42 protein-coding genes and 1 tRNA gene are annotated in these 42,133 nt (G+C 54.3%); 25 read left to right on the forward strand and 18 right to left on the reverse strand.

Features of this window, described 5'->3' with window-relative positions; all coding sequences use genetic code 11:
- Positions 1-152: 152 nt before the first annotated feature.
- The 5 genes from BMW46_RS14425 to BMW46_RS14450 form a co-directional block, all read right to left on the reverse strand.
- Positions 153-989 carry a ParB/RepB/Spo0J family partition protein gene (locus tag BMW46_RS14425; RefSeq protein ID WP_074709393.1) on the reverse strand — a complete coding sequence of 279 codons (837 nt, stop codon included), beginning with the start codon at positions 987-989 and terminating at the stop codon, positions 153-155.
- Between the two features lie 26 nt (positions 990-1,015).
- The gene (locus BMW46_RS14430; protein WP_074709358.1) at positions 1,016-1,828 is read right to left on the reverse strand and encodes a ParA family protein; all 813 of its coding nucleotides are present in this window, start codon (positions 1,826-1,828) and stop codon (positions 1,016-1,018) included.
- A gap of 78 nt (positions 1,829-1,906) precedes the next feature.
- A complete protein-coding gene (rsmG, locus tag BMW46_RS14435; protein ID WP_074709359.1) occupies positions 1,907-2,557 on the reverse strand; it encodes a 16S rRNA (guanine(527)-N(7))-methyltransferase RsmG in 651 nt (216 codons plus the stop codon).
- Positions 2,554-4,452 (reverse strand): tRNA uridine-5-carboxymethylaminomethyl(34) synthesis enzyme MnmG, encoded by a 1,899-nt coding sequence (gene mnmG, locus BMW46_RS14440; RefSeq protein WP_074709394.1) that lies wholly within the window; start codon positions 4,450-4,452, stop codon positions 2,554-2,556. Before mnmG ends, rsmG begins: the two co-directional genes overlap by 4 nt.
- A gap of 970 nt (positions 4,453-5,422) precedes the next feature.
- On the reverse strand, positions 5,423-5,656 hold the full coding sequence (locus BMW46_RS14450) for a hypothetical protein (protein ID WP_143121492.1): 234 nt from the start codon (positions 5,654-5,656) through the stop codon (positions 5,423-5,425).
- A gap of 865 nt (positions 5,657-6,521) precedes the next feature.
- On the opposite strand from BMW46_RS14450, the gene BMW46_RS14455 reads away from it, so the two are divergent.
- Positions 6,522-6,803, forward strand: coding sequence for a hypothetical protein (locus BMW46_RS14455; protein ID WP_074709362.1), 282 nt, complete (start codon positions 6,522-6,524; stop codon positions 6,801-6,803).
- A 33-nt stretch (positions 6,804-6,836) separates the two neighbouring features.
- Here the strand turns inward: BMW46_RS14455 and mnmE are convergent, their stop codons facing one another.
- The 5 genes from mnmE to rpmH form a co-directional block, all read right to left on the reverse strand.
- Positions 6,837-8,195 carry a tRNA uridine-5-carboxymethylaminomethyl(34) synthesis GTPase MnmE gene (mnmE, locus tag BMW46_RS14460; RefSeq protein ID WP_074709363.1) on the reverse strand — a complete coding sequence of 453 codons (1,359 nt, stop codon included), beginning with the start codon at positions 8,193-8,195 and terminating at the stop codon, positions 6,837-6,839.
- Between the two features lie 73 nt (positions 8,196-8,268).
- Positions 8,269-9,969: a membrane protein insertase YidC gene (yidC, locus tag BMW46_RS14465; protein WP_074709364.1), complete on the reverse strand. Its 1,701-nt coding sequence runs from the start codon at positions 9,967-9,969 to the stop codon at positions 8,269-8,271.
- Positions 9,970-10,020: 51 nt separating this feature from the next.
- Complete coding sequence (gene yidD / locus BMW46_RS14470) at positions 10,021-10,245, reverse strand: membrane protein insertion efficiency factor YidD (RefSeq protein ID WP_074709365.1); 225 nt, start codon at positions 10,243-10,245, stop codon at positions 10,021-10,023.
- Positions 10,233-10,580: a ribonuclease P protein component gene (gene rnpA, locus BMW46_RS14475; RefSeq protein WP_074709366.1), complete on the reverse strand. Its 348-nt coding sequence runs from the start codon at positions 10,578-10,580 to the stop codon at positions 10,233-10,235. Before rnpA ends, yidD begins: the two co-directional genes overlap by 13 nt.
- A gap of 21 nt (positions 10,581-10,601) precedes the next feature.
- Complete coding sequence (gene rpmH / locus BMW46_RS14480; RefSeq protein WP_011382051.1) at positions 10,602-10,739, reverse strand: 50S ribosomal protein L34; 138 nt, start codon at positions 10,737-10,739, stop codon at positions 10,602-10,604.
- A gap of 176 nt (positions 10,740-10,915) precedes the next feature.
- Here rpmH and dnaA point away from each other — a divergent pair, with 176 nt between their 5' ends.
- The 7 genes from dnaA (at position 10,916) to ribD (ending at position 19,631) form a co-directional block, all read left to right on the forward strand.
- Positions 10,916-12,328 carry a chromosomal replication initiator protein DnaA gene (gene dnaA, locus BMW46_RS14485; RefSeq protein WP_074709367.1) on the forward strand — a complete coding sequence of 471 codons (1,413 nt, stop codon included), beginning with the start codon at positions 10,916-10,918 and terminating at the stop codon, positions 12,326-12,328.
- A gap of 219 nt (positions 12,329-12,547) precedes the next feature.
- Complete coding sequence (dnaN, locus tag BMW46_RS14490) at positions 12,548-13,657, forward strand: DNA polymerase III subunit beta (RefSeq protein WP_074709368.1); 1,110 nt, start codon at positions 12,548-12,550, stop codon at positions 13,655-13,657.
- 329 nt (positions 13,658-13,986) lie between these two features.
- Positions 13,987-16,419: a DNA topoisomerase (ATP-hydrolyzing) subunit B gene (gene gyrB, locus BMW46_RS14495; RefSeq protein ID WP_074709395.1), complete on the forward strand. Its 2,433-nt coding sequence runs from the start codon at positions 13,987-13,989 to the stop codon at positions 16,417-16,419.
- 143 nt (positions 16,420-16,562) lie between these two features.
- Positions 16,563-17,813 (forward strand): serine hydroxymethyltransferase, encoded by a 1,251-nt coding sequence (glyA, locus tag BMW46_RS14500; protein WP_074709369.1) that lies wholly within the window; start codon positions 16,563-16,565, stop codon positions 17,811-17,813.
- Positions 17,785-17,946, forward strand: a complete 162-nt coding sequence (locus BMW46_RS15500; RefSeq protein ID WP_177171110.1) for a hypothetical protein — start codon at positions 17,785-17,787, stop codon at positions 17,944-17,946. Before glyA ends, BMW46_RS15500 begins: the two co-directional genes overlap by 29 nt.
- Positions 17,943-18,422 carry a transcriptional regulator NrdR gene (gene nrdR / locus BMW46_RS14505; protein WP_074709370.1) on the forward strand — a complete coding sequence of 160 codons (480 nt, stop codon included), beginning with the start codon at positions 17,943-17,945 and terminating at the stop codon, positions 18,420-18,422. The genes BMW46_RS15500 and nrdR overlap by 4 nt, the downstream gene beginning before the upstream one ends.
- 108 nt (positions 18,423-18,530) lie before the next feature.
- On the forward strand, positions 18,531-19,631 hold the full coding sequence (ribD, locus tag BMW46_RS14510) for a bifunctional diaminohydroxyphosphoribosylaminopyrimidine deaminase/5-amino-6-(5-phosphoribosylamino)uracil reductase RibD (RefSeq protein ID WP_074709371.1): 1,101 nt from the start codon (positions 18,531-18,533) through the stop codon (positions 19,629-19,631).
- A gap of 88 nt (positions 19,632-19,719) precedes the next feature.
- Here the strand turns inward: ribD and BMW46_RS14515 are convergent, their stop codons facing one another.
- Both BMW46_RS14515 and BMW46_RS14520 read right to left on the reverse strand, forming a co-directional pair.
- Positions 19,720-20,283, reverse strand: a complete 564-nt coding sequence (locus BMW46_RS14515; protein WP_074709372.1) for a response regulator transcription factor — start codon at positions 20,281-20,283, stop codon at positions 19,720-19,722.
- Positions 20,280-21,545 (reverse strand): ATP-binding protein, encoded by a 1,266-nt coding sequence (locus tag BMW46_RS14520; RefSeq protein WP_074709373.1) that lies wholly within the window; start codon positions 21,543-21,545, stop codon positions 20,280-20,282. Before BMW46_RS14520 ends, BMW46_RS14515 begins: the two co-directional genes overlap by 4 nt.
- A gap of 201 nt (positions 21,546-21,746) precedes the next feature.
- Here BMW46_RS14520 and BMW46_RS14525 point away from each other — a divergent pair, with 201 nt between their 5' ends.
- From BMW46_RS14525 to BMW46_RS14555, 7 genes are all read left to right on the forward strand, one after another.
- Positions 21,747-22,364, forward strand: a complete 618-nt coding sequence (locus tag BMW46_RS14525) for a riboflavin synthase (RefSeq protein WP_074709374.1) — start codon at positions 21,747-21,749, stop codon at positions 22,362-22,364.
- Positions 22,365-22,366: 2 nt separating this feature from the next.
- Complete coding sequence (ribBA, locus tag BMW46_RS14530) at positions 22,367-23,500, forward strand: bifunctional 3,4-dihydroxy-2-butanone-4-phosphate synthase/GTP cyclohydrolase II (RefSeq protein ID WP_074709375.1); 1,134 nt, start codon at positions 22,367-22,369, stop codon at positions 23,498-23,500.
- Between the two features lie 116 nt (positions 23,501-23,616).
- On the forward strand, positions 23,617-24,099 hold the full coding sequence (ribH, locus tag BMW46_RS14535; RefSeq protein ID WP_074709376.1) for a 6,7-dimethyl-8-ribityllumazine synthase: 483 nt from the start codon (positions 23,617-23,619) through the stop codon (positions 24,097-24,099).
- A gap of 97 nt (positions 24,100-24,196) precedes the next feature.
- Complete coding sequence (gene nusB / locus BMW46_RS14540) at positions 24,197-24,673, forward strand: transcription antitermination factor NusB (protein WP_074709377.1); 477 nt, start codon at positions 24,197-24,199, stop codon at positions 24,671-24,673.
- Between the two features lie 92 nt (positions 24,674-24,765).
- Positions 24,766-25,737: a thiamine-phosphate kinase gene (thiL, locus tag BMW46_RS14545; protein ID WP_074709378.1), complete on the forward strand. Its 972-nt coding sequence runs from the start codon at positions 24,766-24,768 to the stop codon at positions 25,735-25,737.
- Positions 25,718-26,350 carry a phosphatidylglycerophosphatase A family protein gene (locus tag BMW46_RS14550; RefSeq protein ID WP_371113526.1) on the forward strand — a complete coding sequence of 211 codons (633 nt, stop codon included), beginning with the start codon at positions 25,718-25,720 and terminating at the stop codon, positions 26,348-26,350. Before thiL ends, BMW46_RS14550 begins: the two co-directional genes overlap by 20 nt.
- A gap of 86 nt (positions 26,351-26,436) precedes the next feature.
- Positions 26,437-26,946, forward strand: a complete 510-nt coding sequence (locus BMW46_RS14555; protein WP_074709379.1) for a CinA family protein — start codon at positions 26,437-26,439, stop codon at positions 26,944-26,946.
- Between the two features lie 11 nt (positions 26,947-26,957).
- On the opposite strand, the gene BMW46_RS14560 is transcribed toward BMW46_RS14555, so the two are convergent.
- A complete protein-coding gene (locus BMW46_RS14560; protein ID WP_074709380.1) occupies positions 26,958-27,605 on the reverse strand; it encodes a TIGR00645 family protein in 648 nt (215 codons plus the stop codon).
- Between the two features lie 152 nt (positions 27,606-27,757).
- Here BMW46_RS14560 and BMW46_RS14565 point away from each other — a divergent pair, with 152 nt between their 5' ends.
- The 7 genes from BMW46_RS14565 (at position 27,758) to BMW46_RS14595 (ending at position 35,701) form a co-directional block, all read left to right on the forward strand.
- The gene (locus tag BMW46_RS14565) at positions 27,758-29,194 is read left to right on the forward strand and encodes a tetratricopeptide repeat-containing S1 family peptidase (RefSeq protein ID WP_074709381.1); all 1,437 of its coding nucleotides are present in this window, start codon (positions 27,758-27,760) and stop codon (positions 29,192-29,194) included.
- A 147-nt stretch (positions 29,195-29,341) separates the two neighbouring features.
- A complete protein-coding gene (gene recA / locus BMW46_RS14570) occupies positions 29,342-30,361 on the forward strand; it encodes a recombinase RecA (protein WP_074709397.1) in 1,020 nt (339 codons plus the stop codon).
- Positions 30,362-30,429: 68 nt separating this feature from the next.
- Entirely contained in the window at positions 30,430-30,882 is a 453-nt protein-coding gene (recX, locus tag BMW46_RS14575) for a recombination regulator RecX (RefSeq protein ID WP_074709382.1), read from the forward strand.
- Entirely contained in the window at positions 30,879-31,340 is a 462-nt protein-coding gene (locus tag BMW46_RS14580; RefSeq protein WP_177171111.1) for a hypothetical protein, read from the forward strand. Before recX ends, BMW46_RS14580 begins: the two co-directional genes overlap by 4 nt.
- A gap of 6 nt (positions 31,341-31,346) precedes the next feature.
- The gene (alaS, locus tag BMW46_RS14585) at positions 31,347-33,935 is read left to right on the forward strand and encodes an alanine--tRNA ligase (RefSeq protein ID WP_074709384.1); all 2,589 of its coding nucleotides are present in this window, start codon (positions 31,347-31,349) and stop codon (positions 33,933-33,935) included.
- A gap of 40 nt (positions 33,936-33,975) precedes the next feature.
- The gene (gene trxB, locus BMW46_RS14590; protein WP_074709385.1) at positions 33,976-34,926 is read left to right on the forward strand and encodes a thioredoxin-disulfide reductase; all 951 of its coding nucleotides are present in this window, start codon (positions 33,976-33,978) and stop codon (positions 34,924-34,926) included.
- A gap of 139 nt (positions 34,927-35,065) precedes the next feature.
- Positions 35,066-35,701 carry a Smr/MutS family protein gene (locus BMW46_RS14595; protein WP_074709398.1) on the forward strand — a complete coding sequence of 212 codons (636 nt, stop codon included), beginning with the start codon at positions 35,066-35,068 and terminating at the stop codon, positions 35,699-35,701.
- Positions 35,702-35,729: 28 nt separating this feature from the next.
- Here BMW46_RS14595 and BMW46_RS14600 read toward each other — a convergent pair whose 3' ends face one another.
- The 3 genes from BMW46_RS14600 to BMW46_RS14610 all read right to left on the reverse strand — a co-directional run bounded on the left by BMW46_RS14600 (position 35,730) and on the right by BMW46_RS14610 (position 38,585).
- Positions 35,730-36,125, reverse strand: a complete 396-nt coding sequence (locus tag BMW46_RS14600; RefSeq protein ID WP_074709386.1) for a TraR/DksA family transcriptional regulator — start codon at positions 36,123-36,125, stop codon at positions 35,730-35,732.
- Positions 36,126-36,355: 230 nt separating this feature from the next.
- A complete protein-coding gene (locus BMW46_RS14605; RefSeq protein WP_074709387.1) occupies positions 36,356-36,844 on the reverse strand; it encodes a peroxiredoxin in 489 nt (162 codons plus the stop codon).
- Between the two features lie 496 nt (positions 36,845-37,340).
- Entirely contained in the window at positions 37,341-38,585 is a 1,245-nt protein-coding gene (locus tag BMW46_RS14610; protein ID WP_074709388.1) for an MFS transporter, read from the reverse strand.
- 33 nt (positions 38,586-38,618) lie between these two features.
- Between BMW46_RS14610 and BMW46_RS14615 the strand changes: the two genes are divergently transcribed.
- Both BMW46_RS14615 and BMW46_RS15230 read left to right on the forward strand, forming a co-directional pair.
- Positions 38,619-38,694, forward strand: a tRNA-Arg gene (locus BMW46_RS14615).
- A 977-nt stretch (positions 38,695-39,671) separates the two neighbouring features.
- Positions 39,672-40,097 carry a hypothetical protein gene (locus BMW46_RS15230; protein ID WP_143121493.1) on the forward strand — a complete coding sequence of 142 codons (426 nt, stop codon included), beginning with the start codon at positions 39,672-39,674 and terminating at the stop codon, positions 40,095-40,097.
- A gap of 111 nt (positions 40,098-40,208) precedes the next feature.
- Here BMW46_RS15230 and BMW46_RS14630 read toward each other — a convergent pair whose 3' ends face one another.
- A complete protein-coding gene (locus BMW46_RS14630) occupies positions 40,209-40,499 on the reverse strand; it encodes a hypothetical protein (protein WP_074709391.1) in 291 nt (96 codons plus the stop codon).
- Positions 40,500-41,096: 597 nt separating this feature from the next.
- Complete coding sequence (locus tag BMW46_RS14640) at positions 41,097-41,555, reverse strand: glycine zipper 2TM domain-containing protein (protein WP_074709399.1); 459 nt, start codon at positions 41,553-41,555, stop codon at positions 41,097-41,099.
- Positions 41,556-41,759: 204 nt separating this feature from the next.
- On the opposite strand from BMW46_RS14640, the gene BMW46_RS14645 reads away from it, so the two are divergent.
- A complete protein-coding gene (locus tag BMW46_RS14645) occupies positions 41,760-41,939 on the forward strand; it encodes a hypothetical protein (RefSeq protein WP_074709400.1) in 180 nt (59 codons plus the stop codon).
- The last annotated feature ends 194 nt before the right edge of the window (positions 41,940-42,133 follow it).

Consider the following 42,133-nt stretch of genomic DNA (forward strand, 5'->3'; position numbering starts at 1 on the left):
GTACCACCTATATTGCCACTACCAGTACTTTACATACCCATAAGCCCGTAAAGACTACTCCCCGCCATACACTTAAGTCAAGCAGTTTGTCAGAGATGTAGAAGTGAGTGTTTACTTCGCCAAAGGCTCTGGATTATTCTGGAAGCGGTGGATTACCACCGTGACAATATTCCATCCAGTTGTTCCAGGGTTTCGTAATGAATCAGTATGGTTCCTTTACCCTTTTTCCCTGGGGTTATCACGACCTGCGCTCCGAGTTTTGCCGAGAAATTCTCCTGTAACCGTAGTAAATCGCGGTCGCGCTGGGGGTGATGTTTTACCACCGGATGTTCGATCTGATATACCAGCTTTTCTGTTTCACGTACTGAAAGCCCTTTATGTACTACAAGATTTGCCGTCTCTATCTGCTTGGCCGCAGCGAGTGATAGCAATGCGCGAGCGTGTCCCATGTCGATCTTTCCCTGCATCAGCAGTTCCTGGACAGGAGCAGCCAGATTAAGCAATCTCAGGAGATTGGAAATCGCGCTGCGCGAACTTCCCAAAGCTTCGCTGGCAGCCTGGTGCGTCATGCCGAATTCCCTGATGAGCCTCTGGATTCCCAAGGCTTCTTCCAGAGGGTTGAGATTTTCGCGTTGAATGTTCTCGATCAGTGACATCGCCAGCGCAGCCTCATCCGGAACCTCGCGGATCAGGGCGGGCACCTCACCCAATCCCGCCAGTTGCGCTGCACGCCAGCGGCGCTCGCCGGCGATAATTTCGTACTTTCCACCACCGACTGGCCGTACGAGTACTGGCTGCATCACCCCCTGGGCCTTGATGGATTCCGCCAGTTCCCCCAGCGATTCCTTATCCATGCGCGTACGCGGCTGGTATTTCCCCGGCTGCAGCAGCGAGACTTTGATACTCTGAAGCGTCTCCTCCGAGACAGCGTTATCGCCGCTGCCCGCCAGCAACGCATCCAGCCCTCTCCCCAATCCTCTTACTTTCATTTTTCTTTCGTCCGGCTTCATGTCTTCTAGGCTTCAAGTGTCTGTTGATACTGCTGGTCCGGCGTGGCGCTCTCCGGAAAGTATCGGGCCGATATTTCACCCGCCAGCGCCAGGTAAGCCTGCGTACCTTTGGATAACCTGTCATGGTACAGCGCGGGAATACCAAAGCTGGGCGCCTCGGCTAATCGCACATTACGAGGAATTACCGTACGGTAGACCCGGTCTCCAAAGTACTGCTGCAACTGATCGGAAACCTGTTGTGCCAGAATATTGCGTGGATCGAACATGGTACGCAACAATCCCTCGATCTCCAGCTTGGAATTGAAGTGAGCGCGTACTTTCTTAATGGTGTTGACGAGATCGCTCAATCCTTCGAGGGCGTAGTACTCGCACTGCATGGGGATCACCACAGCCTCGGCTGCGCACAAACCATTCAGCGTGAGCAGATTGAGCGCAGGTGGACAATCGATAAGAATAAAATCGTATTCCCGCTCGACTTCCCGCAAGGCTTCCCGCAGGCGTGTTTCCCGCCCCGGTAAATCAATCAACTCTATTTCCGCCCCGGCAAGCTCGCGATTGGCGGGGAGTAGATCATATTTGCCACTGGGGGAGGACACTCTTACGTCCACCACCCCCATGCTTCCCAGCAGAACCTGATAAACCGTGTGCTCCAACCCGCCCTTGTCTACACCGCTGCCCATCGTGGCGTTACCCTGCGGATCAAGGTCTATCAACAGCACCCGCCGCTGCACAGCTTCAAGGCTTGCCGCCAAATTGACGCTGGTAGTCGTTTTCCCTACCCCACCTTTTTGATTGGTTACTGCCAGAATTTTCGCCATTGCCACTCCTAGAACCGAGATACTGGAAGCCGATCAATACGAGGTGAAACACTTGGCGAAAAGCCAAGGAATCTTACTTTACCGTCCGGCACGCTTGAGCACAACCAGATGACGCTTCGCCCTCAGATCGGGAATCGTTAGCAACAATATTTTGTCGACAATGAATGTCTCGGGTAACTGCGCAATTTCTTCGTGGGGATATACACCTTTCATTGCCACCAATCGCCCACAGTCAGTCCCTTGCTCCCCCCCTTGGGCACACAAATGTCCCGCGAGCTTGACGAAGTCCGCCAGATCGGAAAAAGCGCGCGAAATAACGGTATTAAAGCCGTTGTTCGAACCGACGCTTTCCATGCGCTCGCCGATGACCTCCACATTTTCAAGCTCCAATTCAATCCGCGCCTGCTGCAGGAACGCTGCTTTTTTGTGGTTGCTTTCCACCAGCATCACGCGCCACTCCGGACGGGCCAACGCCACGGGGATTCCAGGAAGGCCGGCGCCGCTGCCCACATCAGCAACGCGGGGTCCGTCAATGTGCGGCAGAACAGCCAGACTGTCCAGCACATGCAGTGCGAGCATCGCTTCCGGTTCACGCACTGCCGTCAGGTTGTGCACCCGGTTCCATTTCTGGATGAGCGCCAGATATTGCAGGAGGCGCGCCTGATTTGATTCGGTAATAGACAGACCCAGTGCTGCGATTCCCTCAGCAAGTTGCGTAGCCGGATTCATGCGCTTTTCTTCGTATTCGCGCCGGAAAAACCGCGCTTGACATGGACCAGCAATAGCGAAATTGCTGCGGGCGTGATTCCGGAAATGCGGGATGCCTGACCTGCCGTTTCAGGCTTGAACTGATTAAGTTTCTGCTGGACTTCATTCGAAAGTCCGCGCACGGTTTTATAATCCAGGTCCTGTGGCAGGCGAATGTCTTCATAATAAGCATTCCGTGCTACTTCATCTTTCTGGCGCTCGATGTATCCCTGATACTTCGCCTGGATTTCGACCTGCTCCGCCGCTGCGAGATCGGGAACAGGTTCGCCTGCGCCGGGCAGTGTCATGAGTTCCGCGTACGACACATTGGGCCGGCGCAGCAAGTCATGCAGAGAGCACTCATGCTCGATGTTTTTCCCGATGACACGTAATGCATCGGTTTCGGAAAGGTTCTTCGGGCTGAGCCACGTGGTCTTCAGCCGGTTTTGCTCTTGAGCAATAGCCTCTTGTTTGGTATCGAACGCCACCCAGCGCGCGTCATCCACCACCCCTAGCCTGCGCCCGGCTTCCGTCAGACGGAGATCGGCGTTATCCTCCCGCAATTGCAACCGGTATTCCGCGCGGCTAGTGAACATGCGATAGGGTTCAGTAACACCTCGGGTAATGAGATCATCCACCAGGACACCCAAATAGGCTTCATCCCGGCGCGGACACCATGGTTCCCTATCCTGCGTTTTTAGTGCAGCGTTGATTCCCGCAAGCAACCCCTGCGCCGCGGCCTCTTCATAACCCGTGGTGCCATTGATCTGTCCCGCAAAAAACAAGCCTTCGATCATCCTGGTTTCAAGCGAGCTTTTCAGGGCACGCGGATCAAAATAATCATATTCGATCGCATAACCGGGTCGGGTGATATGGGCGTTTTCCAATCCTTTGATCGAGCGTACCAGTTTCACCTGCATATCGAAGGGGAGGCTCGTGGAGATTCCGTTGGGGTACACCTCGTGGGTCGTGAGACCCTCCGGTTCGAGAAAAATCTGATGCGATTCCTTGGTGGAAAAGCGCACGACCTTGTCCTCGATAGAGGGACAATAACGAGGTCCGATACCCTCGATCGCACCGGAGAATAGAGGGGAGCGATCCAGGCCGCCGCGAATAATGTCGTGCGTCTGGCTGTTGGTATGCGTGATCCAGCAAGATACCTGCTTCGGGTGGGAAGCAGCATTGCCCATAAAGGAAAAAACGGGCACAGGTGCGTCGCCGGGTTGAGCGGTAACAGCGGAATAATCGATGGTACGGCCATCTATCCGGGGTGGGGTCCCAGTTTTCAACCGCCCGACAGGGAGCTTCAATTCGCGCAGGCGGCCGGCAAGACTGTTGGATGGGAGGTCCCCGGCCCGTCCGGCTTGAAAATTTGCCGAGCCTACATGAGCCAGGCCTGCCAGAAAGGTTCCGGCGGTAAGAATTACAGCACGCGCATTAAAGCGGATGCCAAGCTGTGTGTCAACTCCCACCACCCGCTCTCCTTCAACCACCAGATCGTCCACCCCTTGCTGAAACAGCCAGAGATTCGGCTGATTTTCCAACCGCCGCCGGATCGCTTGGCGGTAGAGAACCCGATCAGCCTGGGCGCGTGTTGCGCGTACCGCAGGTCCTTTGCGCGAGTTGAGGATGCGAAACTGTATGCCCGCCTCATCCGCCGCCTCCGCCATCACGCCTCCGAGGGCATCGATTTCCTTCACCAAATGCCCTTTGCCAATCCCGCCTATGGAAGGGTTGCATGACATCTGCCCCAGCGTTTCGATGTTGTGTGATAGCAATAGTGTCTTTTGCCCCATGCGAGCGGCAGCGAGCGCCGCTTCGGTACCGGCATGGCCACCGCCTATCACTATTACATCGAATATTTCAGGAACAGTCATGGAAGCAATCGGGCAAAAATGAATTGAGAGTGGCGCCCATTTTACGGCAAAACGTGGAGCCATGTAAGAATCATGGAGAGGTCTTGCGGTAAAGAAACTCCGCTCTCTTTGTTTCACGTGAAACAACAAAACAAAACTGTTTCACGTGAAACAAAAGCTAATGGGAAACCCCCAGGGGAAAGTCGAAAGGCAAGGGGATTATAACCAATAACGGAGTACCGAAATGATTGAGGAAGGTAATAGAGGGCTCTCCCGCTAATTGAGCATCTTCTGGCGGGAGGCGAAATCGCTCCACAGAATGATGCACCTGTGACCCTTGCACCGCCGCCGCTTTAACCCTTGAATCGCCGATGCCTGTCCGGCAACGTCGATCCAGGAAGGTGTAAATACAATACCAGCAGCTGCTTGCAACCGAACACATACAACAATGGATAAGAATCATGGAGAGGTCTGGCGGTGAAGAAACGCCGGTCTCTTTGTTTCACGTGAAACAAAAGCTAATGGGAAGCGGCAGGGAGAATTCGAAAGGCAAGGGAATTACACCTAATAACCGAGTGCCGAAACGATTGAGGAAGATGACAGAGGATCTTCCCACTAATTGAGCATCTTCTGGCGGCGAGTGTTGGAATCGCCGTGCAGGATGATGCGCGCTGTGATCAGTCCCCGCTGCCGCTTTAACCAGCAGCGTCGATCCGGTAAGGGTGCAAATACAATACCGGCAGCTGCTCGCTGCGAAACACATACAGCGGTAGAAACGTTAATGGTCTTGGTAGATTGCCTTACCCCGCTTAAAATTGAACCTGTTTCGATCTGCACTAGCCACTCAACTTCTTGTTCAATTGCTGTGGCCTCTCCAGGCTCTCCATCGAGATCTGGTTCCAGCCTATACCCATGCCTTAACTCATCCAAAATAATCGATTACAGAGCTTCTACGCTTGCCGCTTTTTTGTGCAACCGACGAAAATTTCCTTTAATCCGAGCGAATGGGGGTAACTATGAGTGCCTCGCTCTCCCCTGGGGTCAGGTTATACTTCCGGGACAGTCCGAAGCTGTACTCACCCTCGCTTACCAGTATCGAAGCGATGCAGTAGACGGGATCTATCGACCAAACAAGTCCTGTTGCTTCCATGCATCGGATCTCCGATGCATGGAAGGCCAGGACGAACTCGACAGAGCTGTGTGAACCAAGCAGTGAAACACTCACGAATGATCCTTTTGCATCGCTCAGGATACTCATCCAGTCGTGCTGCCGTTTCTCCAGGCAGTAATCTGATACCTAAACTCAGACCGTTATCAGATGCGGTCACGATTGTTCAACAACGTGATGCGACGCATTGCGCGTTCGTATCTTCACGACCTAGATACAAGAAACGCGGCCTCTACTTGCCGCCCCACCCACGCACCCCCATTGCTGCCCAATTGCTGCTCACCTCTCCGCCGCCAAAATCATCGCTCCAGACTTCTTCATCGATAGAACTCAATTATTTCTGCGGTAACATCTACCATTCGGGCAACCATTTCCCTGGAGCGGGTCTGAAAAACAGATCCCCCAGGGTTTAGGTGCATCCATCGGTCCATTTCCATCGTACGGAATATCCGGATGGTCGTATAGCGACTCACAGGTACCATATGGATTAGAGAGTTCGGTGACTTAACAACCGAATCGCGTGCTTGCGCAACCACACCAGCAACACCTCCAAACCCTACCATGCTGATACCCTTGGCCGATGACAGTCATTCATAGCATCTCGAGGTAAATCGCTTCTCGTCTGTAGATAATCCTTCTCGAATTGGAGTACCGGCAACTTGAGCGAACATTTGCTCCTGCTGTATTTCTCCTTATTTCTTTAGAGCTTGTTCCCAAGAGCATTGTTGCCTGTACTTTTGAAAAATCTGTACTACCATGAAATTATCCACCGCTACGGAGCGCTCCACTTCTGGCTTCGATAAAAAGGCCGCACGGTATAGGCCGTGCTTGAACTGGAACTATCTGCTGCACAGGATCGATTGCACTCTACACAGCTAATCAAGTTCGATAATGCAGAAAATCTGATGAGAAGGAGGCGAAGATGAATTTACACTCGACTGGCAGGGCAAACTGGTTATTCAGCGGGCTCGCTCTCGGCGCGCTCACCATGTTTCTCCTTGATCCTGCTAAAGGAAGACGCCGCCGTGCATTGGCAAAAGACAAGATATACAGCGCTGGCGTAAAAACCCGTAAGCGCATCGATGCAAAGTCACGTGATTTGGCCAACCGGGCGAAAGGACTGCGCGCCGAGGCACGCAACATGATGTCCAGCGACGATAACCGCGGCGAGAACAAGGCAAGTGAGAGTCAGCCTGAAACTTGATCGGGAGGAGATTTCCAGGCACGAGAGGTTCTGCTACTTCCCTATGCAGAAGCGGGAAAAAATTTCACCCAGCAGGTCGTCCGCGCTGAATTCACCGGTAATCGATGATAAAGCCAGCTGGGCAAGCCGCAGTTCCTCAGCAAAAAGCTCGACCTGATCCATGCTGGTCGCCAGCGCACAAGCAGCTTCGAGATGTGTCTGGGCAGCTGTCAATGCAGAAAGATGACGTTGGCGGGCCATAAAGGCTCCTTCTCCTGCTGATGGCTGCCACCCTATCATTTCCAGCAGTCTTTGTTGCAGTAACCCGATTCCCTCACCCGTTTTAGCGGAAACCCAGATATCTGTGGTGGCTGGGGCGATGGAGAGGGTGGAATTCGGTTCCGATTCCAGCAGATCGGTTTTGTTATGGACGACAATGAGCCGCAAACCCGGGGGAAGCGAGGCGAGTATGGCCCGATCTTCTGGCGTTATTCCCACTCGACTATCCACAAGCAGCAGGACGATACTTGCTCTATCGATCGTGGAGCGCGTCCGTGCCATACCCATTTTTTCGATCACATCCTCTGTCTCCCGCAAACCAGCGGTATCCAGAAGGTGCAAGGGCACACCTTCAATCTCTATAACCTGGTGGATAACGTCCCGTGTCGTGCCCGGGATTTCTGTAACGATAGCAACTTCTTCTCCCGCGAGACGATTCAGGAGGCTGGATTTTCCAACATTCGGCTGCCCGACCAAAGCAATCCATATTCCTTCCCGCAACAGGCTACCTTGCCGGGCCGAGCTGAGCACCTGTTCAAGCTGGTGCCGGAGGTGCTCCAATCTGACTTCCAGCTCCCTTCCAGAAATGAACTCAATTTCTTCTTCCGAAAAATCAAGTGAAGCCTCCACAAGCATTCGCAGGTCAGTAAGCGCTTGCACCAAAACATGAATGGCGTTGGAAAATTCACCTTGAAGGGAACGGATGGCGCAGCGGGCAGCTTCCTCGGTACTGGCGTCAATAAGGTCCGCCACGCTTTCAGCCTGCGCCAGATCAAGCTTGTCATTCAGGAATGCACGCAGGGTAAACTCCCCTGGTTGCGCCAGTCGCGCGCCAGCGGAGAGACAACTCGCCAGCAGCAGGTTCATGACTGCAGGGCCGCCATGTCCTTGCAGTTCCAGAACCTCTTCTCCGGTATAGGACTGGGGAGCGGGAAAGTAGAGGGCTATTCCCTGATCGATAACGCGACCATTTTCGTCACGAAATCGGGTAAGGCTGGCGCGCCGGGGTTCCGGCACACAGCCTACGATCTTGAGAGCAAGCGATTGCAGATTTCTGCCGGAAACACGCACCACCCCGATACCTCCCCGGCCTGGGGGCGTTGCAATCGCGGCAATTACATCAGAACGAGTCATCCTGAGTTCGATGCCAACCCCGTTTATGAAGACGGGAAGGGAGGGGAGTCGTGTCCGACAAATCCCCTGATCACTAATTTGCTTTCTTCTGCTTGCTCGTATTTGCGACCGAACCTTCGATCATGCGCGTGATCTGCCACTGCTGCGCGATGGAAAGCACGTTGTTTACCAGGGAATACAGCACCAGACCCGCGGGAAAGAAGAAAAAGAAAACACTGAATGCCAAAGGCATGATCTGCATCACTCTCGCCTGAATGGGATCGGTCGCCGGGGGGCTGAGCCGCTGTTGCAGGAACATGGAAATGCCCATGATCACCGGCAGCACATAATAGGGATCCGGTGCGGAAAGATCCTCTATCCACAACGCAAAAGACGCGTAACGCAATTCCACGCTCGAGAGCAGTACCCAGTACAACGAAATGAATACCGGAATCTGCACCAGGATGGGCAAACAGCCTCCCATCGGGTTGATTTTTTCCGTTTTATAAAAATCCATCATGGCCTGGTGCATGCGCTGCCGGTCATTCCCGTGTTGTTCCCGCAAACGCTGGAGCTTGGGCGTCACTAAACGCAACTTCGCCATCGAGCGGTAGCCTGCCGCCGACAGGGGAAAGAATGCAAGCTTGACCGACATGGTGAGGAGAATGATTGCCACTCCCCAGTTTCCAGTCCAGGAATGAAATAACGACAACAGCCAGAACAATGGCGCGCCGATCACCGTCAGCCAGCCGTAATCCACAACGAGATCGAGACCCGGCGCGATCGACGCAAGCTTGCTTTGCTCTTCCGGTCCGGCATAGAGCGGGACAGTGACGGTGGCGCTACTGCCGGGTTCTATCTGACCTACCGGTACGATTACACCGGCGGTATATTCGTTTTCTCCAAGACGTTTCGCGTAATATTCGCGCGGCAGCTTGTCCTTGGGCAGCCAGGCGGCCAGGAAGTACTGCTGCAGCATGGCAATCCAGCCGTTGTCCGCATTCTTGGGATAGCTGGCATTGCCCTTGTCCAGCGCGGAAAACTCGATCTTCTTGAATTTTTCCTCTTCGGTATAAAGCGCCGCCCCGGTATAGGTCGGGACCATGAAGAACGAACCCACGGGAGGCTGGCTGTCGCGCAGCATCTGAAAGTAGGAAAACGGCTGGATGGCTGCGTTCCGTTGATTGGCGACCTCGAAACTGACATCGACGAGATAGCTCCCGCGATGAAACGTATAGATTTTAGTCACCTGTACGCCGTCGGCCTCCGGCGCGCTCAACCGTATCTGGATTTTATCCTGCCCGGCTGCCAGCTCGTATGTGCCCGGTTCCGCCGTAAAACGCGTCTTGTGGGTCGGTAAACCTTCACCGATCAATCCGGATTGCGCTACGTAGATGCGCTCAGGATCGCTTTCCAGTAATGCGAAAGGCTTGTTTTTATCCTCCTTGGAAGGCTGATGCAGCAACTCGAGACGCCGAATATCGCCACCCGCGGTGTCGATTTCCGCCAGCACCATGTCGGTCTTGATCGTGATTTTGTCCCCGGATTCCAGCTTGCCCGCTGCCCTGACAGGAGCGCCGTTTTCCGCGGTCGGGCCCCTTTGCGGTACTGATGAAGCAAGCTGATCTCCTGGCACCGGAGTCTCGGCGGTACCTGCATCCGCCTGCATTTCTGTGCCCTGCCCTGCCGTTGTCGGCGCCTGGGTTGCAGGATATTGTTCTTTCTGCCACGCATCCCACAGGAATAACAGCGATGTGGCAAAAATCAGGAAGAGTACGAATCTTTGTGTATCCATCTTGCTCTGCGAGTTATTTTTTTACGACAGATAAAAACCGTCTAGAAACATTCAACGGAGGGGTTTCGCAGGAACGGGGTCATATCCCCCCCTGCTCCAGGGATTGCATCGCATTATCCTCCAGACGCTCAGAACAAGTCCTCGCGTCGCCCCATGCCGGGCAAGCGCTTCACAGGCGTAATGCGAACAAGACGGACTGAACCGGCATGAGGGTCCAAGGAAAGGGCTCAGGCAGTATTGATAGAGCCTGATAAACGCAATAATCATTCGCGACATTGCTGCAATTGAATCATGAGACGCCGTGCTTCGTCCGCCAACTGCACTGGACTGCGATCGCTGGCACGGCAACGCAGACGCATCACCAGATCAAGGCCCGCCATATCCTCCTGGCGTGCACGAAACACTTCCCGCAACACCCGTTTCACCCGGTTCCGGTTTACGGCAAGTCGTTCAATTTTACCTGCCACTATTAATCCCAATCTGGAATGCAATAAACCGTTGGGTTTAGCGAAAACCTGAAGCAATTCACCGCCTGTGGAACACCTGAACCGGATGACCGAGGAAAATTCTTCTGCCTTATGCAGGCGATGAGTTTTAGGAAAACGAATAATAGAGTCCCCGGATTGCGTACGTTACTGCACTCCGAGGCGAACTCGTCCTTTGGCGCGCCGAGCCCGGATTACCGCCGCTCCACCCGCGGTTTTCATGCGGACCCGGAAACCGTGGGTCCGCTTTCTGCGCGTCACGGATGGTTGGTAAGTGCGTTTCATTATTTCCCCTGTGCCTGATAATGATAAATAAAAACTCGACATTACAACTCTTTACGACGACCTGTGTCAACCGATATTTTTTGCTCTCCCTGTGGATAAGCTGTGAAGAACGGTCTAGAATATTCCGCTCACCTCGCTCGCAACTTCCGTTTCTTCCCCAACGAGTCATTAATATCATGCTTGCACCAGATACCTTTTGGCTTGCCTGTCTCGAATATTTTGAAAATGAACTGAGCGCGCAGCAATTCAATACCTGGATCAAACCACTGCGCCTGAAACTGTCGGACGACTCGCCTGAGCCTGCCCTCACGCTGATCGCACCCAACCGTTTTGTCCTCCAATGGGTAAAGGACAACTTTTTGAGCGGCATCACGCAGATGGCGGAAAACCACTTCGCGCGCCCGGTTCAGTTGCAGTTGGAGCTAGCCGGACAAGTTCCGGCCAGCGCATCCCTTTCGACTAGCGGGAATAGTGGAATGGCCTCCCATTCGATTACCGCGGTGTTCGATGCTCCGACAGAATCAGCGCAAAAGCCGCCAAAGGATACGAAGGAAAAACAGGAAAAAAATCCAACCAGACTGAATCCCTCTTTCACCTTCAACACTTTCGTCACAGGAAAGGCAAACCAGCTGGCACGTGCCGGGGCTATTCAGGTTGCGGAACGTCCCGGCGTTGCTTATAACCCCTTCTTCATCTATGGGGGGGTAGGATTGGGAAAAACCCATCTGATTCAAGCGATCGGCAATTTCGTGGTGGAGCACAATCCAGCTGCCAAGGTTCGCTATATTCACTCGGAGCAATACGTTTCAGACGTAGTAAGGGCTTACCAACATAAGGCATTCGATGAATTCAAGCGCTACTATCATTCGCTGGACCTGTTGCTGATCGACGATATCCAGTTTTTTGGCGGAAAAAACCGTACGCAGGAAGAGTTTTTCTATGCCTTCAACGCCCTGATCGAAGCGCATAAGCAAGTCATCATCACCTGCGACTCTTACCCGAAGGAAATCGCCGGCATGGAAGAACGGTTGATTTCGCGTTTCGGATGGGGCTTGACAGTAGCGGTGGAACCTCCTGAACTGGAAATGCGCGTCGCGATTCTCCTGAAGAAAGCATTGATGGAAGATATCATCCTGGATGAAAGCGTCGCTTTTTTCATCGCAAAACACATTCGCTCCAATGTGCGCGAACTGGAGGGCGCTTTGAAAAGAGTGGTTGCTTACTCACGCTTTACCGGTCACGCACTGACTCTTGATTTGGCGCGGGAAGCATTGAAAGATCTACTGGCGGTACAGAACCGTCAAATCTCCATTGAAAACATTCAAAAGACAGTGGCGGACTACTACAAGATCAAGGTCGCCGAAATGTACTCCAAAAAGCGGTCTCGTGTTGTTGCCCGCCCACGCCAGATGGCCATGGCCATCTCCAAGGAACTCACCCCTCTGAGCCTACCCGATATCGGGGAAGCTTTCGGGGGTCGGGACCATACCACAGTATTGCATGGGTATCGAAAGATTGCCGAATTGCGTGCTTCCGATCCTGCCGTCAACCGTGACTTCAATACCTTGTTGCATATTCTCCGCGGCTAATTACAAACTGAATAACAAACTGAGGTTAACATCAGGATGAATTGGGGATAACTCACCACTTCTATTCAGACTTTAATTCTGCTCACAAACTATCCACAGTCCATACCTTATTGATACAGAAATACAAAATAGCCTAATATGCTGATATCAGGCGAATTTCCCTACTTTTACCGGATTTCGCCATTTCTTATTAACTATTATTAGCTTTACAATTAGAAAATGAAACTGATAGAAGCTGACAGGGATACATTGCTCAAGCCTTTGCAGACGGTTACCGGTATTGTCGAGCGACGTCATACCTTACCTATCCTTTCCAACGTACTTATTGAACGCAAGCAGGAAAATATTTCATTTATTGCAACTGATCTTGAAATCCAGATTACTACCTCCACCACGGATGGTGGCAAAGCAGATGAGGAATACTCCGTAACGGTTGCTGCAAAAAAGCTTCAGGATATATTACGTGCACTACCCGAGAAGATGCGAGTGACGCTGGAAACCAGCGATAGTCGGCTTCAGGCCAAGGCGGGAAAAAGTCGTTTCAATCTGCAGACACTTCCTGCTGAAGATTTTCCAAAATTTCCTGAAAGTAATGAAACGCAGGGAACAGTCAAGGTACAGCAGAAGGAACTGAAGCATCTCCTGTCGATGGTCCAATATGCCATGGCTCACCAGGACATTCGCTACTACCTGAACGGCTTGCTGTTATTGCTGGAAAACAATCAACTGAAGGTGGTGGCAACCGATGGCCATCGGTTGGCGTTTGCCCTGATGATGCTCGAGACATCGTTGGAAAGAAAAGAGGTCATTCTTCCTCGCAAGGTGGTGCTCGAATTATCCCGGTTATTGAATGAAACCGAGGAGCCGGTAACCATAGAAGTACTTCAGAACCAGGTGCGTTTTACCTTCTCCAATGTCGTTCTAGTATCCAAAGTGGTCGATGGAAAATTTCCGGACTATAACCGCGTCATCCCCACCGGTTACCAGAAACAATTCGATATAAACCGTCTGTTGCTACTCCAGACACTGCAACGCGCTGCCATCCTGTCCAATGAAAAATTTCGCGGAGTCCGTCTCATCCTCACCCCCGACAATCTCCGGATTGTCTGCAATAACAGCGAACAGGAAGAAGCGCAGGAAGAGCTGGAACTTCAATACAATGGAGAAGGGCTCGACATCGGCTTCAACATTACTTATCTGCTCGATGTGCTGAACAATGCGGACAGTGAGACAGTAACGTGCGCATTTGGGGACGCCAACAGCAGTGCGTTGATCACCATTCCGGGTAACGACAGCTTCAAATATGTGGTCATGCCCATGCGCATATGATGTAAATATCAATCATTTCACACTTTTGCAGCTGTGAAGCTGCAAAAGTGTCCGTCGATGCGGTTATGGTATAATTTATTGATTACTGCACGGCATCTTTCGTGTATTGCAGACTCAGCTACGATCTTTGTTGAGTTTCCTTGAGCCTTCCCTGAGTGGCCTCCTGCCCTGATCCCACAGGTGAGTGAAAACCGGCTCTCCGTAGCGTTTGCTCTAGATGTTTCCCGATAGCAGTCAGCAGGATTCGCAATTACTTTATTGCGAATCCATCAGTGTGGAAGCGATTGGATATTCCGTTTCAAATAACTGAAACAACTGAAGATACAGCAATGAACGAAAAAGAGCGTTCCCGGCAGCAAAAAAGCAAAAGCTCCACCGACTATGGCTCGGACAGCATCAAGATTCTGAAAGGGCTCGATGCGGTGCGCAAGCGTCCCGGTATGTACATTGGCGATACCAGCGATGGCACCGGTCTGCATCATATGGTGTTCGAGGTATTGGATAATGCGATTGACGAGGCGCTGGCCGGCTATTGTGATGAGATTTCAGTCATCATCCACCCCGACAACTCGGTTAGCGTGCAGGACAATGGTCGCGGCATTCCGACCGGAATAAAGCAGGATGACGAGCTCAAGCGTTCCGCTGCTGAAATCGTCATGACCGAACTCCACGCCGGAGGTAAGTTCGACTCCGATTCATACAAGGTATCAGGCGGCTTGCACGGCGTTGGCGTCTCGGTCGTGAATGCCCTGTCGGAATGGTTGCGCCTTTCCATCCGTCGGGATGGAAAGATCCATCAGATCGAGTTTCGCATGGGCGTGCCGGTGGCGCCGCTGGCCGCGACCGGAAAGACTGAACGGCGAGGAACCGAAGTACATTTTCTGGCGAGCAAGGAAATATTCGGAGATATCGAATACCACTACGACATATTTGCCAAGCGGCTGCGGGAACTTTCCTTTCTCAACAATGGTGTCAAAATCCATCTCATAGACCAGCGCAACGCCAAGGAGGAAACATTTGCCTTTGTGGGTGGGGTCAAGAGTTTTGTCGAGTATGTCAATCGCACCAAGTCGGTGCTTCATCCCAATATTTTCTATGCAGCGGGAGAAAAAGACCGCATCGTAGTGGAAGTCTCGATGCAGTGGAATGACAGCTATACCGAGCAGGTGCTGTGCTTTACAAACAATATTCCGCAAAAGGATGGCGGTACTCATCTCACGGGTCTGCGCGCTGCCATGACGCGCACCCTGAACAATTACATCGAAAAAAGCGATCTCGCAAAAAAAGCCAAAATCGAAACTTCGGGCGATGACATGCGCGAGGGTTTGTCATGTATTTTGTCAGTGAAGCTGTTCGAACCCAAGTTTTCATCCCAAACCAAGGAAAAGCTCGTATCGTCGGAAGTGAGGCCGGTAGTGGAAGAAGTCGTATCGCTCAAATTGGCGGAATTCCTCATGGAGCATCCGGTCGATGCAAAAATCATCTGCGGCAAGATCATCGAAGCGGCCAGAGCTCGCGAGGCAGCGCGCAAGGCGCGGGAATTGACCCGGCGCAAAGGTGTGCTGGATGGCATGGGGTTACCCGGAAAGCTGGCGGATTGCCAGGAGAAAGATCCGGCTCTGTCCGAGCTTTATCTGGTGGAGGGCGATTCCGCCGGCGGCTCGGCCAAGCAGGGACGCGACCGCAAGTTCCAGGCCATCATGCCGTTGAAAGGAAAAATCCTCAATGTGGAAAAAGCCCGTTTTGACAAGCTGATTTCCTCGCAGGAAATTGCATCCCTTATCACGGCGCTTGGCACCGGTATCGGCAAGGACGAGTATAACCCGGACAAATTGCGCTATCACCGCATCATCATCATGACTGATGCCGACGTGGATGGCTCACATATCCGCACCTTGCTGCTTACTTTCTTTTACCGGCAAATGCCGGAATTGATCGAGCGCGGCCATATCTTTATTGCCCAGCCGCCGCTGTACAAGATCAAGCACGGCAAGCAGGAACGCTACGTCAAGGACGATCACGAGCTCAAGCAATACCTGCTGGGTCTGGCGTTGACGGAGGCGGAACTGCATACGGGAGAGGGTAAATCGCCGCTGACTGGAGAGACGCTGGAAAACATCGCGAACGAATATCTGCTGGCGGAAGCGGTGATCGAACGCATGAGTTCGCTGATCGATAGCGAAGTCATGCATGCGTTGTTACGCCATTCCGATATCGATCTAAGTAATGAGGGGCTCGCAACCGAAAGCGCGGTTCGTCTGGCGGCACAGGTCAATGCAGCAAATATCACCATCGTACCCAAGTACGACCTCGCCACGGAAGAGTATCGGCTGAAAATCTCTCGCATGCATCACGGCAACGTTCGCAACAGCTATATCGACCAGGATTTTCTGCAAAGCGGTGACTACGCGCAAATCAGGCAAACCGCCGAGGTGCTCGATGGCCTAATCGGGCCGGCAGCTTATGTGCAACGCGGCGAGAAGAAACAGGCAGTGAGCGACTTCAAGCAAGCACTCGACTGGCTGCTGGAGGAAGTCAAAAAAGGCATCGGCACCCAGCGTTACAAAGGCCTGGGCGAGATGAATCCGGCTCAACTCTGGGAAACGACCATGGACCCGAAGGTTCGCCTTCTGCTGCGCGCCCAGATCGAGGACAGCATCGCCGCGGATGAAATTTTCACCACCCTGATGGGCGATATCGTGGAACCTCGGCGCGCGTTCATCGAGAACAATGCGTTGGGAGTGAGGAATCTTGATGTTTAACTGATGCGTCAATTGCCTCGAAACCAATACGTGAAGATGACACTGCTACTTCGTATATAGCTGGCGTCTTGACGCAATCCGGCATCTTGAGATGGTAAACTCGCAATTTTCCAATAAAAATTATTCACAGGTTTTAAAACAACATGTTGTCCTCACACAATACCCTCGAAAGCGTAGACCCTGATCTCTGGCAGGCCATCAAAGGCGAGATGCAGCGCCAGGAAGAATATATTGAGCTGATCGCTTCGGAAAATTATGCGAGTCCTGCGGTGATGCAGGCGCAGGGCTCGGTGCTGACTAACAAGTATGCGGAGGGTTATCCCGGCAAGCGCTACTACGGTGGCTGCGAGTATGTGGATGTCGTGGAGCAGCTGGCAATCGACCGGGTAAAGGCGCTGTTCGACGCGGAATATGTCAACGTCCAGCCGCATTCCGGCTCACAGGCCAACGCCGCGGTCTATCTGACTGCCTTGAAGCCGGGAGATACTCTGCTGGGGATGTCGCTTGCGCATGGCGGGCATCTGACACATGGCGCTTCGGTCAATCTCAGCGGCAAAATTTTCAATGCCGTTTCCTATGGGCTTCGTTCTGATACAGAAGAGCTTGACTATGACGAGGTTGCGCGCTTGGCGCACGAACATAAGCCCAAGCTGATCGTGGCAGGTGCTTCGGCTTATTCGCTGGTGATAGACTGGAAGCGCTTCCGCAAGATTGCCGATGATATAGGGGCCTATCTGTTCGTGGATATGGCGCATTATGCGGGATTGGTTGCGGCAGGATACTATCCCAATCCCGTCGGCATCGCCGATTTCGTCACGAGCACGACCCACAAGACGCTGCGCGGCCCGCGGGGCGGGATCATCATGGCCAGGGCCGAGCATGAAAAAGCCCTCAATTCCGCTATTTTCCCGCAAACCCAGGGGGGGCCTTTGATGCATGTCATTGCTGCCAAGGCAGTGGCATTCAAGGAAGCCGCCAGCCAGGAGTTCAAGGACTACCAGGAACAGGTAATCGACAATGCGCGCGTAATGGCGAAAGTGTTGCAGGAGCGCGGATTGCGCATCGTCTCGGGGCGCACCGATTGCCACATGTTTCTGGTGGACCTCCGCCCCAAGTATATTACCGGCAAGCAGGCCGCCGAATCGCTGGAACTGGCGCATATCACCGTCAACAAAAATGCGATTCCCAACGACCCGCAGAAACCATTCGTCACCAGCGGGATTCGTATCGGCTCTCCTGCCATCACCACCCGCGGGTTTACCGAAATTGAATCCGAACAACTGGCCCATCTGATAGCTGATGTCCTGGAAGCCCCGACAGATTCCTCGGTGCTGACGGAGGTTGCACGCCAGGCAAAAGCGCTATGTGCAAAATTTCCAGTTTACCAAGGGTGATCGCGCAATGGAGCGGCGCATCCTGACGTCGCTTCCATGTCTCGGCATAGTCGATCTGGTCGATCTTCACCTGGATCAATTTGCTGCGGTTCCGGGGTTGAAGCTAGTCGACCGGTTCCAGGTTGACGCATGAAGTGTCCTTTCTGCCATACGCCTGATACGAGCGTGATCGACTCCAGGGTGAGCGAGGAAGGCGACAGGATACGCCGCCGCCGGCGCTGCCCCAACTGTGATAAACGTTTCACTACCTATGAAACTGTGGAATTGCGTTTGCCGCAGGTCGTAAAGCAGGATGGCAATCGCGCCGAGTTCGACCGCGAAAAATTGCGTACCGGTTTCGTACGCGCATTGCACAAGCGTCCGGTTTCGGCAGAGGATGTGGAAGCGGCAATGAATCGCGTCGTCCAGAAGCTGCTAAGCTTGGGTGAACGGGAGATCGCTTCGCACAAGATTGGCGAGATGGTGATGGGAGAACTCTATAAACTGGACAAGGTCGCGTACATTCGCTTTGCTTCTGTTTATCGAAGTTTTCAGGGTGCTGCCGATTTCGACGATGCAATCCGGGAACTGCAAGGATCAGATAGCAGGAAAGAACCGGACAAAGCCTGATTCACACGTTTTACCTTCCGTTTTTCCGGCAAATCCCGGCAAGCGACGCGTCTGCTCTTGAGTTGCACACCGAATTTCCAGCTTCGCCTTTGAACAATGGAGTTTCCAATGTTCTCGCCACCCGATTACCGCTTCATGGCCCAGGCGCTGCGGCTTGCAGAAAAAGGGCTTTATAGTACAAGCCCGAACCCTCGAGTGGGCTGCGTGCTGGTACGCGATGGACAGGTGGTGGGTACCGGCTGGCACGAACGCGCAGGCGAGGCGCATGCGGAAATAAATGCACTGGCTGCGGCCGGGGCGGCGGCACGCGGCGCGATCGCCTATCTCACACTGGAGCCGTGCAGTCACCATGGTCGCACTCCACCCTGCGCCGATACCTTGGTTCAGGCGGGTGTCGCGAAAGTCATTGCAGCCATGCAGGATCCGAATCCCCTCGTGTCCGGTCGAGGCTGCGCCCTCCTGGAAGAGGCGGGGATAGAAGTGCAAACCGGCTTGATGGAAGCGGAAGCGAAAGCTTTGAATATCGGATTTGTCTCGCGCATGACCCGCGGTCGTCCCTGGGTCAGGGCCAAGATCGCGGCAAGTCTTGATGGCAAGACGGCGCTCAACAACGGGTCCAGTCAATGGATCACGAGTGAAGCGGCACGCCGTGACGGGCACCGCTGGCGCGCCCGTTCCTGCGCCGTAATGACCGGCATTGGTACGGTGTTGGCCGATGACCCGCAGCTCTCGGTGCGCCATATCCATACCTCCAGGCAACCCATGCCGGTCGTGGTGGACAGGGGACTGGATATACCCCTGGATGCGGGATTGCTGCGTGGCGCAGGCGAGCTGATTTTTACCGCTGCCGCCAGTGAAGGCAAAATTGTCGCGTTACGTGACGTGGGTGTGCACGTCATTCTGTTGCCGGATAGCGCTGGCAACGTGGATCTGGCTGCAATGATGCAGCGGCTTGCGGATCTCGAAATAAACGAAGTGCTGGTGGAGGCGGGGCGTGGCTTGAATGGTGGGCTTATCCAGGCGGACCTGGTGGATGAGTTCGTCATTTATCTTGCCCCCTGTCTGATCGGAGATGCGGCGAGGGACATGCTCAAATTACCGGAACTCTCGAATTTGGAAGACAAGCGCATCCTCAAGATTCACGATGTACGCGCTGTGGGACAGGATATCCGCATTATTGCCCGTGTCGCTGACAGGATGGCTACATAATTTGGATCGATTCTTTTATTTCTTTCTGAATCTTTCCGGTTAAGTAAGCACACACTTACTCAGCACCGGCCAGAATGAAAGGCTCCCCTCATGTTTTCGTCGGATACTTGGTGAGCTTGCGCTGCAATGTGCGCCGGTGCATGTTGAGGACGCGCGCCGTTACAGAAACGTTCCCTTTGTTCTCGTTGAGTACGCGCTGAATGTACTCCCACTCGAGCCGCCCGACGGACAGGGGGTGGGCGCTGATTTGCACATCTGCATCCCCGGTCGTGCGCTCGAACGCCGCCATGATTTCATGAACGTCGACCGGTTTCGCGAGATAGTGGGTGGCGCCGAGTTTGATGGCCTCGACCGCGGTGGCGATGCTGGCGTAGCCCGTCAGCATGACGATACGCGTGCCGGGGTCGAGTGCTTTCAGCTTTTCGACCAGGGATAATCCGGAAGGACCGGGCAGTCTGAGATCGACAACGGCATACTCCGGCGTGCAGGCCTCCGCAAGCTCCAGCGCCTGGTCCACGCTATGCGCGCAGGTGACGTTGAATCCGCGTTTGGTCATTGCATTGGCAAGAACCGTACAAAAGGTCTGGTCATCGTCCACAACCAGCAAGGCGGGACGATCATCCACTTCTGTCATGGGTAAGGTTGTTGTCATATCGATGGCTGTATCAGAGGAAGTATGACTTGGGTACAGGCGCCGCCTTCACGATTGGTCAGGCGCACCTTGCCGCCAAACCGTTCGATGTTTGCATTTGCCAGAAACAGGCCGATGCCGAAACCCTGCCCTTTTGTTTTGGTGGTGAAAAAGGGCTGGCCGGCGCGCTGGGCCGCCTCTCCTCTCAGTCCTTCTCCATAATCGAGTATCTGCAGATGCAGTTCCTGATGACTCCAGGTAACTTCTATCTCGATGTGTTTCAAGGATGCATCCGCCGCATTATTCAACAGATTCAAAATGGACTGGCTCAGCAATTGTGTGTTCAGAATCTGGGGGGCCGGCTGCACTCCGCTGCCCCGATAGGTAAACTGGGCGGAGGGCCGCATCAATTGCCATTTATCCAGAACCTGGCGCAAAAAAAGATCGACCGTCTGGCCACTGACATCTTCCGCGCGTGCCTGCCCCGCATCTGCCAGCAATTGCGTCAGGGTGCGCTTGCAGTGCGCGATCTGATCCCGCAGAATTCTGATATTGCTTTGAAATTCGATATTGTCGATATATTCGTCCTGCAATTCCCCCGTGACTATCGCCATGGTTGCCAGCGGCGTGCCCAGTTCATGCGCCGCCCCGGCCGCCAGCGTTCCGAGCGCAATGATCTGCTCATTACGCAATGCCTGTTCACGCGCCAACGCCAGGTCCTTGTCGCGTTCGCGGATCGATATGCCCATCTTGACAACGAACCACGCGATCAATACCGTGCTCAGGACGAAGGCCAGCCACATCCCGGACACATGCATGATGAATTCGCTGCCATGTTCTTCATGGTTATGTGGCAGGGGCACATAATAAAACAGCAACAGCGTATAGCAACTTATGGTGATGGCAGCCATCACCCAGGTATAAGCCCATGGCAGCGCAGCCGCGGCAATAGTCAGAGGCAGAAGGTATAGCGAGATAAACGGATTGGTCGAGCCGCCGCTGAGATAAAGCAGCGTGCTTAAAGCAAGTACGTCCACCAGGAGTTGTGCAAAGAACTCCATGCTGGAAACCGGCCATTTCCGATGGAGACGTATCCAGGTCGCCAGGTTCACCACCCCCAGCAAAACCGCAACCGCGACCATTTCCGCCCAGGGCAATTCCAGCTCGAGCCCCCAGTAAGCCAGCGCAAAGGTCAGGCACTGGGCCGCGATGACGATATTCCTGAGCAGGAATAAACGTTGCAGATTCTTGCGGAGGGGGGGCTGGCCGGGATTTACAAGCATTTTCGTCGCGGATTCTCTCATGCCGGGGGAGGTCTTGGGAACTTCCCTGGGCTTCTCCAAGGCTTCGCTATATTATCCCCGAACATTAGCGTATATTGCCATGCAGGACCATGCGGCAAATTGCCGCATGGTCCTGCACATGGACCTGCAAAGGGAAAAGGAACAATATCGATATGCATATTTGAAAGCAGGAAAGACCCGATGTTCACAGGAATTGTCGAAGCTGTCGGCGAGATCAAAACGGCCAGTCCGCAGGAAAATGGCTTAAGCTTACGCATTGCGCCAGGCAAGCTGTCTCTGAGAGAGACAAAAGTCGGCGACAGCATCGCGGTAAATGGCGTATGCCTCACCGTTACCGCGCTGGCGGACAATCTGTTATCTGTAGACGTCTCCCGCGAAACATTGCAGTGCACGCAAGGACTGGATAAACCGGGCGGAAAGGTTAATCTCGAAAAATCGCTGCGCCTGTCGGACAGGCTGGGCGGCCATCTCGTCAGCGGCCATGTCGACGGAGTTGGAGAGGTGACAAAGTTTCAGTCCCTGGGCGAAAGCTGCCTGCTTGCGATCCGGTTGCCGGATTCGCTGCTGAAATATATTGCCAAAAAAGGTTCAATCACGGTGAATGGCGTGAGTTTGACGATCAACCGGGTAGAGCGTAACGAATTGGAGATCAACCTCATCCCTCATACGCTGGCTGAAACGACACTGAAAGAATTGAAAGCGGGCGCCAGGGTAAATGTGGAAGTGGATATGCTCGCACGTTACGTGGAGCGCCTACTGGCAATGGACGACAAGCACAGGAGCGAGAGCTCGATTTAGATATGATCATCAGTTCAGTTCAGGAAATCATTGCTGACATCAAGACCGGTCGCATGGTCATTCTCGTCGATGAGGAAAACCGCGAAAACGAGGGAGACCTGGTTCTGGCGGCGGATTTCATTACACCGGCAGCCATCAACTTCATGGCAACATACGGGCGCGGCCTGATCTGCCTGACGTTGATGGAGGAACGCTGCCGCCAGCTCAACCTGCCTCTGATGGTGGCGGCTAATCGGTCTCCGCTCGGCACCAATTTCACGGTTTCCATCGAAGCTGCGACCGGCGTGACCACCGGCATTTCCGCTGCCGACCGCGCACGCACGGTACAGGTTGCCGTGAATCGGGACGCAAAACCGGATGACCTCGTCCAACCGGGGCATATTTTTCCACTGATGGCGCAAAACGGCGGCGTGCTTGTGCGCGCCGGCCACACGGAAGCCGGTTGCGATCTGGCGCATCTGGCGGGACTCACCCCCGCCTCCGTCATCTGCGAAATACTGAATGAAGACGGAAGCATGGCGCGCCTCTCCGACTTGGTCGAGTTTGCGGCAAAGCATCAACTTAAGATAGGCGCGATAGCCGACCTCATCCATTATCGCAGCCGTACGGAAAGCCTGGTAGAACGCATTGTAGAACGTCCCATCCAGACTGCACACGGCAGATTCCAGCTCGTTGCCTACCTAGACAAAACCGTCAATACTGTCCACCTGGCGTTGGTAAAGGGGGCAATCGATCCCGAGGATGAAACCCTGGTAAGAGTGCATGAGCCCCTTTCGGCCATGGACCTTCTCGATCTGGAGGATGATACCCACTCCTGGAATCTGAACGAGGCCCTGCGCACCATCAGCGACGCGGAACGCGGCGTTATCGTACTGCTTCATCGCAGGGAAAGCGGGTCCGAGCTGATGGAAAGGGTGTTGCCGGCAAAGCTGCCGCACCGTCCGGTCGCCAAGGCCGACCTGCGCAATTATGGTATTGGCGCGCAGATCCTCAAGGATCTCAACGTGAGGAAGATGCGCTTACTGGCTGTTCCCCGAAAAATGCCGAGCATGGCGGGCTTCGGACTTGAAGTCACCGGCTACCTGGAGCCGGAAGATAAAAACCGGGTGGCGGAAGGTCGCCAGGCGGTCCATTGATAATTTTTTTGAACCCGCAACTTAAGTCTGCAATCCGCCAATGAATAAGAGGCGGCGGGCTGATACATCGAACGTTTCTCCAACCTTTGCACTCAGATCTTGTTACAGGAGCGAACATGGCACGATACGAAAACATTCTTGAGCTCGAACCCAATCTCAATGGTGAAGATCTCAGCATTGGCATTGTCATGAGCCGCTTTAATATCGAGGCAAGCGAGGGGTTGCTGGGCGCATGCGTGGAGGAACTGATGAAACAGGGTGTCGACGCAGGGAATGTCGTCCTGGTTTCGGTTCCAGGGGCGCTTGAAATCCCTTTGGCGTTGCAAAAGATGGCCTTGACCGACCAGTTCGATGCGCTGATCGCTCTGGGCGCAGTCATACGCGGAGAGACGTACCATTTCGAAGTCGTTTCCGAGCAATCCACCAACGGGGTTGCTACCGTGCAGCTGGATACGGGCATTCCCATCGCCAATGGCATACTCACGACCGATACCGACGACCAGGCCCTGGCGCGCATGAGTCAGAAGGGTGCCGAAGCGGCCCGGGTAGCGATTGAGATGGCCAACCTGCAAAGAACGCTCGATGAAATGGAGCAATGAAATACTCGAGCAATGGGTGGCGGGGTAAGCCGCAATCAGCGAATGTGACGGGTGAAAAGAAGCAGAACGCGATGCAGAATCAGGTGGGAAGCGGGAAGTGAAACGAGTGGAGAGACGGGCGGAGAAACAGGGAAGGGGTACTGCACGAAAAAGCCGCCGGCGCCTGGCGCGTGAACTGGCTTTGCAGGGATTGTATCAGTGGTGCGTAGCGGGTGGAAGCGCCGGTACCATCGAAGCGCAGTTTCGGGACACGGAGGAGTTCCCGAAAACGGACGAGGAATATTTCTCCCGCCTGCTCCATGGTGTGTTGACGGAAGCACCTGAGCTCGAGAAGGAAATCCAGCCCTGTCTCGACCGCCCGTTCAACGAACTCAGCCCGGTGGAGATTTCGATATTACTGCTCGGTACCTATGAGCTGGAGCGACATCCGGAAATACCGTATCGGGCAGTCATCAATGAAGCGGTGGAACTTGCCAAAGCCTACGGCGGCACGCACGGCCATAAATATGTCAACGGCGTGCTCGATAAATTGGCGGTAAAGCTGAGAGCGGTCGAAATCGGGGCGAAGCTTTGACTGCGTGCGTGTCGGAGCTGTCCAATCATTTCCGCCGCTTCCGGCGTGAAGTGACGGCATGAATTGATCTTGTTGACGAAGTATTGTATTAAGTGCTGTCGGAATTTGACATCATCCGGTCTTTTTTCACCCGCTCTGCTCTCGCTACGGTGTTGGGTATAGGGGACGATGCGGCGCTCATCAGGCCTGCACCCGGGATGGAACTGGCAATTTCGAGCGACATGCTGGTTTCCGGGCGTCATTTTTTCGAAGATGTGGACCCGTACAAGCTCGGCCACAAATCTCTGGCAGTGAATCTTTCCGATATGGCGGCAATGGGCGCCCGTCCCCGTTGGGCAACCCTTTCGCTGGCGCTGCCAGAATCAGTAGTACAAAAGGATGAGTCATGGCTGCGAGCGTTTGCTGACGGGTTTTTTGCGCTTGCGCATGTCCATCGGGTTGATCTGATCGGGGGCGATACCACCAACGGTCCCCTGAATATCTGCGTGACGATCATCGGTGAAGTGCCGGAAGGAAAAGCCTTGCGCCGCAGCGGTGCCAGGGCGGGGGATGATATCTGGGTTTCGGGCTACCTCGGAGAGGCCGCTCTCGCGCTTGCTTACCGAAAAAAAAAGATCATGCTGGAACCGGGCGAAGTGGAAGCCATTATAGCCACTCTTGAGATGCCCATTCCCCGTGTGGAGTTGGGGCAGCGCCTGATCGGCCTTGCCCATAGCGCCATCGATATTTCAGACGGTCTGCTGGCAGACCTCGGACACATTCTGGAGTGTTCAAGAGTGGGGGCTGTTGTCAGAATCGATCAGATGCTTCGTTCGGCGGCGATGGAGAAACATTTTCCCCACCCCCTTGCGATAGAATGCCTGCTTGCGGGGGGAGACGATTATGAGTTGTGCTTTACCGTGCCGCAGTCGGAGCGAACAAAGGTGGAACTGCTTTCTCGCGAGGAAGGCATTCCGTTAACACGTATTGGCAGCATCGAGGAGGAAGCAGGCTTGGTCGTGCTCGATTCCGCAGGCAGAACAGTCACCACGAGGGTCAAAGGCTATGACCATTTCCAAGTCTGACAACCCGAGCGATAATTCGCCTGACCGCAACCCTGTCGAGGTGGAATCCGCGCCTGCGCCTTCTATCGACAAGGGGGATGAAGCCCGACGAGAGGCTCTTCCGCTCCTGTCTTCCCCCTGGATCGAACGCCCGATACCTGACAAGACATTCATTCGCGGCAGCGTGGCACATTTCATCGCCTTCGCCGGAGGGGCCGGATTGAGTCCCGTGGCACCCGGCACAGCCGGTACCCTGGTCGCGTTCCCCCTGTTCTGGGTACTCGAATATATTTTCGATCCCCCCGGTTTTCTCCTGTTTCTTGGTGCCGCGTTCGGTATCGGCATCTGGGCTTGCGAAGTGACAGGGCGGGCATTGAGGAATACCGACCACGGCGGTATCGTCTGGGACGAGGTCACTGCTTTCCTGCTGGTGCTGTTCTTTACACCCAAGGGCCTGCTGTGGCAGGCATTCGCATTTCTGCTGTTTCGTTTGTTCGATATAATCAAACCGGCGCCTATCCGTTACTACGAAAAAAAACTGCGTGGCGGATTCGGTGTGATGTTCGACGACCTGCTGGCGGCTTTCTTCACGCTTTTGTGTCTGGCCTTCTGGAAGGCTTATGTGACCGGTTAGCCAACATGCTCTAATAGGGGCCGCCGCAGATGTGGGCATTTTTCCAGCAAGTATCGGGGAAATGGATATCAGGAGGAGCAACCGACATGGATGATATGATGCTTCAGGACCTGGCGATGCAGGTTGGAACAGCGCTGGCCCAGCAGGAATTGATGCTCGTCACGGCCGAATCCTGCACAGGCGGGTGGCTGGGACAGGTCATTACTTCAGTCGCCGGGAGTTCCGGCTGGTATGAGCGCGGCTTCATTACCTATGCCACGGCTTCGAAACAGGAAATGCTGGGCGTGAGTAGCGCCACCCTCGAGCAGTACGGTTCGGTATCGGAACAGACAGCCTCCGAAATGGCCGCAGGTGCGATTGCACGCAGCCATGCCCAAGTGGCGGTGTCAGTAACCGGTATTGCCGGACCGGAGGGCGGTACCGAGGAAAAGCCAGTCGGAATGGTATGCTTTGCCTGGATAATGAAAGAGGGAATGGCGCTCGCCGAAACGCGATATTTCAGCGGCAGCCGCGAGGAGATAAGGCGCCAATCCGTGTCGGGAGCGCTGCAAGGCCTGATCGATCTGCTACACAGTATCCCGCCCGCCGTCGCATAACTCCCCGTCGCTCAATGATCGCTCTCATGCGCGCCATGACGGGACATCAGCCGGTCACTATAGGCGATTGCAATTGCGGACAACAGGAAAACTATGTGGATTCCGGTCTGGGCCAGGATCGTTTTCTCGTCATATGCATTGGCATTGATGAATGTCTTCAGCAGATGAATGGAAGAGATGCCGATAATAGCAGTGGAGAGTTTGACTTTCAGCACTGTTGCGTTGACATGTGATAACCACTCCGGCTGATCGGGGTGTCCTTCCAGATTCATGCGGGAGACAAAAGTCTCATAACCTCCGATGATCACCATGATGAGCAGGTTGGAGATCATCACCACGTCGATCAGACCCAGTACGACCAGCATGATCGTCGTTTCCCCGATCTTCCTGGGAGGAGCGGCGCCCTCGATCGAAACCGCATCCAGGGTGTGCTCCAGCGCCTCCTTGTTACCCATCACTGCTCCGATCAGGTCAAGTAATTCCACCCAGAAGTGATAGACGTAGACGCATTGCGCAAGAATCAGCCCAAGGTACAGGGGCAATTGCAGCCAGCGTGTGGTAAATATGAAATATGCCAGCGGCTGGATCTTTCTTGACCTCCCGAGGTAGACGGTTGGTGGGCTGTCGTTGGTATCGTTAGAGTCCTCGTTGATTTTCATTCAATTCTGTGGATCTTGCGGTGAAAAATACCTGCTATTTTACACGCCGGCTGTTTCGTTGCGCACATCGTTCATGTGGTTTCGCCAGTCCATCTACGTACTATGTACTATGATCTGCCGATGCCCCTCTCGAATAAGAGAAGAATACGAACATGACCGCGATTTCTCCCATCGCGCTGGTGGTTCTTGCGTCGGCCTCGTTTTTGTCGCTCTTGCCAGATGCCAGCGCGAAAACTTCGGAGCAGGTTTTTACGGAGGAAAAGGGCCGCATCGTGTCGGTGGATATGTTGAATGCACAGGGTGAGCTGGCCGTTCAGGGCAGTGGCGTGGCGCTGGGCGCGGACCAGGTGATCACTACTTGCGATGTCACCCGCCAGGCAGAAAGCGCACGGGTGCGCTGGTCGGGAAGGGTATTCAAGGCCACGCCGGCGCCACCGCAGACACATCTCAATCTTTGTCGCCTTCGTGTTGCTGGTATGCACGCTCCATCGCTTACTTTAGGCAGCGCAGAAAAGCTCAGGGTGGGACAACCGGTAAATGCAATCGGTCTGCCTCACGCAAGGCTCGGCGGCAGGTTGAAAGGAAATAGAAACGAGGAAAGAAGGAATGGGCGCGACAGGCTCTGCCCGCTGTGCGATGGGAGCAAAGTCACCGGATTGCAGGAGGAACACCGACGTGACCCGATCCTGGCCGAAGGCGCGGTGGCGGCAATGCGCCCCTACGCAGGGTCCCGTTACATGAGAATTTCGGCACCCCTCCTGCCGGGTTTCAGCGGCGGCGGACTATTCGACGAACAAGGCCGGCTGATCGGAATTCTCTCGCCGCAACGTGTAGAAGGTGAATCGCTTGCTTTCGTATTGCCGTCGGATTGGCTTGACAGTCTCCCGGAAATGACACCAGCCCCCAAGGCAATGGACCCAAAGTCAGCGGACCCAAGGCATGAGCTCACGTGGCTCAATCAAACGTTGGCGCTGGAAAAGAAGGCCGACTGGCGCAGGTTGTTGAAGCTCTCGCAGCAGGAGACCAGGCGCGACCCATCGAATGCAGCTGCCTGGTTTAACGTAGGGATTGCTTCCTGCAATCTCAAGCAATATTCCCAGGCGGTCAACGCATACCGCGAAGCCATCCGTCACCATGCCGGCTATGCTGATGCCTGGCATAAACTCGGGGCGGCTTACGCGCATCTCAAAGACTACGAGAACGCAAGTCAGGCCTACGAGGACGCGCTTCGCATGGATCCCGATAATGGCGAGGCCTGGTACGACCTGGGCAATACTTACCATTACCTCAAAAAATATGCGCACACCATTCATGCCTACCGGCATGCCCTCCGGATTGACCCGGAGAATTTCAGGGCCTGGTACAAGCTGGGAGTGACCTATGACGAGTTGAAACTGCACGGCGAGGCGGTTGAGGCATACCGGAAAACAGTGGTGCTCCAGCCGGAGAATGCGGATGCCTGGTACAACCTTGGGGTGGACTATGCCATTCTGGATGAGCGCGACAGGATACGCGAGATCTACCAGACGCTGCGCAAGCTGGACCCGTCCAGGGCCGAACGGTATTTCAACACTTATATCCTGCCATGACCATCCTCGGCGAATGTTCATTAGAGCAGAAGAATGTTTCCGGCACGGATAAAACACGTGTCCGCTGAACACGTTGTCATTTTTCCCCTGCTTTCCCGCGGGGGTTACGTATGCGATAATCGACCCATCTTCAAAGGAAAAAATTTCATGGACGAAAACAGAAGCAAAGCATTGGCGGCAGCGCTTTCCCAGATTGAAAAGCAGTTTGGCAAAGGCTCGATCATGCGGCTGGGCGCAAGTGACGTCGGCAAGGACGTACAGGTCATCTCCACGGGCTCGCTGGGACTGGATATTGCGCTGGGAGTGGGTGGTCTGCCACGCGGGCGGATCGTGGAAATCTATGGGCCGGAATCCTCGGGCAAGACGACACTCACCCTGCAAGTAATCGCAGAGATGCAAAAAATGGGCGGTACGGCCGCATTCATCGATGCGGAACACGCACTGGATTCGCAATACGCGCAAAAACTCGGCGTCAATGTTCAGGACTTGCTGATCTCACAGCCGGACAACGGTGAGCAGGCGTTGGAAATAGCCGACATGCTGGTGCGCTCCGGCTCGATCGATGTGGTGGTTGTGGACTCCGTCGCGGCCCTCACCCCGCGGGCGGAAATCGAAGGTGAGATGGGCGAGCCGCAAATGGGCCTTCATGCCCGGCTGATGTCGCAGGCGTTGCGCAAGCTCACCGGCAACATCAAGCGCAGCAATACCATGGTGATTTTCATTAATCAGATACGTATGAAAATCGGCGTCATGTTCGGCAGCCCCGAAACCACGACCGGAGGCAATGCGCTGAAATTCTACGCATCCGTGCGTCTCGATATCCGCCGCACCGGTTCCATCAAGAAGGGCGAAGAGGTGATTGGCAGCGAGACGCGGGTGAAGGTGGTCAAGAACAAGGTGGCACCCCCCTTCAGGCAGGCGGAATTTGATATTCTCTACGGGGAAGGCATTTCGCGCGAGGGCGAAATTGTCGAACTGGGCGTGCAGCACAAGCTGATTGACAAATCCGGCGCCTGGTATGCCTACAAGGGAGACAAGATAGGCCAGGGCAAGGATAACGCGCGCGAGTATCTGAAAGAGCATCGCGATATTGCCATGGAGATCGAGTCGAAAATCCGGGCGGCTGTCGGAGTTTCCAACCCGGCTGAACCTGCACCCGTGGAATGAGCACGCCAAGCGGCGGAAACGTGGCGGCGTCGCTTTTCAGATCCTGAAAGTAGATTCCCCAAGGTGCCATGACGCGCGCGCCGAGTCTCAAAACCCGGGCGTTGGGTTATCTGGCCCGGCGTGAACATTCGCGGCTGGAACTGGAAAAAAAGCTTGCGCCTCATGCCGAAACTCCGGAAGAACTTTCCTCTGTGCTGGATGGGCTCGAGCAGCGCGGATTTCTGTCGGCGGCTCGTCTGGTCGAGCAGATAATGCACATGCGCAAGGCCAGGTTCGGCAGTTTGCGAATCGTGCAGGAGTTGCGCGAAAAAGGCATTGAAGAAAATTTGATCACCGCGGTCCTGCCTGATCTCAGGGAAGCCGAGCAGCGCAGCGCGTACGAAGTATGGCGGAAAAAGTTCGGCGCAATCCCTGCGGATGCGAAAGCCTTCGGCAGGCAGACACGGTTTCTGTTGGGGCGCGGATTCAGGCCGGAAGTGGTGCGCCGGGTGTTGCAACACTCCGATAAGGAAGAAGGTTGAAAAATCGCTTGCCTCACTTGTCTCGTTTGTCCCGGCGCACGGCTCAATGTCTACGGGCTGTATTCCTCGTGGCCGCTCTCGGGATTTTGCTCGGCAGTTGTGACCGTCTTCGTGCGACACCCATCAACGAAGTCAATACCTCCCCTGCAAATTTTGATGGGAAGGAGGTCGTGTTTCATGGCGTGGTAACGGAGCTGACGCGGATCCCGCTGATCGATATGAAGTCTTTTGTATTGAAAGACGAAAGCGGGGAGATCCCTATCCTCACTGATCACAATTTGCCGAAAAGCGGCCAAGAACTGAGCGTTAAAGTGAAGGTCCAAAATCTCGCAATCATAAACGGCGAACCTCTGGGAACGACGATAACGGAAATAGAGAGGCACGAATGGGCCATCAAGGATTGGATAAACCAGACAGTAAGCCAGGCAGCAAGCAATCTGTCCCGTCTGATTAAATGAAGCGAGATGAAAAGCAGCGAAGTACGCCAAAAATTTCTTGAATTCTTTGAGACGCACGGTCATACGATCGTCGCATCCAGCCCTCTCGTGCCTGGCAATGATCCGACATTGCTGTTCACCAATGCCGGCATGGTACAGTTCAAGGATGTATTTCTCGGCCAGGACAAACGTCCCTACGTGCGCGCGGCAAGTGCGCAGCGCTGCGTGCGCGCAGGCGGCAAGCACAACGACCTGGAGAATGTGGGTTATACCGCCCGCCATCACACATTCTTCGAGATGCTTGGCAACTTCAGCTTTGGAGACTACTTCAAGCGCAACGCCATCAGGTTTGCATGGGATTTTCTCACCAATATCCTGAAAATTCCCCAGGAGCGATTATGGATTACGGTTTATGCCGAGGATGACGAGGCCGCCGATATCTGGCTGAACGAAGTAGGCATCGATTCTTCACGTTTTACCCGCATCGCTACTCAGGACAACTTCTGGCAGATGGGCGACACCGGACCCTGCGGCCCCTGTTCCGAGATTTTTTACGACCATGGTCCGGAAATCCCCGGCGGGCCGCCTGGAACACCGAATGCCGACGGCGACCGCTACGTGGAAATCTGGAATCTGGTGTTCATGCAGTACAACCGCGACAGCGCGGGCACTTTGCATCGACTGCCGCGCCCTTCGGTCGATACCGGCATGGGCCTGGAGCGTATCTCCGCAGTGATGCAACAGGTTCACAGCAACTACGAAATCGACCTGTTTCAGGAATTGATCAAGGCTGCGGCACGAGCAACTAGCACAACCGATTTGTCCAGCAGTTCGCTCAATGTCATTGCCGACCATATCCGGGCCTGTTCTTTTCTCATTGCCGATGGCGTGATTCCAGGCAATGAAGGTCGCGGCTATGTCCTGCGGCGCATTATACGGCGCGCTATTCGCCATGGTTACAAGCTCGGACAAAAACAGCCTTTCTTCCATCTGCTGGTGGAAGACTTGGCAAGCCTCATGGGACAGGCCTATCCGGAACTGATGGAGGCAAAGACGCGGGTGGCGGCGGTACTGAAGCAGGAAGAGGAGCGCTTTGCCGAAACGCTGGAAAACGGGATGCAGGTGCTGGAAGCTGCACTGCGGCGTGGCGACAGGATGCTGGATGGCGAAACCCTGTTCCGTCTCTACGATACCTTCGGCTTTCCGTTGGACCTTACCGCCGATATTGCGCGTGAACGCGGGATTGCCATAGACGAGGCCGGGTTTGACCAGGCAATGGAGCGCCAGCGCGAGCGCGCACGCACCACGAGCAAGTTCATCATGCAGGAAACCATTGCTTATAGTGGTCCCTCGACGACGTTCCATGGATACGAAAGCCTGCAACAGGAAGGACAGGTTCTTGCTATCTATAAGGGGGGTAGCCGGGTCGAGTTTATCGAGGCGGGCGATGAGGCGGTGATCGTGCTTGATAAAACCCCTTTCTATGCCGAGTCTGGCGGGCAGGTAGGGGACAGCGGTGAACTGCTCGCTGCCAACGGCACCTTTGCCGTGGCCGACACCCAGAAAATCCAGGCGGATGTGTTCGGTCATAAGGGATTGCTGCGTAGCGGACGGCTGGCAACAGGCGATACCGTGCTGGCGGAAGTCGATCGCCTCGCACGGGCGCGAACGGAGCGCAATCATTCGGTCACTCATCTTATGCACAAGGCGCTGCGCGAAGTATTGGGTCACCATGTCCAGCAAAAAGGCTCGCTGGTGGATGCGAATAAAACGCGCTTTGATTTTGCGCACAACCAGCCTGTGACGGACGCGGAAATCCGCAAGGTGGAAATGCTGGTGAATGCCGAAATTCTCGCCAATGCTGCAACCGAAGCGCGCATGATGGCAATCGAAGATGCAAAGAAATCGGGGGCCATGATGCTGTTCGGCGAGAAATATGGCGATGAAGTGCGTGTACTGGATATCGGTACTTCGCGCGAATTGTGTGGTGGCACCCATGTCAAGCGCACGGGCGACATCGGTCTCTTCAAGATCGTGGCTGAATCCGGGGTAGCCGCCGGGGTTCGGCGTGTGGAAGCGGTGACCGGAGAGCGGGCGCTCACTTACATCCAGGAGCAGGAACTGCAATTGCAGCGCGTTGCCGAGGCGGTGAAAGCGCAACCCCAGGACGCCGCTGCCCGCATTACCCAGATTCTCGATAACGTGAAACATCTGGAAAGAGAGCTGGGGCGCATGAAATCGAAACTGGCCAGTTCACAAGGCGATGACTTTTCTGATCGTGTGCGCGAGATAAAAGGCGTAAAAGTATTGGCGGTGTGTCTTGAAGAGGCAGACCTGAAAACCCTGCGTGAAGCGGTGGACAAGTTCAAGAATAAATTCAAATCCTGCGTGATAGTGCTGGCTGCCGTTGAAGATGGCAAGGTCAAGCTGATCGCAGGCGTGACGAGCGATCTGACACCAAAGCTCAAGGCGGGCGATCTCGTCAATTTTGTAGCTCAGCAGGTGGGCGGCAAAGGGGGGGGCCGCGCCGATCTGGCGCAAGCAGGCGGAACAGTGCCCGATAGCCTGCCCGCTGCTCTGGAAAGTGTCGCCGGCTGGGTCGAGCAGCACCTATAAGCAAGTCGTCTCCAATAACCTCAATAGATATCGATCAGGAATGACTAGTAAACACGCACGCCTTCTCATCCTCGGTTCCGGTCCTGCCGGTTATACCGCTGCGGTCTATGCCGCCCGCGCCAACCTCAAGCCCATGCTTGTTACCGGCCTGGCACAGGGAGGTCAACTCATGACCACAACGGAGGTGGACAATTGGCCTGCGGATGCGATGGGCGTGCAAGGCCCGGAATTGATGGAACGTTTTCAGAAGCATGCGGAACGTTTCGATACCGAGATCATTTTCGATCATATTCATACAGCGCGGCTTTCGGAAAAACCTTTTACCCTGATCGGTGATCAGGGTACTTATACCTGCGATGCGCTGATTATTGCAACCGGCGCTTCTGCGCGCTATCTGGGGATGGCTTCCGAGGAAGCGTACATGGGCAGGGGGGTTTCGGCTTGCGCCACCTGTGACGGCTTTTTCTACAAGGGACAGGACGTGGCCGTGATAGGGGGCGGCAACACAGCGGTAGAAGAGGCGCTTTATCTTTCCAATATTGCCCGCAGCGTCACTGTGGTTCACCGGCGCGATAAATTCCGTTCAGAAAAAATCATGATAGACAAGCTGATGGACAAGGTAAAAAACGGCAACATCAAGCTGGAACTTCATTACGTGCTCGATGAAGTGCTTGGCGACGAGGGCGGTGTTACGGGAATGCGCATAAAGAACGTTCTGGACGGTTCAATCAAAACGATCGACTTGCAGGGGGTGTTCATCGCGATTGGCCACAAGCCGAACACCGATATTTTTCAGGGCCAGCTAAAAATGGAAAACGGTTACATCATGACGCAGGCGGGAACACATGGCAATGCCACGGCCACCAGCATTCCCGGCGTTTTTGCGGCGGGCGACGTACAGGACCACATCTATCGGCAGGCGGTAACCAGTGCGGGAACCGGCTGCATGGCCGCGCTGGATGCCGAAAAGTACCTGGATGTTCTGGTCTGAAGTGGTGAGCGGCAATCAGAACAGGACTATCGCGTAATTTGCCAATTCACCCGCACCTTGGAGCCTTCAGGCGCGGTCGATATCCAGGTTATCCATGGCCCGAGGGGAATTGGCCGAAGGGAGTTGCTCGGGGACCGAGATGAGACGGCGGGAAAGAAAGCCTGGCCTCCATACCACCACGCGGACAGAAACTGCTGCCGAGAGCGATAAACGAGAGGGAACCGCCGCATCCATCGGGGATAATGATGCTGCCCTGTTTCGTGACGCCATGCGTGACGTCGCGCCCCTCGCCCCAACCGATAAGGTCATCCTTTCGGCCAGCCATCCGCCACCCATCCCCCTTCAGATTCAACCTGCACGACCTGTTGCCCATGACGCGCTGTCGGACGATGTCCGACCCATGGAGCCCGGGGATGAATGGGTTTTTTTGCGCCCCGGCGTCTCGCGCCAGACCTTGCGCCGGCTGCGGCGAGGCTATTGGAAAATAGAGGCCCAACTTGACCTGCACGGGCTTACGCGGGAGGAAGCAAGGCTCGCGCTGGTGGCGTTCATGGATGCGAGCGGCGAAAGCGGCAAGCGCTGCGTGCGAGTGATACACGGCAAGGGATTCGGCTCGCAGAATCGGGAGCCCGTCCTGAAAACCCGGATTGGCGGCTGGCTCTCGCAACGGGAGGATGTGCTGGCGTTCTGCCAGGCAAGGCCGGCGGAGGGCGGCAGTGGCGCTGTGCTCGTGCTGCTCAGGATACTCTCGGACAGTCAGCCAGCAACCCCATGAAATCCGGGGACTGCTTAAAACGATCTGCTTAAAGGGTAGGTTTGTTCTCGTGCATGTAAGTCTTCTCATGCACTTCCTGACAGCGTACGCAACGTTGCGCAGTGGGATAAACCATGAGCCGCTCGAACCCTATTTCGCCGCCACAGTCGATACAATCGCCGTAATCCAGGTCCGCCAGGCGTTTTAGCGCCGCTTCCACCTCGCGCATCTCGTTCACCTGGCGATCTACGAGGTTGGCATCCACGTCCACCAGCATATCCGCTACCGAAGCATCCCCCGGATCAGCGACACTGCCTGCCAGATCGGCATAGTGCTGGTTGTCCGAACTCTCCAGTTCGTCCCGGACCTCTTCCCGCAGTTGCAGATAGCGCTGTTGCAGAACTTCCTTCAACTGGGCCAATTGCTCTTCAGTAAATTGTGCCATGATAAATTCCTTTATGATCGAGATTGCCGGCTGACATACCCTCAGGAAAGAGGAAAACAGATTTCCCGCTCAAGCGAATTCACAATGCAATTTACATGCGAGGCAAGGGAAACCGCCGTCCCGGCTCGAACGAAGGCGCAAACCGTCCCCCCTCTTTTCCGAGAAACCGGAAATCCAGTGACTGCTGGTTTATTCCGGACAGCACTGCGCAAGCGGGCAAGCACGTTTTTCTACCAAATTTCTAGGCTGGAAATTAAAAATTCAGAGACGTTCGCCCTTTTCAAACCCTCGATTACCTCCATAGGATTGCGTGAAGGGCTTGCGGATAAATAGATTTTCGCGATCCTGCCCTCGGGATCGATCAGAAAAGTATTGCGTTTGGCTAAATTACCTGGACTACCATCCCCCTCCAGCGAATGGTAGCGCGCCGCCATCTCACCCTTGCTATCCGCAAGGAGCGGGAGCTCAGGGATATAATCGCGAAATCCGCGCGCCTGCTCGGTGCTTTCCGGGGTGTCATCCTTCACATAAAAATACAAGACCAGCCACTTCCCTTGGAAATCCGCCAGCGTGCGGGTTTTTCCGTTCTGGTCGGGCAGATTGAAATCCGGCGCCGGTTGCCCCACTGTCAGTGTAGCGGATGGCTCTGCATTTGCCACATGATTCAAAAAAACCAAGGCCAGCGCCATGAGCGCCGCAACTATTTTCCCTGTTTTCATAAGTATCTCCAATTTTTCAGAGCATGGAGCAAAGCGAAATCTGCGAAAGCATCTCAGTTTCCGCACCACCGCAATAAGGGCAATGTTACGTGCAATAGATTGATTATAGAAGAGTAAGCAGCACTGCGCTTATCCCTTTGCATTGTACTTGCCCCTTCTTCCTGCAGGTCTTGAGCATTATCCCAATTCACATGAACTTTTCCCTACCGTTCACCCTTGAATCCTGAATTCTTCGCCTCCCGTTCGCCCTGAAACTGTCGAAGGGAGCGAACGCTTCAGGACAAGCCGTCAAAGGGGACGAACAGTGCCCAGGACATGCTTGTCGAAGGTCGAATGAATGCATAGTAGGGCTTTTCGAAGGAATCGACTGTGCTCAGGACAACACAACTTCTATTCGAAAAGCAAATAAACGTATAGTGAGTAGAGAAAGCGCAGCCTACTGATGAACGTATGGCTTGACTTGTTCGATGCCTTGAGCTTCTGCGAAGCTCACCCTTCAGTTCGCATTCAATTTTCTTACCGGCAGCGCCCACACCCGCAACAGCACCGCTGCTACCGCTGCCAGTCCTCCCGCGAAAAAGAACGCCGTGGCCGCACTCTGAAACTGCCAGAGCGATCCGAACAACAGCCCTGCGGGAATTGCCGCGAGTCCCACCATCAGGTGATACCAGCCAAAAGCTGTGCCCCGTTCCCGCGGGAGCGCGTAATCGCTGATGATGGCGCGCTCCGCTCCCTCGCTCATGCCGGCGCATAAACCGTAAAAAATGCTTACTGCCCATAATCCGCTACTCCCCGCTACCTGCCCCAGCATCAGGAACGAAAGCGAAAACGTGGACCAGCCTATCAGCATCAACGTCCCGCGTCCCAGACTGTCCGCCAGTTGCCCGCCCCAGATGGAGGTCGCGGCTTTGCAGAGACTCAGCGCCGACCACAGCAGCAGTAATTCCACGGTTCCGACCCCTAACTCATGTCCCAGCAGCAGGATGAAAGTTTCCGAGGCGCGGGCAAACGTAAACAGCATCAGCACCAGAAGATAGCGACGCATGGGGAGGGATAAGAGCGACCAGCGCAAAGGGGGAAGTTCAGGAGAAGCTGGATGATGACTGGCCGCATCCTCTTTATCCTCCTTATTTTCCTTCACTCCCACACCAAGCAGCAGCACGGCGATGAAGCCTGGAACTGCGGACCAGAGGATCACTTCCGTCAGGCTCAAGCCGGACCATGCCAGCACTGCCGCCGCCGCCAAGCTGCCTGCAACGGCACCGCCGTTGTCCATCGCGCGATGGTACCCGAAGGCGTAGCCGTGCATTCCCGGGGGCGTTGCATCCGCAACCAGCGCATCACGCGGCGCACTGCGCAAACCCTTGCCTACCCGGTCGGTGCTGCGCAATACCAGAATCAAGAGCCAGGAGCCGGCCAGCCCGAGCATTGGACGGGTAATGTTCGAAAGCGTATATCCCGCGACCGCAAGCCCCTTGCGCCGGCCGCTCATGATATCCGAGTGCCGTCCCGCCCACAGCTTGAGCAGGCTCGCCACTGCATCGGCAACGCCTTCGATCAATCCGAGCGCTATCGGTCCCGCTGCCAGCACTGTCGCCAGCAGGATCGGAATGAGCGGAATGACGATATCAGAAGCAAAATCGTTGAAGAAACTCACCAGCCCGAGAACGATCACGGTGCGGGGCAGTTTTTTCTGGGGGACAGGTTGCTGGGGCAGCGCTATCTGATCAGGTTTTTCCATACCCGAATATTAGCGTAAAATGCGCGGTTACCCGCCCTGGTAGCTCAGTGGATAGAGCGACCCCCTCCTAAGGGGTAGGTCACACGTTCGATTCGTGTTCAGGGCGCCAATAAAAACAAGAAGTTATACTTTTGGAATAACTTCCTGATTATGCGGGAGTTACGCCGGGGTTACACGGTGCCGTCATAGCTCTTTTCTCTGCCTTTTTATACCCCATCTTCTGCATCAGATACTCCAGCTGTTACTCAGGTGTACTTTAGTCCACTAGTCACCAGCGTATCGGGTGATAAGATTCTGCTGCTAATAATGCAACAAAAGACCTGAACACAATTGATCGGGTTTTTGGCAGTTGACAGTGAGTTTAGGCAAATGGCATTAATGCTAACACTATACTCTCGAGCTCCCTATATTGTCCCATTGGCTATATTTGCATCATTTATCTTCTTTTTTACCCTAATTTTTAGGGAATTATCGGGCCTGCAGTTCAAAGCGGCATTCCATTCGTTGAAGCAATGTACTAAACTGGAATACCACGGCTTCGCTCCTTGGCGAAACGATCGGGAGGAATAGCTCTACCGTCCTGCGATGATGTTTTTCATCACGCATCTATAAAAAACTGGGCGATAACAAATGAGAACACTAAGACTAAAACTTTTAATCCTCGTCACTCCATTTTCTCTGTTTTCTGTCCCGTCACACGGGGAATCGAAAGGAGCACCGGTGGAAATCGTCACCAAGACGTATAACCGGGTTTTGGTTCAGGCAAACAAGGATGGGCCGCGGCTCGCACTCGACGATAAAGAAGCCGGAGCAAGCGCTTCGGGTAAGGAAGCAAGCCACTGCAATCAGGATAGGCAGACAAGTTTTGCCAAGGGCCGTGCAAAAACCTCCGTAAACAAGCTGAATGAACTGGGATTGGAAGTCAATCTGGAAAGTGCGGCTTTCGCGCGCGGTGGATATTTCATAACCTGTCAGGAGAGCAATCCGAGACAATTCCCTTGCGACACGGGGGGATGCCTGGGAAATGTCACGAACAACAAGTTGGCGAGCGCGGATGTAAGCTCCAGCGCGAGAGTGGAGCTTCGCTTGCTCACCGCTGATTCTTCGGATTACCGGATAAAAATATCAAAATCGGGTTCAAGTGATCTGGTGGCCACTTTAATGGGGCCGGATGGTAGAGAGATAAAACTGAATGAGCCGGGCGGCAAAGACCCGATTCTACGGCGAGCAAGCAAAGGAAGTTATCAACTGAATCTTGAACTTCCGGCAGTTGCAAGCAAGAAAGGTCAAGACAGGGAAGAACTCGAGAAGTCTGCCACGGTTCGCGTCCAGTTAACCGCGCTTCCCGCCCATGAGTCCCCAAAAACGGAAACTCCAAAGCTTGAAGCTTCAAAACCTGAAACCCCGAAACCTGAAGCTTCAAAATCTGAAACCTCGAAATCCGAAGCTCCAAAGCCTGAAGCTTCAAAACCTGAAACCCCGAAGTCCGAAGCTCCAAAGTCTAAAAAATAATAAGTGCTGAGCTTCACTTGAGGTTTTCCTCATTGGAGCTTGGTTGAAGGGGCCACTTCGGCATTGTATTCCTGCCGGGTGGTCCACGGTGTTGGCTTCACAGAGCGCTTCTCAGTGTGGGGAGACGCCTTCACGCCATGCCCTCTCATACCATATTCCTGTGCCCTGCTTCCGCCGGTCAGGCGACGCAAGGAGCAGTTCGATGAAGAGTGAGGAAATTACCTCCGCAGATTCCTCCTGAAAAACGCCCGCACGGATGAGAATGTATCCGCCACCTGCTTTCTCTTCCCGGATGGGCAGATGTTGAATCATCGATGGTGGGTAAACTTGCTGCCATCTGCCATTCAGAACAACAAAATCCTCATTCTCTTTCATCTGATCGAACTGAAACCGCTTTTCCACTCTCTAATTCATAGCCTCACAAGGAAAGTCTGATCACGCCTCTTGGGGTTCTGATTGGCTGTCAACGGGTTTGTAACTTGTAACGTTGAAAGGGTGGGAAGGCAGAAGATAAGCGGCAAACCGCACAGATAATGTGCTGGGGAAAGTACGAGAATTGTTTTACATCAGGCGAAACTGGAGGGTGGGAGAATGGGAAGGGGTTTGGTCGATCTGTCCGGATTGAGCGGTGATCCGGAAAGTGATGATAGAGCGGAGAAGCTCTTGGCACGCTGGGAAGCGGAGATCATGAATTCTTCGGCTTCGGATATGGGATCAGTTGAATATAGGCAGCAACCGTCGATTATCCCCGGAAACCGCCGGAGTCGCCCGCGGCTTCTTGATCGCCGGGTGCGGCGAAAATCCGCGCGGGGCCCAAGCGTTTCTTTGCATGCCACATACAAAAAGCGGAAGCGGAGGTGAATCGCTGCGGATTTGAGGACGCTCGAACACCGTCCGCTTCATGTGTTTATAGGCGCGACTTTATGCGTGTCTGATCTGCTCGCTTGCTTATTTGTCATTTATGGGCGAGAAGGTTGAGTGTCGTGCCCTTTTTCCTTTCTATTTGCAGCTTTTCACATCTTCCGTAACGGTTTTTCCATCTTTCAGTACGACAGTTTGCCGGATAGTCTTGCAATTACTGTCGTCATCAACGCCCACGACCTCGGCTCTCCCGCTCACGCCACTATTGGGATTGGTGAAAGTCTGGGTCTGGTTGGTTTCATACGCCCGCTGGGAAGTTTGAGCCATGCGACGCTGATCTTCCTGACCGAGGCGTCCTCCGATTTCCGCACCCAGATAATATCCGCCCACCCCGCCGGCCACAGCACCCAATATACGGCCCGCAGTTCCCCCACCCAGGTAGCTGCCAAGATAGCCGCCACCAATGGAACCGGCAACGCTCCCGATCAAGCCGCCGGCACGCCTCGTTTCGGTGGACTGGCATGCTGAAAGGAACGCAACCAGGGCTAGGAGCAGCAAGCGCTTTGTCCATGTAGCTGAAATCGACGCTTGATTCATGATCTTACCTCCAAATTTTGCTTCAGGCTGAATTCGATGTTCTCCCAGTAATGTGGGCCGCGATGCAGTTATCCTTGCCATGATCTGTTTGCATCCCATTGTGTTATTAACGAAAAAGGAGAGGCGAGGATGACATGCCTATTCTGTTTTCTGTGGGGCGACTTTCTGCGACAATTATTATTTTCCTCTTATTCCCGGACTGCAATGAAATTCAGGAAAATAATAAGCCTCGTTACTCTGCTGACCGTTCTTCCCGCACTCTCGGGTTGCTGGTATCTCTTGGCGGGAGGGGCCGGCGCTTACGGCGGCTACAAGATGAAAGAGAAGGGTTATACCCTGCAGAATCCCATCACGAAAGAGAAAAGCAGTCAGACATCGAAATAAAAGTATAGAAATATTGCGCCAGTATTGCTTGCGGCCGTGCACGTTTGAAGGCTTCGTATTCGCCCGTGGGCGTCATCTCTCTCACAGGGCCGGGCCGGGGGAAGCATGTTCGCGGAGGCTGGAGGTCAAGCGAATGCATGGGCGATGGTGTAGATCGTCAGGCCTGCCAACCCGCCTATCAGGGTGCCATTGAT

Source organism: Nitrosospira multiformis (assembly GCF_900111585.1).
GTDB classification, from domain to species: Bacteria; Pseudomonadota; Gammaproteobacteria; order Burkholderiales; family Nitrosomonadaceae; genus Nitrosospira; species Nitrosospira multiformis_B.

Bases quoted from the DNA above. Each gene is read 5' to 3' on its own strand.
- BMW46_RS14425 (WP_074709393.1), bottom strand. From the start codon at position 989: ATGAAAGTAAGAGGATTGGGGAGAGGGCTGGATGCGTTGCTGGCGGGC.
- BMW46_RS14430 (WP_074709358.1), bottom strand. From the start codon at position 1,828: ATGGCGAAAATTCTGGCAGTAACCAATCAAAAAGGTGGGGTAGGGAAA.
- rsmG (WP_074709359.1), bottom strand. From the start codon at position 2,557: ATGAATCCGGCTACGCAACTTGCTGAGGGAATCGCAGCACTGGGTCTG.
- mnmG (WP_074709394.1), bottom strand. From the start codon at position 4,452: ATGACTGTTCCTGAAATATTCGATGTAATAGTGATAGGCGGTGGCCAT.
- BMW46_RS14455 (WP_074709362.1), top strand. From the start codon at position 6,522: ATGAATTTACACTCGACTGGCAGGGCAAACTGGTTATTCAGCGGGCTC.
- mnmE (WP_074709363.1), bottom strand. From the start codon at position 8,195: ATGACTCGTTCTGATGTAATTGCCGCGATTGCAACGCCCCCAGGCCGG.
- yidC (WP_074709364.1), bottom strand. From the start codon at position 9,969: ATGGATACACAAAGATTCGTACTCTTCCTGATTTTTGCCACATCGCTG.
- yidD (WP_074709365.1), bottom strand. From the start codon at position 10,245: ATGTCGCGAATGATTATTGCGTTTATCAGGCTCTATCAATACTGCCTG.
- rpmH (WP_011382051.1), bottom strand. From the start codon at position 10,739: ATGAAACGCACTTACCAACCATCCGTGACGCGCAGAAAGCGGACCCAC.
- dnaA (WP_074709367.1), top strand. From the start codon at position 10,916: ATGCTTGCACCAGATACCTTTTGGCTTGCCTGTCTCGAATATTTTGAA.
- dnaN (WP_074709368.1), top strand. From the start codon at position 12,548: ATGAAACTGATAGAAGCTGACAGGGATACATTGCTCAAGCCTTTGCAG.
- gyrB (WP_074709395.1), top strand. From the start codon at position 13,987: ATGAACGAAAAAGAGCGTTCCCGGCAGCAAAAAAGCAAAAGCTCCACC.
- glyA (WP_074709369.1), top strand. From the start codon at position 16,563: ATGTTGTCCTCACACAATACCCTCGAAAGCGTAGACCCTGATCTCTGG.
- nrdR (WP_074709370.1), top strand. From the start codon at position 17,943: ATGAAGTGTCCTTTCTGCCATACGCCTGATACGAGCGTGATCGACTCC.
- ribD (WP_074709371.1), top strand. From the start codon at position 18,531: ATGTTCTCGCCACCCGATTACCGCTTCATGGCCCAGGCGCTGCGGCTT.
- BMW46_RS14515 (WP_074709372.1), bottom strand. From the start codon at position 20,283: ATGACAACAACCTTACCCATGACAGAAGTGGATGATCGTCCCGCCTTG.
- BMW46_RS14520 (WP_074709373.1), bottom strand. From the start codon at position 21,545: ATGCTTGTAAATCCCGGCCAGCCCCCCCTCCGCAAGAATCTGCAACGT.
- BMW46_RS14525 (WP_074709374.1), top strand. From the start codon at position 21,747: ATGTTCACAGGAATTGTCGAAGCTGTCGGCGAGATCAAAACGGCCAGT.
- ribBA (WP_074709375.1), top strand. From the start codon at position 22,367: ATGATCATCAGTTCAGTTCAGGAAATCATTGCTGACATCAAGACCGGT.
- ribH (WP_074709376.1), top strand. From the start codon at position 23,617: ATGGCACGATACGAAAACATTCTTGAGCTCGAACCCAATCTCAATGGT.
- BMW46_RS14550 (WP_371113526.1), top strand. From the start codon at position 25,718: ATGACCATTTCCAAGTCTGACAACCCGAGCGATAATTCGCCTGACCGC.
- BMW46_RS14555 (WP_074709379.1), top strand. From the start codon at position 26,437: ATGGATGATATGATGCTTCAGGACCTGGCGATGCAGGTTGGAACAGCG.
- BMW46_RS14560 (WP_074709380.1), bottom strand. From the start codon at position 27,605: ATGAAAATCAACGAGGACTCTAACGATACCAACGACAGCCCACCAACC.
- BMW46_RS14565 (WP_074709381.1), top strand. From the start codon at position 27,758: ATGACCGCGATTTCTCCCATCGCGCTGGTGGTTCTTGCGTCGGCCTCG.
- recA (WP_074709397.1), top strand. From the start codon at position 29,342: ATGGACGAAAACAGAAGCAAAGCATTGGCGGCAGCGCTTTCCCAGATT.
- recX (WP_074709382.1), top strand. From the start codon at position 30,430: ATGACGCGCGCGCCGAGTCTCAAAACCCGGGCGTTGGGTTATCTGGCC.
- alaS (WP_074709384.1), top strand. From the start codon at position 31,347: ATGAAAAGCAGCGAAGTACGCCAAAAATTTCTTGAATTCTTTGAGACG.
- trxB (WP_074709385.1), top strand. From the start codon at position 33,976: ATGACTAGTAAACACGCACGCCTTCTCATCCTCGGTTCCGGTCCTGCC.
- BMW46_RS14595 (WP_074709398.1), top strand. From the start codon at position 35,066: ATGAGACGGCGGGAAAGAAAGCCTGGCCTCCATACCACCACGCGGACA.
- BMW46_RS14600 (WP_074709386.1), bottom strand. From the start codon at position 36,125: ATGGCACAATTTACTGAAGAGCAATTGGCCCAGTTGAAGGAAGTTCTG.
- BMW46_RS14605 (WP_074709387.1), bottom strand. From the start codon at position 36,844: ATGAAAACAGGGAAAATAGTTGCGGCGCTCATGGCGCTGGCCTTGGTT.
- BMW46_RS14610 (WP_074709388.1), bottom strand. From the start codon at position 38,585: ATGGAAAAACCTGATCAGATAGCGCTGCCCCAGCAACCTGTCCCCCAG.
- BMW46_RS14640 (WP_074709399.1), bottom strand. From the start codon at position 41,555: ATGAATCAAGCGTCGATTTCAGCTACATGGACAAAGCGCTTGCTGCTC.
- BMW46_RS14645 (WP_074709400.1), top strand. From the start codon at position 41,760: ATGAAATTCAGGAAAATAATAAGCCTCGTTACTCTGCTGACCGTTCTT.